Source organism: Winogradskyella wichelsiae, assembly GCF_013403925.1.
Taxonomy (GTDB): Bacteria; Bacteroidota; Bacteroidia; order Flavobacteriales; family Flavobacteriaceae; genus Winogradskyella; species Winogradskyella wichelsiae.
On record NZ_JABFDJ010000007.1, the window covers coordinates 57535 to 115205 of the forward strand.

Consider the following 57671-nt stretch of genomic DNA (forward strand, 5'->3'; position numbering starts at 1 on the left):
ATTTGTTTTTCCCCACCATACACGATCTTTAGTATAGTCATCTTTTACAATAAAACGATCTTGAGGAGAACGTCCTGTGTATTTTCCAGTATTAACAGCAAGTGTTCCGTTAGCTGTTTCCTTACCCATACCTTTTTCAATGGTTATGCGTTGTAATTCTTCTGGTGAAAGATTCCAATGAGCGTTTGTGTCTTTTAATCCGTACTTCGAGAGATCTCTTGTTTTCATAATTGAGTTATTTAATAAAGTTTCCATGATTTAATTGATTTAATTTTACATTCGATTCTAAATAGCCATCATACAGGCTTTAATACTAGTATTATCAAAAAGAGTAGGATTAAGGAACTTTTTTCTTTTATATAATCCTAAAATGAATGAACTTAGCTTACAAAGAATCGCAATAATATCGGATAAAATTTTCTTTAAATAAATAAAGAATTGATGATGATTAAAATGACTTACGTTAAGCTCATGCTTACTTTCTGTTTTAATTATAGTGTAAAGGTAGTAGCATAAGTAAGTAATATTTATGACGAAAGTCATACTTTGAGAGTATTGCTAATTTTTCAATTTTGATCATTATTTTTTAGAATAAACATAAATATATTCAGTCGATATCGTTTGCGAAATAAAAAGAAGTGGATTATCTACCTACTTTTTAATATTTTTGATACTTAGAAAACTAAATTTTTATATGAAATTAGACATATTAGCCATCGGAGCGCATCCTGATGATGTAGAATTAAGCTGTGCTGCAACTTTAGCAAAAGAAGTTGCAAATGGTAAGAAGGTAGGTGTTATAGATCTTACTAGAGGAGAATTAGGAACCAGAGGAACAGCTGAGACACGTGATGAAGAGGCTTTTAATGCAGCCAAAATATTAGGTGTACATTCTAGAGTAAATATGAGATTTGCCGATGGTTTTTTTAAAAATGATAAGGAGCATCAACTTGAACTTATTAAAATGATTCGCTATTACAGACCTGAAATCATTCTTTGCAATGCTATTGATGATAGACACATTGATCACCCTAAAGGAAGTCAGCTAGTAAGCGATGCTTGTTTTTTAAGTGGATTAAAAAAAATTGAAACTTATTATAAGAACGAAAGTGAAGCGCAAGAGCCATGGAGACCTAAGGTGGTTTACCATTATATTCAATGGAAAGATATTGAACCCGATTTTGTAGTTGATGTTACTGGATTTATAGATAAAAAGATAGATTCTGTATTAGCTTACAAAACTCAATTTTTTGACCCAAATAGTAAAGAGCCTGAAACTCCGATATCTAGCAAAAACTTTACAGAAAGTATAGATTATAGAGCTAGAAATTTAGGAAGATTAATTGGTGTGGAACATGCTGAAGGTTATACAGTTGAACGCTATGTAGCTGTAGGTTCATTATTTGATTTAAAATAAATTCAAAAAGTGTTTGCACATATTAACAAATAAATTATCTTTGCAATCCAATTTAAAATGGTGGTTGTAGCTCAGCTGGTTAGAGCGTCGGTTTGTGGTACCGAAAGTCGCCGGTTCGAACCCGGTCTTCCACCCAGAAGTAATAAGCCTTTCAGTAATGAAAGGCTTTTTTTGTGGGTTTAAGTTTTTGGCAAACAAATTAAGCAAAAAGAGATTTGTATTGATTTTGCTATCTCTCTTATAACTTCTTGGAATTTTATCAGTTCTTAAAAAATAAAAAGTCCTTTCAGTATAATTGAAAGGACTTTTTATTTTTTTGTAGAAAGTTTTATTCACTTACTTTTTTATCAACAACAACACGATCATTTCTATTGGCGACTTCCCAAGCCGTATAGAAAACTAATTTAGTTCGTGTTTCTAATAAATCGTATTCAATTTTGTCTGGTGTATCTGATGGTTTATGATAATCAGCATGTGTTCCATTAAAATAAAATATGACAGGAATATTGTTTTTTGCAAAATTATAATGATCAGATCTGTAATAAAAACGATTTGGATCATTATCATCATTAAACTTATAATCTAGTTCTATTTGAGTATACTTTGAATTGGCTTCTTCAGAAATTTGGTGTAAATCAGTACTTAATTTATCACTACCTATTAAATAAATGTAATTCCTAGTTCCTTCAGTGCGTTCTGGGTCTACACGACCTATCATGTCAATGTTGAGGTTAGCTACAGTATTTTCGAGAGGAAATACAGGGGCTACATCAGCATAATACCTAGATCCTAAAAGCCCTTTTTCTTCACCTGTAACATGAAGAAACAGTATAGAACGTTTTGGTCCATGACCTGCTTTTTCAGCGGTTTTAAAAGCTTGTGCAATCTCAAGTATAGCTACTGTACCAGAACCGTCATCATCTGCTCCATTATAAATTTCTCCGTTTTTAATACCTTCATGATCTAAATGCGCAGATATTACAATAATTTCATTTGGCTTTTCAGAACCTTTAATGAATGCGACAACGTTTTCGGACATAATAGACTCAGTTTTGTTTTTGATCTCTAAATTAATAGTAGTATCTATTTCTTTAGGTGTTGTATCTTCAGAAATAGTAGGGTTTAGCGCTTTTGCTAACGTTTCATTAATCATCATCATTGTAATACCATTGTCGTTATTCTTTAAAGATAAACGACCAGCTGTACCAGCAGAGAATTGACTTTGGTAGAAACCAGCATATCTAGGAAATAGATTGTTGTCCATATATAAAAGTCCTATGGCACCATTAGCTTTAGCAGCTTCTCTTTTGCTCGATAAGGATTGGCGTCCATTGGTCCATTTTGTTTCCTCTGTATTGCCCGAAGTAATATAATTACCATCAGCATCTTTTGGTTCGCCAGCTTTAGCAATTATAAACTTTCCTTTAACATCTATGTTTTTATAATCTGAATAATTTTCATCGTCAATGCCATAGCCAACATATACAATACTGTTTAAGGTTATATCTACATCATTAGGAATTGCTAATACAATTTGATTTTTAAAACTTTCAAATGATTTTCCATTTACGACTACTTTTGCTTCCGCAACTTTTTGTTTTTCTAAAGGAACTTCTTGAAAATAATCATCATCTCCAAGTGGAGTAGGGATGTCCATTGTTATATACTTTTGCTTCAAGTATTCTACAGCCATTTTTTGTCCCTTTTCGCCGGTATCTCTACCTTCAAACTCATCAGAGGCATATTTATAAAGCATAGTTTTCAATTCTTCTGCAGTAATTGTAGAAGCGTATATTGTGGGGTCTGTAATCTTAGTGGTTTCAGAATGAGAAGTGGTAGCGTTGTTTTTTGAAGTAGTGCCGCAGCTTGTAGCTATGACAAATGCACAACTAAGAAGGAGTAATTTTTTCATTTAATAAATAGAATTGTTTATGCCGATATAGGCTGTTTTTATTCACCTCAAAATCAGGTGAGACTTAAATCTACAAAAATAGAATAGGGCTGAAGTTTAAGAGAGATAGTTTTTAACAAATTTTAACATCAGAGAATTTCTTTCTTCAGTTTATTAGGTGAGTTTGCTAAATACCATGCTGTAGCAAATATTAATTTTGTTCGTTTTTTTAAAAGAGCATAATTAATTTTTTCTGCCGTATCTGTTGGTTTATGGTAATCGGCATGTATGCCGTTAAAAAAGAAAATAACAGGTACACCTTTTAATGCAAAATTATAATGATCAGAGCGGTAGTAATACCTATTAGGATCATTATCTTCATTAAACTTGTAGTCCAAATTAAGATTGGTAAATGTTGAATTGGCTTTTTGAGCAACAAAATGAAGTTCTGTGCTCATTTTGTCTGCACCAATAAGATATAGGTAGTTTTCATTACCGGTATGCCTATCATCGACTCTCCCAATCATATCTATATTTAGATCTGCAACGGCATTTTCTAAAGGAAAAATGGGATGTTCTGTATAATAGTTTGAGCCGTGTAAACCAACTTCTTCTGCGGTAACATGAAGAAACACAATTGTTCTTTTTGGTCCATAGCCGTTTTTAGTAGCTAGCTGAAAGGCTTGTGCTATTTCTAAAACAGAAGCTGTGCCTGAAGCATTATCATCAGCACCATTATAAATTTCACCATCAATCACTCCTTCATGATCAGAATGAGCAGTAATATAAAGGTATTCATTAGGGTAATCAGACCCTTTAATAAGGGCTATAATATTTTGAGAATCATTAAGCCCTTTGGGCAGGGCACTCTTTGGTACTTTTTGATAATAGTTTTTATGAGATTTTGGTGGTTGTATTTCTAGAGTTTTATAATATTCTCTTATATAATTACAAACTTGATTGTGACCTTTTTCTCCAGTTTTTCTGCCATTATATTTATCAGAAGAAATTTCTTCAAGATGATTTTTTAGATCGTCAGTCTGAATCGTATTCAAATATTGTTGAACAATAACTTCATTATTAAAAACGATGCTATTTTCTAAATTTTCAATTTTTTGACTATGTCTTATATTGGCGCATGAGCCAACAAGAATAAGTACAGATGCAATAAGCGTTTTCATCTAACTAATTGATTTTCTCAAAAATAATACAATTAGACGAATATTATTCTTACATTTTAACTGAAACTTTAAAAAGCTTTATCAGCTTCAATTTTTTCAGGAAATTCTTTAGAATCTTTCTGATTCTTTTCATTTTTAAGTTCTAATGGTTCTGTATTTCCAACTTCAGAAGTATCAAAAACACCTTTATATATAGTTAAACTTAAAGACATAATAATAAGGATAAATATATATTGAATAGCTTTTGGTTTTGATTTATCCTTTTTTGAGAGGAAGACAAGAACTAATCCACAAATAAAAGCAATAATTAAAGGTGTAATTGCTAAACTATATAATGGTGTAACCGAGAATACAACGGCAACTATTGTGCTTATAAAACCTAGAATGATAACTGTTTTTTTCATGATTTTTAATTTTTTAGACCCGTTGTTTATATTTTTTTGTTAGAGAAATGGGTTTTAAGCCTAGCAGATACGGGTACTTTAATAATGTCTGCAGTTAGTAAAAGTAAGCTGGAGTTATTATTTTTTAAAGATATTGCTAATTTATAACAAGATTTATACCAATATTTGTCTTTGTAGTTTCTTTAGTAATATATTCTGTGTATAATTTTATTATTATCGGCTAAAACAGCAAATTTATTCTTATCATTTTAAGTTGCATCATGTTCTTCTTTTTTGCGTCAATCAGATATAACAACCACCTTCACTAATAGCCCTTTTGTGTAAATGATGAGGAGAAGTGTTTCGGTTAGTATAGCTTTCATAGATGTCTTTGATCTTAAAAATAATCATTTAATTTTTTTATGTGTATTTGTCGTACATTTTAAACGACCCAAAGTCATTTTTGAAGTTAATACTTCTTTCGTTCCCATTTTTACTTCAGCAATATCTCTTAAATTAGCAGAAATATAATAAGAAGGATTAAAATATTTTTTTCACTGAAAGCATATCTTTTTTTTGAATAAAAACTATTTAAGTGATTATAGTATTAAAAGGATTTACATAAGCTGCTGGTTTTAATGTTATAACTAGATTTTATGTTTAATAAAACAATAAATATATACTTTCTTAAAATCCATATTTTTTATCTCATAAAATCATTGATTAAATTTTTTTTAAAAAAATCTAAAAAAAAGTTTGTCAACATCAAAAAGCAGTGTATATTTGCACCCGCATTCAGGGAATACCTGATGAGACATCTGGAGAAATGGCAGAGCGGTCGAATGCGGCAGTCTTGAAAACTGTTGAGGGTCATACCTCCGGGGGTTCGAATCCCTCTTTCTCCGCTGATAAAGTTGTCATTAGACACTTTAAAAGTCAAAACCCTTTAAACATTACGTTTAGAGGGTTTTTTTATTACCGAAAATCCGATGTTTTTTTATTGTAATAGCGTTAAGTTTTATTCTTTTGCTTCAAAAAAATCATTGCGCATAATTTTTTTTATCCTAACTTTGTTTATCAACAATGCTTGGAAATTATATGAGTCAAAAAGTACTACTTAACTCTAAAGAAGTCAATATTATCCTTCACCGGTTGGCTTGTCAACTGATTGAAAATCATGATGATTTTTCTGAAACAGTATTGATTGGTATTCAGCCTCGAGGAAAATTTTTGGCTGATCGTTTAGCTCAAATGTTAACTGAAGAGTATAAAATTAAAAATATTCAACATGGACATTTAGATATCACATTTTTTAGAGATGATTTTAGAAGAGGCGATAAACCTTTAGAAGCGAATACCACTGTAATTAATTTTATTGTTGAAGATAAAAACGTAGTCTTTATTGATGACGTTTTATATACAGGAAGAAGTATCAGATCTGCACTTACAGCTATTCAATCTTTTGGAAGACCTAAGGATATAGAATTATTAACTTTGATAGATAGACGTTTTAGTAGGCATTTACCAATACAACCTAATTATAGAGGAAGACAAGTTGATGCTATCGATAACCAAAAGGTTATAGTGAAATGGGCTGAAAATGAAGGTGAAGATGCTGTTTATTTAGTAGATAAATAAATGATATTTTATGACTTAAATTAAAGTTATACTTCAATTTAAGATTTTAAATAATAAAAATAGAGTGAATCGTTAAAAGCCAATATCTAAAGGCTAATAGCTATAAAAGACTTAAAAAATGAGCGAATTAAGTGTCAATCACTTATTAGGAATTAAATATCTAACTAAAAAAGATATTGATCTTATTTTTGAAACTGCAGATCAGTTTAAAGAAGTGATTAATAGACCTATAAAAAAGGTGCCTTCATTGAGAGATATTACTATTGCAAATCTATTTTTTGAAAATTCTACACGTACAAAACTATCTTTTGAATTAGCTGAAAAAAGATTATCTGCTGATGTTATTAATTTTTCGGCATCTCAATCTTCAGTTAAAAAAGGAGAAACATTAATAGATACTGTAAATAATATTTTATCCATGAAAGTGGATATGGTTATAATGCGTCACCCTAACCCTGGAGCAGGTGTTTTTTTATCAAAACATGTTAATGCAAGTATTATTAATGCAGGAGATGGTGCCCATGAGCATCCTACACAGGCCTTATTAGATTCTTATTCTATAAGAGAAAAATTAGGAAGCGTTAAAGGTAAGAATGTGGTAATTGTTGGAGATATATTACACAGTAGAGTTGCACTTTCTAATATATACGCGTTACAATTACAAGGCGCAAACGTAATGGTTTGTGGTCCTAAAACACTATTGCCTAAGTATATTAAGGATTTGGGTGTTAAAGTAGAAACCAATTTAAAGAAAGCTTTAGAATGGTGTGATGTAGCTAACATGCTTAGAGTTCAGAATGAGCGTATGGATATTAGTTATTTTCCTTCAACAAGAGAATATACGCAACAATTTGGCGTTAATAAAGAACTACTAGATAGCTTAGATAAAGAAATTGTAATTATGCATCCAGGGCCTATAAACCGAGGAGTAGAAATAACAAGTGATGTAGCAGATTCTAAACAAGCCATTATTCTGAATCAAGTAGAGAATGGTGTAGCTGTTAGAATGGCTGTTATATATCTTTTAGCGTCTAAAATAAAACAATAGAATATGATCATAGATAGAGACGAAAACACAACAATAATTAACCAAGAAACAGCAACTGTAAAAACGTTGGTTAGTAATATTGAGAAAGATTATGATACTTATAAAAATTATCATCTTATCGTTAAACTTTCAAGTTTAGATAAAGTATTATTAGAAGATATCATTGAGTTTTTAAGATTAAGCAAAAACCATAGAGCAGATAAAAAGACTTTTGTAATCGTTTCAGAAAAAGTTGACTTAGATGAGATGCCAGAAGAAATTATGGTAGTGCCAACAATGCAAGAGGCTTATGATATTATTGAAATGGAAGATATTGAACGCGACTTAGAGTTTTAAAAGATTGTCACTATATCTTAAAATTACTCAGTTGTTTGGTTATTAACAACAACATGTATTTAACAAACAACAAAGATGAAATTAACCATATTAGGCTGTCATAGTGCAACACCAAGAACTAATACCAATCCTACAGCACAGATTTTAGAAATTAAAAATCACATGTTTTTAATAGATTGTGGTGAAGGTACACAAGTTGAGCTAAGACGTAATAGAGTTAAGTTTTCTAGAATTAAGCATATTTTTATTTCACACCTTCATGGTGATCATTATTTTGGTTTAGTAGGTTTAGTAAATACGTTTAGTTTGTTAACAAGAGAAACCGAACTTCATATTTATGCACCAAAAGGATTAAAAGAGGTGATTACACTTCAAATGAAATTGTCGAGTAGCTGGACAAGTTATCCTTTAATTTTTCATGAATTAAATTCTAAAGCTTCAGAATTAATATATGAAGACGATAGAGTTGAAGTTTATACAATTCCATTAAAACACCGTATTTATACCAATGGTTTCCTTTTTAAGGAAAAAGAAAATGAGCGTAAATTAGATATTAATTTAGTTAATGAAGCTAATATTAATATGGCTTATTTCAGAAAATTAAAACAGGGGTTTGATGTAATCAATGAAGATGGTGTTTTAATTAATAATGCTAAAGTAACTATGGATGCTTTACCTTCAAAGAGTTATGCTTTCTGTAGTGATACAGCATATAACGAAGCTATGATTCCAATAATTGAGAATTGCACGGTATTATATCACGAATCTACTTTTTTAGATAAGAATGAAGCACTTTGTAAACCAACAAGGCACAGTACAGCTAAACAAGCCGCTACAATTGCTAAAAAAGCGAATGTAGAAACTTTAATACTGGGACATTATTCTACACGTTACAACGGCTATGATGAGTTTAGAACAGAAGCTCAAACCATTTTTGAGAACGTACATTTAGCAAAAGACGGAAAAGTATTTAATTTTGATTAAATTCTCTAAGGTTTAACATCCATTCAATAGCTTCATCCAAACTACGACAGCGTTTTAAACTTTTATTAAAAAATTGTTTTTCCAAAGAAGCATTTAGGTAACTAAAATCTGTATAAGTTACAATAGCAGCAGCTATAAAAGAATCATAGTCATTATTGAAATCTACCCAAAGCTGTGGATCAAACGAATAGGAGTTGTAGCGGTTGGCTACGTAACCTATTCTAACACCTTTTTCTATGTAGTGACTAAAATGTGAAACCAATTCGGCAGCAATATTACAATCGACATGCACACCTTCTTTAATTTCGGATAAATGAAAGTGTTCAGTTGTATAAAAAGTTCCAAAAGAAAATTCTACTTTTTCATAAGCTATAAGCTTAGAATATTTGCTGTCTTCAAACTTCATTTATATAATTTAATCCTTAAATTTATAGGGAATAAAGCGATTGTAGAAATAAATTCAGTAGAAAAATTTAAAATAAAACGTAATGAATACAGACTTAGGTAATTATAGAAAATCTTACGAAAAACAAGAACTACTAGAAGAGAATATTAGCGATAATCCCATGGAATTGTTTCAAAAATGGTTCTATGAAGTTGATAAAAATTTCGATGTAGAAGAAGCTAATGCTATGACAGTTTCAACTATAGGTTTAGACGGGTTTCCTAAGAGTAGAGTAGTATTACTTAAAAAATATACATATGAGGGTTTTATTTTTTACACCAATTACAATAGTGAAAAAGGAAAAGCTATTATTGAAAACCCAAATGTTTGTTTGTCATTTTTTTGGCCATCGGCAGAACGACAAATTATAATTAAGGGTAAAGCTGAAAAGATATCAGAAAATCTTAGTGACGGTTATTTTGAATCGCGACCAAGAGGAAGCCAAATAGGAGCTTTAGTCTCTAATCAAAGTGATGTTATAGAGAACAGAGCCGAATTAGAAGATAAATTGAAACAATTAGTAGAACAATTTGAAGGGCAGGAGATAGAGCGTCCTAAGCATTGGGGAGGATTTATTATAAAACCTGTTGAAATTGAATTTTGGCAAGGCAGACCTAATCGCTTGCACGATAGAATTCGTTTTAAATTACAAGAAGATTTTAATTGGGAAATAGATCGATTAGCTCCTTAATTAATTGTATAAAATTTAGATAGAATTGTCTATAGTTAATATTAAGGGCTTTTTTTATTTTTAATCAATATAAGTTTTATTTTTTCTTGTATAATAGGAGTTGTGTATAAAGATTCAAATTCGTTTAAAAGCGTATTTTACCGCTGTAATTTATTTTTGTTGAAGACAAAAGAGTATTTCATCGATTATTTACATTTAATATCGACGAAATACATGTTGTTTGTCGATTTTAACACTTTATTAACAGTTTAGGTTTATTATGAGGTTAATTTAGCAGTCCCAAACCTAATTAACCTACATTATGAAAATTACTAAATTCTTGCCACTGTTGGCTGTTTTAGCTCTATTTAGTTTCACTTCTTGTGCTTCTGATTCCATGGAAGATGAAACTTTAAATGCAATTGAAATTCCTATTGCACCAGAAGCAAAAGAAATTGAAATTGAAATTATGGAGCTCATTAATGCTTACAGAATTAATAAAGGTTTAAGTATATTACAACATCATTCTACGGTTAAAGCAGTCGCTTCTACGCATACAGATTATATGATTGAAGTAAATAATGTATCGCATGATAATTTCTTTTTAAGAAAAGAGAGTTTACAAGCAAATGCAGATGCTAACGTAGTTTCAGAAAATGTGGCTTATGGTTTTAATTCTGCAGAATCAGTTGTAAACGCTTGGATAGCTAGTCCTAGCCATTTAGATAACATTATTGGTGATTATACAGATTTTGATGTATCTGCAGAGCAGAATATTGATGGTAAATGGTATTTTACTAATATGTTTATTAAGCGATAAGATTATAATTTAATAGTATTGAGTTTTAGCTACTCCTTCTCATATACTATGTTTAGCTTAAAAAAAGGAACAGTAAATAATTTCATCTTAAAATCAGATTTCCTAGATTTTAGAACCCAATCATCAGAGCGAAATCGCGTATACTTCAATGCTTTTTTAGTATGTGTATGAAGAAGACTAGGTGTTGTAAGATACATTGAGCTTTTTAGTTTTACGTTGTCAGGTTTTATGTGTTTCGTAAAGCTCCTTACTTGAATCCTTAAATTTTATGTGTAGCTCAATTAACTTGCCTTTTTTTATTTTGGATTTTCAATTAATGTTGCAGTTTCGTAACCAAAAGGTGTTGAAGCAGGAAAAGTTTGCTTTCTGTTTCCAGTTTTTAGTTTTATGGAATGATTAAGATATACCTGTTTCTTATTAATTATCAAAACTTCTTCTAAATGTTCAACCTTAGGTGAAAGTTCAAAGTTATAATTTGAATTTTTGTAGCCTATGAAGTCTGTTAAACTAATTTTTGGGGAGAGATAACCTACTAACGACACCACTAAAGTATCTGTACTTGTGGTGTTTGAAATTGATAAATTATATCGGCCTAATTCATCACTATATGTCTCAATATTTTTGTCTTGGATTATAAGATTAGTATATGATAATGTTGTTTGGAGATACGATCTGAAATTTATCCTTCTAAGTTTTGAGATTGACTAGAAAGAACTGATATTAGAAGGGTTAATGACATTATGTATTTCATTAATTAGTATTAATTCAAAGTTTCTAATTTAAGAATTTTTTATAGAAGGAATCTTAGTAAGTATAAATAACAAAAAAAAGCAAGCTTATTACAAGCTTGCTTTTTTTTGTTATTTATAGAATGTAATGTTATTCTTTTGTCTTATCTATAATATAGAAATAAGAACGTCTGTTTAACTGATGCTCTTCTTCAGAACATTTAATACCGTTAGAACACTTATTTAAAAGTTGAGTTTCACCGAAACCGATGGCACTTTCAATTCTTTTAGGATTAATTTCTCTAGATAAAAGATATTCTCTAGTAGACTTAGCACGTTTGTCAGATAGTTTTAAGTTATACTTATCACGACCTCTACTATCTGTATGAGATTCAATTTTAATTACCATTTCAGGATGCTTACGCATAACATCAACGATGTTTTCTAATTCATATTCTGCATCAGTTCTGATGTTAGACTTATCAAAATCAAAGAAAATAGGATTAATAACTATTTGATCATCCTTAATTAATGGTCTTAACGTTAAGTCTAAAGTATGTACTTTTTCATTTTCACTATTAGTAATAAGCACTCCTTTATCTTCTTTATAATCAGGTTTACTACCTAATACTGTATATGTTTTGTTACACTCTACATCAAATAAGTAAGCGCCATCTTCTTTAGTAAGAACTTCTTCTATTATTTTACCTGTTTCGTCAATAAGTTGTACTGTTACACCTGCTAAAATAATATCGGTTCTATCTTCTTTTGCAACACCTGTAATCTGTTGATTACATTCTGTTATCGTATAGCTATAAATGTCATCTCCACCTTTTCCTTCTGGTCTGTTAGAAGAAAAATATCCTTTTTGAGTTTCATTTTCAATAAAATAAGCAAAGTCATCATATCCACTGTTAAATGGTGCACCTATATTTATAGGATCTGAAGCAATATCTGCTTTTAAAATATCAGATTTAAAAATATCTAATAAGCCTAGGTTTAAATGTCCATCAGAAGAAAAATACAATGTATTATCATCGCTTACAAAAGGAAACATTTCGCGACCTTCTGTATTGATGTTAGGACCTAAATTTTCAGGAATACCATAAGTATCATCTTCGTTTATCTCTACTGAATAGATGTCTGTTTGTCCAAATCCACCTTCACGATCAGATACAAAATATAAGATTTTATTATCTGGACTAAGAGTAGGGTGACCTGTAGAAGATAAGTTATCGTTAAAAGGTAATTCTTCTACTTCAGACCATTGATCATTTATCAATGTAGCTTTATATATCTGAAGATGCGTTGTTCCTTTATCATCATATTTTAATCGGTTACGTTTGTTTGTATTATCACGAGTTAAATACATGGTTTGACCGTCGTTTGTAATGGCTATAGAAGCCTCATGATAATCTGAATTAATACCTTTAGCAGTAATCTCTGAAGGTGAACCATAAGATTCTGTTCCATTATCCTCTGTTGTAACGTTAACTTGGTATATGTCTAAGAAAGGTTCTTTATTCCAATTATATACTTTATTGTTATCACTACTAGCAGAGGCAAAGTAAAGTGTTTTATTGAAAAGGTATGAACCGAAATCTGAATTTTCAGTATTAAAAGGTAAATTTTCTACCGTTACTATAACATCATTATTTTTTGAAGTTAATTTATCAAAAATATCAATCTCATCGGGGTTGTAACCTTTAAGTCTGCTATCTCCTTGTTGTGCATCGCTCAGTTTTCTGAACCAAACATCTGCTTCTTCATATTTTCCAACACTTCTAAGCGATTGGATGTATTTATATATGTACTCAGCTTCAATGTTGTCATGCTCGGTTAAAGCTTCATTGTACCAATAGGCAGCTTTTGCAGAGTTAGAATTATTATAGTAAGCATCACCTAAACGTGTTAAGACGTGCTCACTTTTATCTCCTTTTTCAACAGCTTTTTCATATAATTCTATGGCTTTAACGTAACCATAATTTTCAAAGAATTTATCGGCTAATTTCGTCTGTGCAAAAGAAAACGAACTGCTTAAAATTATAACGAGCGCTAATATTTTGATCTTCATAATTGGGTTCTTTTTAGAAATATCTTGGCGATTTAATACGTTTACTTTTAAAAACTTCAAACATAAGTAACACTTCATGTGTTCCGCTTGTGTAAGGTCTAATATCTGAAAGTGGATACTCATATGCGTAACCAATTCTTAATTGTTTTGATATCTGAAAATCTGCGATACCACCTATAGCAGCAGTATATTGATTAACTCTATATGCTCCACCCAGCCATACTTTTTCATTGAAAAGAAAGTTTGCTGAAATATCAAAGGATAAAGGTGCTCCATTAGTTGCTTTTAATAGCGCAGATGGTTTTAATTTTATGTTTTCACTTAAGTCAAAAACATATCCACCTGTAAAATAATAACTAATACGTTCTAAAGCTACATAATCAGCAGAACCACTTCCTCCATTATTGTAATCTGTATTTAATATTCTTGGCGCAGATAAGCCAAGGTACCAACGTTTTGAATGGAGATATAAACCAGCTCCAAAATTAGGGCTCCAGCGGTTAGATACATCATTAAAAAACTGATCGTTCACTACTGAAGGATCTGTTAATAATTCTTCATCTAAGCTATAATGTGTTAATCCGCCCTTAATACCAAAGGCTAATTTTACATTTTCACTTGCTTTAATCGTATATGAATAATCTGCATATATGTATGAGAAATTTTCATATCCTAGTTTATCATTGATAAAGGAAAGTCCAATACCCATATTTTCATTACGCAATGGCGTATGTACAGATAATGTTTGTGTTTCTGGTCCTCCGTCTAAGCCAACCCATTGACTTCTATGTAAGCCTACAACACTTAATGTTTCTCTACTCCCAGCATAAGCCGGATTAATAGAAATAGTGTTGAACATGTACTGCGTGAACTGAGGTAACTGCTGAGCAAATGCAGAAGAAACACTCAAGAATAGTACCGCAATACTTATAATTTTTGATAATTTCATCGGTTAAGTTTTTATTAATTTGTAGCTACGTAGATTGGACCTGCAAAAGGTTCTAATCCACTATTTTTTAGGTTAATAATGTAGTAATATGTACCTGTTGGAACTTTTCCAGAACTTCCTATAGATGAGCTATGAGCTTCCCCATTCCAATCATTTAAGTAATTATTAGATTTATAGATTTGAGCACCCCATCGGTTGAAAATTTGTAGTTCAATTACAAAACCACATTCTTCTATTCCAGATATAGTGAAGAATTCGTTATAAGCATCACCATTAGCGGTAACTGTTTTAGATATAACAACATCATCTTGTCCACACGCTAATACTACACAATCATCATCTAAAGTTACGTTTACTTCTATATTAGAAGGACAAGCTTGATCATCGATAGAGTACATAAATGTATATTCGCCTACTTCTGCAGAGGCTGGATCGAATAAGCTTCCATTAATAATTGCATCACCAGAAACAACACTCCATGATCCATTCATAGCAAAGTCACCAGATAATAATTCGAACAAATCAAATTCTGAATCTAAAATACATCTGTTAGTATCAGTAGCTTGCATTGTATTAGTAAGTTCTACGTTTACGTTTTGTGTATATATTGCTTCGTTCCCACAATCATCTACTACTGTCCAAGTTCTAGTTATACTATAGCTATCGGCATTATTAGTTTGAGTAGACGTTTCGTTGAAACTAACTGCTATATCATTAGAGCAAGAATCTTCAAAAACTAAACTAGGAACCTCTGGAATATTATCACAAAACACGTTAATTGTATCTTCAAAATCTGTTAAGATAGTTGGAGGTGTATTGTCTTCTACTGTAATAATTTGAGTGAATGATGTTGTGTTACCACATTCATCTGATAAAGACCATAATCTTGATATTGTTGATTCGCCTGGGCAAGTTCCGTCTATTGCATTATCAATATATGTTGCGTCAAGGTTAGTTGCGCAATTGTCAGCTTCGTCAGTAACATCACCAGTTATTGTTAAATCAGTAACGTCATCTCCACATTCTAAAGTAATATCTGCAGGTACTGAAAAAGTTGGTGCAATAGTGTCGTTTACAATAATGAATTGTGTACAGTCCTCACTGTTTAAAATAGTTGTTTCGCTTTCATCTCTAACACCATTACCATTTGTATCATCATAAGATGTTATAGTAAAAGTACGTGTGATAGTTTGTTCACATGTTCCTTGATCTATACTATTCTGAGCCGTAATTTCAATAAGTCCGCAAGCATTGTCACCAATGTTTCCGTCACCATTACCTAAGGCGCTAAATTCTTCAATAGTATAAGATATTTCCGAAGGTAAATCGCTGTAACATGCCACAGTAGTTTCTTCAAATGTAGGACATGTAACTTCAAACTCACAACATGCAGCTGCAGCTCCTGATAAGACAAGGATGTTACAAGAATTTACATCTTGTATTTCAATACTATAATCTTCATTTCCAGAAATAGTATCGGATGTCCATGTGAAAGTATCATCTTCGTTAGTTATCCAAGTACCTGTTTGGTTCATGCCATTAACGGTAAATGGTGCTGTTCCTGTAAAAGTAGCAACAATAGTATAAGTAGTGCCATTTTCAGAACATTCTAAAGTTTCTGTATTTACCAATGTGATATCTTCAGTGAAGTTAACAGTTACCATTAGTCTTTCTAAACTTTCACAACCTTGATCTGTTGTTTGAGTTGCGTAATAAACATCGCCATCTATTAAGGCTTCAGAAGAATCAATAGGTGAGGTGCTAGTTTCACTAGTATACCATTGAATATTTTCACCCGTAGCATTTAAGTCAGCTATAGTAGGTTCGCTAGATTCGCAAAACTCTTGAACTTCATTTCCTGTTGGTGTTTCTGTTTTATTAAGACTCACAGTAATTACAGCAGGTAAAGATGAGACTCCAATCATGTCTGTAATAGTATATTCTATTGAAGTTCCATAGAACCCTGGTAAAGCTTCAAACAAAACGATACCATCACTGTTTACTGTAAATGTTCCTTGACCAGTAATAGTTACGCTAGTTGCAGGTAATGATGTTACAGGATCTATTAATTGTACAGCAGTTATATCTAAATTATAAGTTCCTGCAGAATCATTTTCTAACACATTAATATTTATTTCGGTATCATCAGATGTAATACAAATAAAATCATCAGTTGCAACAGGGGCAACTAATTGAGATGGACAACGAGCTCCGTCACCTGGTTCAATGTCTATTAGGCTATTGTAGAGCGTTGCTGTTAAATTACCTGTATGAGGCGCTCCTATTCTATAGATGTTTCCGGAAGCATTGTTTGCAATAAACATGTTTCCTAATGCATCCATGTAAGCAGTTCCAAAGGAGTTAGTTGTTTCAGAACTTAAACCAGTTACTGAACCAAGATCATCTACTGTATTGCTAGCAATATTAAAACGTAGTAGTTTTCTATTAGCTGTGCTTGTTACCATATAAATGTTACCATCTGCTGGGCTAAACGTTATATCGTTAATAGCAATAGGGTAGTTTAATAATGTTGTGGCAGTTAAATAGTTTGGACTAGTTGGGTTTAAATCAATAGAAACAAAATTATCTTCTCCATGTAAAACCAAGATGCCATCTTCATTAATATCACCAGAGCTATAATCTCCTATAGTAAATGGTCCAACAATAGGTAGAAATTCTACATTTGCAGAAGCATCAATTTTCACAATATTATTGGTGTATTGTTGTAATCCATAGATATTATTATCTAAAAGATTATAACCAATAGCATTAACAAACTGAGGTACTGAAGTATCTTCAATTAATGGCGCTTTAATTAAGGTTTGAGCGTCTGTGACCAAATCATAAGAATATAATCCTGAAACAAAATCACCTTGACTATTTCTGTCATTAACAATTAAGTAAGCAAAACCATCCTCACAATCAAAAGGTGTGTTTAAGCATTCAGCAGGAGAATCACCTGATAACGTTAAAGACCCACAGTTGTCTGATATAGTTACATTATAAGTTTCAACAGTACTTTCAATTTCGCTAGAAGTCCAAGTTGTTGTTCCATCAGTATTACTAGTAAAGGTACCAGACTGTCCATCTCCAGAAGCTGTAAATGGTGGTGTACCTGTGAAAATTGCTTCAATTGTATAAACAGTACCATTAATTGAAACACAATTTGCTTCTTCTGGTTTTGTTAATAAAATTTCTTCGCTAAAATTGACAGAGACAGCTAGTCTATCCGTACTCTCACATCCTGCAGAACTCGTTTGAGAAGCGTAATAAGTGTTACCTTCAATTAAAACAGTATCAGAATCCAACGGATTTTCAGCATTAGCACTTTCATACCATAAAATATTATTACCCGAAGCATTTAAATCGGCAATAGTAGCGTTATCTATTTCGCAGAATTCTTGAGTATCAGAACCTGTTGGTCCTTCTGTATCATTTAGACTAATAGTTATAACACCTAAATTAGAATTGAAACCTATACTATCTAAAACAGTGTACTCTATAGATGTGCCAGTAAAACTAGGTAATGCTTGGAATGTAACTTCCCCATTAGTTTCTAAAGTAAATGTTCCCTGATCAGCTATTGTTACTGAATTAGAAGCTAATGATGTGTTTGGATCTATAAGTTGAGCGGATGTAATATCTATAGGGTAAGTTCCTTCAGAGTCGTTAACAGTAACATTAAATGTTATTTCCGTTATATCCGAAGTTATACAAATATTATCTGGGTTTGCAATTGGCTTAATAGATTGAGAAGGACAACGAGCACCATCACCAGGACTAACTCCTGGTAAATTGCTATAGAAAGTAGCTGTTGTATTACCTAAATGAGGTGTCGCAATTTTATATGTATTTCCAGACTCATTATTTGCAACATACATATTCCCTAAAGAATCCATGTAAGATGTACCAAATGAATTAGAGATCTCAGATTCTAATCCTGGGACATTCCCTAAGTTAACAATTGTATTTGTTACAGGATTAAATTCATATAATGATCTTGGATTAGTACTCGTTAACATATATAATTTATTATTAACAGGACTAAATGCCATATCATTAACAGCATTAGAATGCTGTAATACTATATTGGCAACTAAATAATTTGTACTAGATGGATTTAAGTCGATTGAGACAAATTTGTTGCTTCCGTATATATATAGAATACCATTTTCATCGATGTCTCCAGCAGCATAATTATTACTATCAAAATCAGTTAAGCCAGTAACAGTTAATAATTCTATATCTCCGTTACTATCAATTTTAACCACTTTATTACTACGTTGTAATAAGCCATATAAGTAATTATCAAGAACGTTGTAACCAATAGCATTTACAAACTGAGAGGTTGTGGTAGTTGAGATAATTGGGTCTTTAATTAAATTGAGTGAATTTGTAGATAAATCAAATGAATATAATCCCGTAACGCGCCCATTATCACTGAATACGTTTGTTAGAATATATCCAAAACCATCATCACAATTAAAAGCAACATTTGCTTCTCCTCTTAACGCAAGTTCTAAATCATCATAATTAGAGGCCGGAATGTTTTTAGAAAACGAAGTAATGTCTTCATGTTCTGAAGAAACTTGTTTCTGTTTGATCTTTTGGTCTAAAACTTGACCAAAAGAATTAAAATTCACCATAACTAGAGTCATAATGAACATCAATTTCATTAAAGGTCTAAATGGTTTTTTTGATTTGGGATTGTATAAGTGTTTCATTTTTAACTTTTTTAAGTTAACCTGGCTATTGTTATTTTAAAATTTGATTTTGAGTTTTTAACTGATAAAATGTAAGAAGTATGTGCTTTTCTAAATAATTGTAAAATTCTTGAAAGTATATATAAATTCTAGTTACATACAGATGTTTCAACTCATCTAGTATCTGGTTGGTGTCTTTACTAAAATGCTGCTTAACTATTTTAGCATAAGACTTAAAGAAGCCTGACCCTTCAAACATTATAGTTATCATTGTTTTCATACTTAAAATTTATTAAAAATTTTATTGTCGCATTGCGATGTTATATTTTTGATAATTATATCAAATATCTAACTAAACAGATTTTTGTTTAGTTTAGTAATAAAATATTTTAGAGGGAGGGAATTTTGGTATCTAGATACCAGCAAAATTGATTTAGGATCTTTATCTTTAAATTAGGTTTTAGGTTGATTGTACACAGCAAATTAACTCATAACAAAAAGTATACACAAATATTAAAGTTAAAGCGGCAATATACTCGTCAAAACGGATATATATAACCCTTCATCGACATAAAAAGCACTTAAGCGTTTAGTAATGAAAGAAATAGTACTAGTTAGACATGGTAAATCGTCTTGGAAATACGATGTAATTGATAGTGAAAGACCTTTAAAACAAAGAGGTATAGATGATTCTTTGTTGGTTATTAGTGAGTTATGTGCTCGTGGAGCTGTTCCGAGTACTATTTTTTCTAGTCCAGCAAATAGAGCGCTAAGTACTTGTAAGATTTTTATGAATTTCATTGAAATTCCACAGAATCAAATTATTGTAGATGAAAATTTGTATGATTTTGAAGGTAGAAACGTTATTGATTTTATAAAAAGGTTACCAAATAGTATTGATGATGTTATGATTTTTGGACACAACCATGCTTTCACGTCAATTTCTAATATCTTTGGCAATACATATATCGATAACCTTCCTACGAGTGGTTTAGTAAAACTTAGGTTTGATATCGATGATTGGAAAGATTTAAAAAAGGGTATTACAGAATTTATTATTACTCCAAAGGATTTAAAAGCATGACAAAGGATAAAAACATTTATATAAATAGAGAGTTAAGTTGGCTTAAATTTAATGAACGTGTGTTGCAAGAGGCATCAGATAAGGATGTTCCATTAATAGAGCGGCTACGTTTTTTAGGTATTTTTTCTAATAATTTAGATGAGTTTTTTAAAGTAAGATATGCTACAGTTAAGCGTATATATGAAGCTGGAAAGGGAGGTAAATCTGAATTGGGAGGTATCCGTGCAGGTGATCTTTTAGAGGAAATTACACAGATTGTTATAGAGCAACAAAGTTATAGTTTAAAGATTTTAGATGAAATAGATGTAGAACTTCAGAATGAAAAAATTTATGTTATTAATGAAACTCAAATAAATGCGGATCAGCATGAGTTTATTAAAAACTATTTTTATCAAGAACTTAGTCCTGCTCTAGTTGTGCTCATGTTAAATGATGAAGTCGCGCTTCCAGAACTAATGGATATTTCGGCTTATCTTACTGTTAAAATGACTAACTTAGAAGGCAAAGATCAAGTCGCTCTAATTGAAATTTCTTCAACTATGGACCGTTTTGTCGTTATACCAAGTGACGATGATAAAAATTACATTATCATGGTAGATGATATCTTAAGATATTGTTTAGATGATATTTTTAATATTTTTAAATATGACCGTATTAGTGCTCATATGATAAAAATAACCAGAGATGGAGAATTAGATTTTGATAGTGATTTAAGTAAAAGTTTTATAGATAAACTTTCCGAGAGTGTTAAGGATAGACAAAGTGGTGCTCCTGTAAGGTTTGTTTATGATATGAGTATTGATAAGGATACTCTAAATTTTCTTTTAGAGCTTATGTCTATTGATGAAAAGGAAAGTATTATACCAGGAGGACGTTATCATAATCGCAGAGATTATATGAGCTTCCCAAGTTTAGGAAGAACAGACTTACTTTATGATAAAATAAAGCCCTTACCAGTAAAAGGACTTAGTTTAGAAGACAGTATATTTAAGACTATTGCAGAAAAGGATTATATGGTTTATACACCATATCATACGTTTTCATATATCGTGAAGTTTTTAAGGGAAGCAGCATTAGATCCTAAGGTAAAAACGATAAAAATTACAATATACAGACTTGCTCAAATATCGCATGTAGCAAGTTCTTTAATTAACGCTGCAAAAAATGGTAAAAAAGTAACTGTTTCAATAGAGCTTAGAGCTCGTTTTGATGAAGAAGCAAATATTAATTATGCAGAACAAATGCAAGATGAAGGCATTAAAATGTTCTTTGGAGTTACAGGCTTAAAAGTACACTGTAAAATGTGTGTTATTGAACGTGAAGAGAATGAAAAATTGGTGCGATATGGATTTATAAGTACAGGAAATTTTAATGAGTCTACAGCTAAGATTTATACCGATTTTACATTAATGACAGCAGATGCAAAAATTCTAAAAGACGTTAGTAAGGTCTTTAATTTTTTTGAAGTAAATTACGTAGTCAATCGATACAAGCATATTATTACCTCACCACATTATACTAAGTCTAAAATATTTAGTTTAATTGATAAAGAAATAGAAAGTGCTAAAAATGGTTACCCCGCTTATATAAAACTTAAAATGAATAGTATAAGTAGCTATAAGATGATAGATAAATTATACGAAGCAAGTAGGGCAGGTGTTAAAATTCAAATGATTGTTAGAGGTATTTGTTGTTTAGTGCCAGGAGTAAAAGGGATGAGTGAAAATATCGAAATTATAAGTATAATAGATAAGTTTTTAGAACATACAAGACTTTATATATTTTCAAATAATGATGATCCTAAAATCTATATATCTTCTGCTGATTGGATGACTAGAAATATAGACAATAGAGTGGAGGTAAGCTGTCCTATTTATGATGAAGATATAAAACGAGAATTACAAGATTTATATGCCATATGTTGGAATGATAATGTGAAAGCACGAATTATCAATGAGACTCAAGACAATACTTACCGCAGAAACGATAAGCCTAAAGTAAGAGCGCAATTTGATACTTATAAATACTATTTAAATTAATTAGAAGGTAAAGAACATGCTGAAAATACAAAAATTCGCAGCTATTGATATTGGATCTAATGCTGTAAGATTATTAATATCAAATATTATAGAACAAGACGATACTCAAGTAATCTTTAAAAAAAATTCGTTGGTTCGTGTTCCAATTAGGTTAGGAGCAGATGTTTTTCTTAAAGGAGAAATATCTGAGTATAATCAAGAAAGGATGTTAGATACTATGAAAGCTTTTAGTCTTCTAATAAAATCTCACGGTGTTGTGCGCTATAAGGCTTGTGCAACATCAGCAATGCGAGAGGCAAATAATAGTGCACCGTTAACAGAAAAAATTTTAGAAACGACAGGTATTAATATTGAAGTTATAGATGGTGAAGAAGAGGCGGCTATTATAGCAGCTACAGATTTACAATCATTTATTAATCCAAATAAAACATATTTATATGTTGATGTAGGTGGTGGAAGTACAGAGTTTTCTGTAATTCATAATGGAGAAAAAAAGGTTTCGAGATCATTTAAAATAGGAACGGTTAGATTGCTAAATGATATTGTAAAAAGTGAAACATGGCAAGAATTAGAACGTTGGATAAAAGATAATACAGGTCAATATGAAAAAATAGAATTGATAGGATCAGGTGGTAACATTAACAAAATTTTTAAAATTTCGGGAAAAGATGTTGGGAAGCCATTAACTTACTTCTATTTAACTAGTTATTATAAAATGTTGCAAAATTATTCTTATGAAGAACGCATCACAAAATTAAACTTAAACCAGGATAGGGCTGATGTTATTATTCCAGCAACAAGAATTTATTTGTCAGCCATGAAATGGAGTGGTGCAAAAGATATTTATGTACCAAAAATAGGGTTGTCTGATGGGATCATTAAAAGCATGTATTTTGAAACCGTATCAAGTATAATAGTTTAGTTTTTCACCAAGAACATTCCATTCAACCGATTTTTATTTCTATAGACCTAAAAATTAACATAAAGTTAGTTAAATATATATATTAGTGCTCTCAAATCGAAAAATTATGAAAAAATATTTAGTTGCCTTATTATTTGTTGCTTTTACATCTATCGGAATGTCTCAAGATATTTTATATGGTGTAAGAGGTGCTTTAAACGTGTCTAATTTAGATTTTGATCCTGATGCTAGTTTTGATAACGAACATAGGAATGGATTTGCTTTTGCGGGTTTTGTTGATTTCAATTTATCAGATGATATATCTTTATTAACAGAATTACAATGGTCTGCAGAAGGTGGTAAAGAACCAGAAATTAGAGCAGATTACTTAAAATTGCCAATTTTATTAAGGTTCTCTTTATCAGATAAGCTTTTAGTAGGATTTGGACCTCAAGTGGCTTTAAAAACTTGGGAATATGAAGATAGCTTTTCTACGTTTGCATTTTCTGGTGTTGCAGGAGCAGAATATATGATTACAGATGAGTTATTTTTAGATGTAAGATATTATTACGGTATAACTAATATTTTAAATGAAGATTTAACTGATGTTGAAGCTAAAAACCATGTTTTACAATTTGGTTTTGGTATCAAACTTTAAGAACTAAAAAATTAATATAAAAAAAAGCCTTAACAAAATTTTGTTAAGGCTTTTTTTTGTTTCTTCAATTTATTGATCTAAAACTATCCGTGGATGGTTTCTTTTTGTCCTAAGTTTTTCATAATATCCGCTTCAAACTCTAATAATGATTCCCACTTGGCATCAACTTCTGTTCTGTCTCCGTACTTTCTAGCAAAATTTAAGAACATCGTATAGTGGTTCGCTTCACTAATCATTAATTTTCTATAAAACTTGGCTAATTTTTGATCTTCTAACTCTTCAGAAAGTAATCTAAAACGTTCACAACTACGTGCCTCAATTAACGCGGCATATAATAACCTATGAACTAATTGAGTGGTTCTGCTTCCTCCTTTTGGGAAAAACTTTAATAACCCAATAACATAGTCATCTTTACGATCTCTTCCTAATGTCCAACCGTTTTCTAGTATAAGATCATGTACCATTTTAAAATGGCTCATTTCTTCATTAACTAACTCAATCATCTCTTGTATAAGCTCCGTGTACTCAGGGAATCCTACAATTAAAGAAATTGCTGTACTTGCTGCTTTTTGCTCGCAATACGCATGATCGGTTAAAATATCTTCAATGTTTTTTTCAACAATATTAACCCATCTTGGATCCGTTGGTAACTTTAGTCCTAGCATAATTATTTTACTTCGATTTGAACGATATTTGACTTTCCTTTACTATTTACAAACAAGGTGTGAGATGCTGATCTATTTGATTCAGGAATAGCATATAAAATGTTTATAGCAACCATGTTTGAATAGGTGGGGTCATCATTGACTTGAATTGATTTTAAAATAGCTAATTTATCAAAATTATATAAATCTGATCCTGAAGCTAAATTCGGGTTGTAATTAAAAGCTTTATTTACTTTTTCTTTATTAAAATTTTCTTGATAAATTAATTTGTCATTTTTGAATATGGTGATATCAAATTTGAAATTTCTATAATGCGTTTGGTAGTTAATAGTATCTTTTATCTTAGAAAATAATACACTATTAGACATGTCTGCAAAGGTTTTAATTTTTACGCGATATCCGTTGCTGATTAAGGTATCTACCTCGCGTTCTAAATAAGTATCAGGAATATAGACGTGAGTTTCAAAATTAACGGTCTTTTTAAACTCTTCAATGCTTTCAGATAAAGCTTGTTGTTGAGATTTTTTGCCTTCGCAGCTTGTGAATCCAATTACAGTTATAATGAAAAGTCCTAATAAATGTTTCATCGAGTTGAAGTTTTAAAATAAATTATTCATTTTTTTATTTCTTGTTTTAATTATAAAAACCATCGAGAGAATAATTAAAACACGTGATAGTGTTGCTATAAAAAAATCACTATCAAACTTCTCAATGAAAATGAAATTACCAGCTATTAAAATAATGCTCACAATAATGACGATTAAAGGTAAGTTTTTTTTCATAGGTTATAAGCTTTTAAAATGAATGATATTTCAATTTAAATATCTAGCCCAAACGTCTGTCTCAATACTTCAATATTAGGATTCTTTTCTTTTAGTTTTTCGTACTTTTCTTGAGGTGTATATGCGTATTTTTTTGCGATTTCTTCGTTAACTGTAATGTCTAACGTAAGATCATAATTTAGTAATTTCTTCTTTAAAAAAGCCATTAAAGGAAACTCGGCACGTTCTAATTCAATCTTATTAGTGTTATTAGAGTACGTTAAATATATTGTAGAGTCTTTTATTTTTGGCTCATCCATTTGAAGAATTGAAGCCATTATTTTCTCCCCTTTATTATCCATTTGAGCTGTGTATTCTTTCCAAGCTTCAGTTAAAGCTTCTTGAGATACAGGTTCTTTAGGTAGGTTTTCTTCATCAATAACAACTTCCATCTGTTTTAATTGATGTTGTTTCTTTTCTCTAATACTTTTTAAAGAGAAGCCAGAAGTAGATCTATTAGGTTGATTTATAGATAATTTAGGGACTGGCGCTACTTTTTTTTCAATAGCATTCACTTTTTCCTGTGGTACAGGTTCTACTTTTTTAGGCGCTGTTGTATTTTGAGCTTCGGTATTTGTTGTGACCTTAGGTTTTGAAATAGGAATAGGTATAATACCTTTTGCTCTAAAATATGAAGGCGGAATTATGAAGTGCTCAGAATTTTTTTTTTCTCCATCAAAAGTGATAGAGGCAAGTTGCATAAGTGTTAACTCAACGAGTAAACGTTGATTTTTACTGGTCTTATATTTGAGATCGCAGTCATTAGCGAGTCGAATACCTTCCATTAAAAACTCATGTGATGTTTTCTGAGATTGTTCCTGATATTTAAGACTGGTGTCTTCTCCAACTTCAAGTAAAGGAATTGTAACGGGGTTTTTACACACCATTAAGTCTCTAAAATGAGAGGCTAAACCGGCAATGTAATGATGTCCATCAAACCCTTTTGAAAGAATAGTGTTGAACTGCACTAGTAAGTCAGGGATTTTATTATCTAATATAAAGTCTGTACTTGTAAAGTAGGTTTCGTAATCTAATACGTTTAGGTTTTCTGTAACGGCTTGTCTGGTTAGGTGTTTACCCGAAAAACTTACAACACGATCAAAAATAGATAAAGCATCACGCATGGCTCCATCTGCTTTTTGAGCAATAATGTGCAGTGCATCATCTTCAGCTTCAATACCTTGTTCTTTCGCTATATATTTAAGATATTCTTTAGCATCAGAAACAGTAATACGTTTAAAATCGAAAATCTGACAACGCGATAATATTGTCGGAATAATTTTATGTTTTTCAGTTGTTGCTAAAATAAAAATACAATGCTTTGGTGGCTCTTCTAATGTCTTTAAAAAAGCATTAAAAGCCGCTTGAGATAACATGTGTACCTCATCAATAATATAAACTTTATATTTTCCTACTTGTGGTGGTATACGAACTTGGTCGGTTAAGCTTCTAATGTCATCTACAGAGTTATTAGACGCCGCATCGAGTTCAAATATATTGAAAGCAAAATCTTCATCTTCACTTGTGTTGCCATCACTATTTATCATTTTAGACAAAATACGAGCACATGTTGTTTTTCCAACTCCTCTCGGTCCTGTAAATAATAAAGCTTGCGCTAAGTGATTGTTTTCAATAGCATTGAGCAAAGTATTGGTAATAGCTTGCTGACCTACAACATCCTTAAAGGTTTGTGGTCTGTATTTACGAGCCGATACTACAAAGTGTTCCAATGTTTACTGAACTTGTTTTACACCTTTCGATGCTGTGAGATTAATGATTTGAAAACTGAATTACAAATTTAATAATAACGAATTAAATGTTCTTTATAAGTTATGAAATTTAATATGAGTTATTAACAATTTATGTATTTTTGCAGGCTAGTAGATCGCCTTATCGATTCTAAATTTATTTAGGGTAGGAAAGTCCGAACACCATAGTGCAATCATAGTGGCTAACAGCCATCCATCGAAAGGTGAGGAAAAGTGCAGCAGAAAGTATGTACAGGTAATGCTGTAGTGAAACCAGGTAAACTCTATGTGGTGCAATGTCATGTATACTAACGTTTGAGCGTACACGCGCGATTGTTAGAGGGTGGGCAGCTAAAGTTTGCTGGTAACAGTAAGCGTAGATAAATGATAAGGGCTTTTTTTGTTTAAGAAATTCATTTCCTAAAAAGAAAAAGTACAGAATTCGGCTTATAGATTTACTTAAACAAACAAGCTTCATGTTTTTTTACATGAAGCTTTGTTTTTTTTGTAATGCAAACATTAAGATTTATATTCAAAAAAGCTAAACACATTACCTCCGTAACTTTTTGAGTATGCATAATTTTTTAAATGACTTATATCGGTATGTTTAGAGTGCTCTACAATTAAGATACCTTCATCTTCAAGTAAATCATTCTGAAAAACTAATTCCGGAATCTTAGAAAAGGCTTCTACATCAAAATCGTACGGTGGATCTGCAAATATAATGGTATGTTTTTGTTTCGATTTTTCTAGAAACTTAAATACATCACTTTTTATTGTGGTAATGTTCATTTCAAAATCTTCTGCAGTTTCGTTAATAAACTTAATGCAACCAAAATGCGCATCTACAGAGGTGATTTTATCTGTTCCTCTCGAAGCAAACTCATAACTTATATTACCAGTACCAGAAAAAAGATCTAAAACAGAAATATCATCAAAGTAATACTGATTATTAATAATGTTGAATAAGGCTTCTTTAGCCATATCTGTAGTTGGTCTTACTGGTAATTTTTTAGGAGCCGTTATACGTCTGCCTTTAAATAATCCGGAAATTATACGCATTCAAGGGAATTTAAAATTAAATAATACTGATATAAGTGTTGTTTGTTTATGTTAGCGTTTATTAAATATTTGTAGTCTTTATCTGTGAAACTTACATGTCTAATATAAGTGTATAATGCTTGATAAATAGCATCGTCTTGTTTTATAAAACCACTTAACTCAACTAAAGTTGTTTCTGTATCTAGTTTTAATTGCTCGAAAACAAATAAAATATAATAGAGAAAATCTTCTTTACTATAATATTCAAAAACATTAAAGAGTTGAAGTTTATTATTGTCTATTACTAATACTTCGACTGAATTTAGATTAACATTAATGTAAACAGTAGGTGTTTCTCTAGGTTCTATATTTTGTAAAACGGAATCAATAAAGATACTTGATGAATGTTTGTAAACAAACTCACCAAAGGTTTCAAAAATATAATTATTGATGTTTACATAAGGCACATAAACATTAACACTTTTATTTACAGCAATATCATCTTCTGTAATAAAATCGTTTCTTAATATTTTAGAGTTGAATTTTAGATAATCCGTTTTATGATTAGGATCATAAAGTTGTTCTGGAACTAAAGTGGATAATTCATTTTGATGAATAACCAAAACAGCATTAAAATCTTCTGAAAAGACAATATTATTACTTAACTCTGCTTTTAAATGATTTAAGACTTCATTTGGAGTTAGTTTTTGACCAAACGGAATTGCTTTGAGAAACTCAATAGTATTTTGAGTTTTGTTTAGAATACAAAAAGAAAGCCCATTCAAATTAATTTGAATGGACAGTTCTTTAATATCGTTTATTTTCAAACTATTCTTTATTTGTATAACTTTTTGGCCAGTTTCCTTTAGTGAATACTTCATCCATAGAACCAACTGTTAAAGCAGGTCCGTTAACACCATCTACTGACATTACTTGCTTTTCTTTTTCAATTAAGTAAGGCTCTTGTCCATCTAAAATAACTGACTTGTCTATACTTGCTTCAAAAACAGGGAATTCATCAATTTTACCTGCTTTTAATGTAAATTTAGCACCTTCTTTTCCAATTCCAACATTCATCATTTTTTTATAACGGTCACTTCCATTAAATAAAGAATCTTTAACCGAATAATAGCTTAAAGTATCAATAAGTGTCAATGTCTTCATTGTTTCTACACCTCCAAAAGCCTTAGTTCTTTCTTCATCTAAAACTAAAGTATCACGTCTTTGTGTGATTGGAACTTTACCAGTTTCAACAAAATTAATTAATTTATCAAAGCTATCGGTATAAGATCCATTAACATCTTTATAAGCTAATTGAGAATCTCTAATATCAATTAGACGATCAATAACAACAGCAAAACGTTTCTGCTTCAGTTCATTAAATTCAATCTCTCTGTAAACAGACATGTAAGTAGTATAGCCTAAGAAAATAATTAAGACCCAAAGTAAGATGTTTAATACAGGTTTTATTTTTTTCGGTACAAATTTATCAATTAACCATACTATTCCGATGGTTAATATTATAATAACTACAATTGCAATAATTACGTTCATATTAGTTTTTATTTATTAGGTCTTACGCAAATCTACAATTTTTTTTTGTTGCTAAAAACTATCTAAAATAAAAAACATAAAAAATAACGAACTTAATGAAATATGGGCGCTAAAAATAGAGAATAATGCTATCTTGCTCTATATTTATATTCCCATATGATTTCTAATGCATCCGCATTTTACTCGCTTCTAAAATCTAAATTCCCTTTTGCACCAACGTCTAAGCAAGATATGGTATTGATGCAATTGTCTCAATTTATATTTGATTCTAATAAAAATTCAATCTATCTACTTAAAGGTTACGCAGGTACAGGTAAAACAAGTATTATTGGTACGGTTGTTTCTAATTTATGGCAGGTCAAAAAAAGTGCAGTATTATTAGCTCCCACAGGAAGAGCTGCTAAGGTTATTTCAAATTATTCGAAAAAAGAAGCCTTTACAATTCATAAAAAAATATATTTTCCTAAAAAGGATAAAGGAGGTGGTGTTAATTTTGTAATACAACCTAATAAGCACCGAAATACAATATTTATTGTAGATGAAGCTTCAATGATTCCTGATACACCTTCAGATTCACAATCTTTTGAAAGTAGTTCTTTACTAGATGATCTAATGTCTTACGTGTATTCAGGACAAGATTGTAAACTATTATTAATAGGTGATAAGGCGCAATTGCCACCTGTAAAATCAGATTTAAGTCCAGCATTAGATGAAAATAGACTTAGCCTAAACTATAATAAAGATGTTATTGGTTTAGAATTGGATGAAGTTGTAAGGCAAGAACAAGATTCTGGTATTTTAAGTAATGCAACAGAATTGAGAGCTGTTTTAGATTCTAATTTCTATGAGAGTTTTAAGTTTGATTTAAATGGTTTTACAGATAGTGTGCGTTTAATTGATGGTTACGAAATAATGGACGCCATTAATGATGCATATAGTGAAGATGGTTACGAAGAGACAGCTATAATTGTACGGAGTAACAAACGAGCTAATATGTACAACCAACAAATACGTCAACGTATTCTATTTAATGAAACCGAATTGTCATCGGGTGATTATTTAATGGTGGTTAAAAATAATTATTTCTGGATTAAACCAAATACTGAAGCCGGGTTTATTGCTAATGGTGATATTATTGAAATTCTTGAAATATTTAGTATTAAAGAATTGTATGGTTTTCGGTTTGCAGAAGTGAAAATTAGAATGGTAGATTATCCTAATATGGAACCATTTGAAACCGTATTAATCTTAGATACTATTGATGTAGAAAGTGCATCATTGAGTTACGAAGAATCAAACAGATTATACCAAGAAGTTTCTAAGGATTATGAAGATGAAACAAAGTACAAACGTTTTTTAGGAGTAAAGAATAATAAGTTTTTTAATGCCTTGCAGGTCAAATTTTCTTACGCTATTACATGTCATAAATCACAAGGTGGACAATGGAATACTATTTTTGTAGAGCAACCTTATTTACCAAATGGTATGGATAGAGATTACATTCGTTGGTTATACACAGCAATCACTAGAGCAAAGGGAAAACTTTACTTAATAGGTTTTAAAGATGAAATGTTTGTTGAGAAAAACGACTATTAAAAGTATATCTTTCTTGCACTGTTAATTGACTGTTGTAAGTCTTATTTTTCGTTAAACGCTATAAAAGTTAAGACGAAATTGAATAGAATTAGCTTTAAAATCTTACTTTTGAACTTGAATACTTTCATGACACAAATTACATAGATGAAAATTATATCCATGATTCCTGCACGTTATAGTGCGTCGCGTTTTCCCGGTAAACTAATGCAGAATTTAGCCGGAAAATCCGTCATTCTTAGAACTTATGAAGCTACAGTGGCTACTAAATTATTTAGTGAAGTCTATGTGGTTACGGATAGTGATATTATTTATGATGAGATTGTCAATAATGGAGGTAAAGCCATTATGAGCTTAAAAGAGCATGAATCTGGTAGTGATAGAATAGCAGAGGCTGTTGCTAACATTGATTGCGATATTGTTGTTAATGTACAAGGAGACGAGCCGTTTACAGAAGGAGAAAGCTTGGCTAAAGTTCTAAATGTTTTTAGAAACGATGAAAAGAAAGAAATTGACTTAGCTTCACTAATGGTGGAAATTAAAGATTGGGATGAAATAAATAATCCTAACTCTGTAAAAGTCATTGTAGATCAAGAGAATTTTGCACTGTATTTTTCACGAAGTCCAATTCCATATCCTAGAGATAAAGAAGTAAACGCTAGATACTTTAAACATAAAGGAATTTATGCTTTTAGAAAAGAAGCATTATTAGAATTCACAGTTTTGCCAATGAAATTCTTAGAAGCTTCAGAAAAAATTGAATGCATCAGATATTTAGAATACGGTAAGCGTATTAAAATGGTAGAAACTGAAATTGAAGGTGTGGAGATTGATACGCCAGAAGATTTAGAAAAAGCAAAGCTTCTATGGAAGTAGATTACAAAAACATAAAAGTTATAGGCTTCGATGCAGATGATACACTTTGGGTAAATGAAACTTACTTTAGAGATGCTGAAGAAGAAGTAGGTCTATTACTATCGCATTTTGAAACACCTAATAAAATAGATCAAGAACTTTTTAAAATTGAAATAAAAAACCTACCAACTTACGGTTACGGTGTAAAAGGTTTTATTCTTTCAATGATAGAATTAGCCCTAGAATTATCTAATAATACGGTTTCGAATGATGTAATTGGAAAGATTTTAGAGATAGGTAAAGAGATGATTAATAAACCTATTGAGTTGTTAGAAGGAGTAGAAGATGTACTTAAGGAACTTTCTAAAGATTATAAATTAATTGTTGCAACCAAAGGTGATTTATTAGATCAAGAACGAAAATTAGAAAAATCGGGACTGTTAAAGTATTTTCATCATATCGAAGTATTAAGTGAAAAGCACGATAATAATTACAGGCAATTACTAAAACGATTAGATATTGACCCAGAGTCATTTTTAATGATTGGTAATTCTTTAAAATCAGATATTTTACCCTTAGTAAAGATTGGTTCTCAGGCTATACATGTCCCTTTTCATACAACTTGGCAACATGAGCAAGTAACTAAAAAAGAAGCGAATGATTCTGATTATAAAACAGTAAAAAACCTAACGGGTGTGTTAAGTTGTTTTAATACACTCAATTAAATATGATGAAGCTTAATAAATGCTTGTTTATCAAATAATTATTTTTTTAAATGATAAATTCAAGTAGGAATTAACTTCAAAATAAATATTAAATTATAAAAATTTAAGAGAGTTCAATACTAATAATTAAGCAAAGTTCTTATTTTTGTTAAAGATAAAAAGTAAATGAAATTCAAAAATTATCCAATGGTGTCCAGAGTTGTTTTTGGACGAGGAAGCTTCAATCAACTCGAGGAAATTCTAGCGACAAAGCGCAACGGAATCAATGCACCATTTATATATTACGTCGATGATGTTTTTAAAGGCAATCATTGGTTAACCTCTAGAATAAAACTGTCCTATAAGGATAAAATTATCTATGTTCCAACATCAAAGGAACCCTCAACGGATCAAATTGATAAGTTGGTAGAAGATCTTATTTTAGAGTATAGTGAATTACCATCTGGAATAATTGGAATCGGTGGAGGTATTGTTTTAGATATTTCTAAAGCGGTATCTTTAATGCTTACCAATAAAGGTGAGTCTAAAGATTACCAAGGATGGGATTTAATTAAACAACCGTCATTGTATCATGTTGGTATTCCTACGCTTTCAGGAACTGGTGCTGAAGTTTCTAGAACGACAATTTTAACAGGTCCTGTAAGAAAATTAGGGATAAATAGTGATTATACACCTTTTGATCAGGTTATTTTAGACCCCGAATTGACTAAAGATGTGCCAAAAGATCAATGGTTTTTTACAGGGATGGACTGTTATATACATTGTATAGAGTCTTTAACCGGTACTTACTTAAATGCATTTAGTCAAAGTTATGGTGAAAAAGCATTAGAATTATGTAAAGAGATCTTTTTAGAAGATACACTTAGTAGAGAAGAGTCTCAAGATAAACTAATGATGGCATCTTGGCATGGAGGTATGAGTATTGCTTATTCTCAGGTAGGTGTTGCACACGCCATGAGTTATGGTTTAGGCTATTTATTAGGCATAAAGCATGGAGTAGGTAATTGTATTGTTTTTGATCATTTAGAAGAATATTATCCAGAAGGTGTCGCTATTTTTAAACAGATGAAAGCGAAGCACAATATTCAAATACCTCAAGGTATCTGTACAAATTTAGATGAAGATCAATTTGATAAAATGATTGATGTTGCACTTAGTTTAGAACCACTTTGGGAAAATGCTATAGGTAAAAACTGGAAAACTATAATTACAAGGCAAAAGCTATTAGATCTTTATAAAAAGATGTAATCCAAATAAGTGTTTAGATAATTTTATTTTTTAAAGAAGATTTAAATACAAAACGATAAGTTCTTTTATTTCTAAATTTAAACAATTAACTTAACACATAGCTCTAAATGCGCTGGTTAGCAAAATTTATATATTTTAAATTATTGGGCTGGAAAGTTGTTGGTAATACCAACTTCTCTAAGGACACTGTTAAAAAATCAATTATAATAGCTGTGCCGCATACCAGTTGGCACGATTTTTATATTGGTGTTTTACTTAGAAAAATAGCAGATGTTAAAACTAATTTTGTTGGAAAAAAAGAATTATTTATTTGGCCATTAGGTTATTATTTTAGAGCTGTTGGTGGCCGTTCTTTAGATAGAACATCAGGGCAAAATAAAGTAGAAGCTATCGCTAAACTCTTTGAATCAACTGATGAGTTTAGACTTACTTTAGCACCTGAAGGCACTAGAAAAAAAGTAAAAGATTGGAAAACAGGGTTTTATTATATTGCTAAAAAAGCTAATGTTCCTATTATAATGTTTACAATGGATTTCAAAAATAAACAGAATAAAATATCAGAACCTTTTTATCCAACGGACGACATGGAAGCTGATTTTGTAGCAATGAAATTATTTTTTAAAGGAGTAGAAGGTAAGGTAAAAGAATATAGTTACGATTAATTAAAATCTTTTGACAAAACACATATTATAAAAAGCTATCTATTAAGGTAGCTTTTTCTTCTCAATATATTTATCTAAAAGCGAATTGGTTTGAGCTTGAAGTTTATTTTTAAAGAACTGCATACCACCAAAAAAGATTCCTTTAATTCCCATGGCTTGTTTTGCCCATTTATGAAGATTAAATGTATCTGTGTGTTTAATAATTAAGCCATTTTTGAATTCAAATGACGCATCAATCTTATTGTGAACCTTTCGACCTGTTTGACTAAAAAGATATTTTGCTTCCCAATGTGCAGAACCTATATTTTCTGTAGTTTCTATTTCTGAAAACGATACATTAAAGTTGTCTCCACTTTGAGATTCACACAACATCAGCCACATTGCTTTGGCGCGTTCTCCTTTTAGAATACCAAAAGCGGGATCTTCAAAAATAACATCATCATGATAGCAAGAAGCCATAGTTTGCCCATCGCAATCGCTTAATGCGGTGTAAAATGTTTCTAAGATATTCTTCATGAGATAATTAATTTATAAAACCGATTGTTGTAAAAATACGTAAGTATGGTGTTGTTAATTCTAATTCTTGTATCGAATGGGATTTAATTGCTATGAAAAAGAAAAGGTCGTCTCATATTGAGGCGACTTTTTTTATTCAATAGTAATTTTATTTCTAAAACCTATATCTGTACGCTCGTCAAATAGAAAATCAAAATAACTAGCACTGCCTTTTGCTCCAATGATACCTGTAGTAGCTCTACCAATTTCTAATCCAGATGTATTATATACTTTAGCAGTTACATTGTCTTTAAAATTTTCTTCAAAAATAAAGTATAAAGTAAGTTTGTTTTTCTTATCATTAGATTGGCTATTAATGTCGTAAGCTCCAGTTTTTAAACCTTTTATTTTTAGCGTTTTAGAGAGTTCTACTTTACAATCTAAAGTCTTATCTACACCTTCAGAAACACCATCAAAAAATTCTGTAGCCGTTTCTCCAACAACTTCTCCTCCTTTGTTAATACCTTCTTTGGTTTTATTAGCAAGGCGGTTGCAAGAGAAAAAGCAAAATATTAAAATCAAAGTAATTGTTTGGTATGTTTTCAAAATCGTGATTTTTTATGAAACTAAAATAATGAATTTTATCGGACTAGTTTTTTATCCTATCCATTAGTTTTTGAATCTTAGAATACACAAAGCCATTAGTTTTTCCGTAATAAAAAGAAATAATACAAACAACAGTAAGAAAAATTATAGCACCAATAATGGCTTGCCATGGTTCTAATGTGCGCCCAATAAGTTGATTTAAACCTAGCCCTGTAAAACTACCATATATAATTATAAAGTGAATAACGTAAATAGATAATGTCTTTTGTCCTATTTTTAGAATAAGAGGTTGCTTAACATAGTTTTCAGCCAAATAGAATATAGAAAAAATAACTAGAACATTTCCTAATCTAATAAATAGATAGTTATAAAGGGCAATATCTTTAAATATTGATATTTCAAAAATGTCATAAATCAACATAAATAAAATCGATGAGAAATGAATAAGCAATATTCCTACTATAAAAAAGCTAGATACGATAGCTAATTTAAATTTTGGTCGCTCTACGTAGCGGTAAAATAAAGTTGAAATGAAAGCACCAAAGGCTACATAACCAAACCAAGGAATAATGTTAAAGATTGAACCGTTGGCTTTACTTAAATAATTTGAAATGACTAAAGGTATTTGTGGTAGCTCTAAATGTCTATATAGTGGTTCTAAAATGAATATAACTAATCCCAAAATTAGCATCATTATAGAAAATAATAATGTTTTTTTTAAAACAAGTCTGTAAATAATTACAATTAATATAAGCGATAATCCTATGCATTGCAATACATCTACAACTAAAAAGTAATTGTTAAATTTTCCTATTAACCATTCAAAAACAGGTGCACGAAGCAAATAACCAATTCCAATTAACATTAGTCCTCTGCTCAGACCTTTGTGAATACGTTGTTTAATGTCACCTTTTTGCTTAGCTCTTATTAATAAATAAGAGAATATCAATCCCGAAATTGTAAAAAATGTAGGCGCTGTAATACCTCTAAAGTATTCCCATACTCTATAAGCAGTATAACTATGATCTCTATAAGAAACTTCTAAAAGTGTATCAATAAAATGACCTTGAAGCATCATTAAGATGGCAAATGCTCTTACAGCATCAATAAAATATAGACGATTGGTACTCAAATTAAGGTTGATTGGTGGGCAAATGTACTATTTTACAATTGGAATAAAATATTATTGAGCATATTTGGTTGATCAACTATAAATTTAAAATTTTTTAATTTAAGATTTATTAGAATTAGGTTTAGAGTCTTCTATATAAACTCTGGTTCTAGGCAAACTTTCCGGATAATTTTTTTGAATAAACACTATCATTTTTTCACGTACATGAACTCTTAAATCCCAAGCTGTTGGTGAGTTTTTTGCACTAACTAAAATTCTAATTTCAACAGAGGTTTCTTTAGAATCAGTGACTTGCAAAACATTAACTTGGTTATCCCATAAAGGTGTATTTTCTAAAATATGAGTTAATTCGGTACGTAGCTCATCAAATGAAACGCGGTAATCAGTATGTATAAAAACAGAGCCAATGATATCAGCAGAGTTTCTGGTCCAATTTTGAAAAGGATTTTCTAAAAAATAGGTAGAAGGTAGCACAAGTCGTCTTTTATCCCACAATCGAATTACAACATAGGTTAAATTAATTTCTTCAATCCATCCCCATTCATTTTCTACAACTACGGCGTCGTCTATTCTAAAAGGTTGTGTAAATGCAATTTGAATACCTGCTAACAAAGCACCAACGACTTTCTGAGCAGATAACCCAATAATTATTCCTGCTAAACCAGCTGAAGCAAAAATTCCATATCCAATTTTTTTAATGCTATCAAAAGAGAGTAAAATAAACCCTATAGCTAATAGCCCAATAATAAATATGATGATTTTTTCGAGCAGATTTATTTGCGTATACATCTTTCTGGCTTTAAGATTGTCTTCAGCAGAAATATCATAACGTTTAAGGAAGAGTGCTTTACCTTTTTTTAGGAAAATTATTAATAACCAAGCGAAGCATATAATTAAGAGATTATGTTTTTGTGGAACTAACAATGAGCTTTCATAATTTTTAAAATTTGAAAGTGAATTGATATAGTTGATAATACCTTCAATATTAAAAAATATTAGAATTAATAAGAGGCAAATAGTCAATTGAATGGATCTTTTCATAGTGTAAAAGGGACTTAAGTGTCTCGTTTAATATATTCGGTTTATAATGGAAATGCAAGTAAAACCGCTACAAATCTGTATATCTATATCTTTTTTGTGTTTTTTGAAAATAAAAAAACTTATAATTGAATATATTACAATCTAGAGGATTGTTTACTAATGAAAATTTAATTTCATCTAAATATGCTTTTCATTTTAAAAAAGTTTGCCCTAATTATTAAAGTCGGTGCTTTTTTTACAAATATTAGCAACTGAAGACTCATAAAATTAAAACCGTTTACTACATTTATCATCTATGAAATTTTTAAACGAACTACTCAGTGACTTTTCATCATTAGCTTGGGGTTTGCCCTTGCTAATTTTATTAATTGGTGGAGGCTTATATTTACTTATTCGGTCGCATTTTGCACCATTTCGGTATTTAGGTCACGCATTAAATATTCTTCGCGGAAAATATGACGACCCAAATGATCCTGGAGAAATATCCCATTTTCAAGCTTTAAGTACGGCATTGTCTGCAACCGTTGGTATGGGTAATATTGCTGGTGTGGCAGTAGCTATTTCTGTAGGCGGTCCAGGGGCTGTTTTTTGGATGTGGATTAGCGCTGTGGTAGGTATGTCTACAAAGTTTTTTACATCAACTTTAGCTATTATGTTTCGCGGTAAAGATAGCGCTGGCGAAATTCAAGGAGGGCCAATGTATTTTATTACAGAAGGTTTAGGTAAATCTTGGAAACCTTTAGCTGTGTTTTTTAGTCTCTGTGGTCTTATTGGTGCTCTGCCTGTTTTTAATGTCAACCAATTAACACAAGCATTAAATGATATTTTGTTAATTCCTAATGGAGTAGAGGTTGGTTTAAAATCTAATCTAATTATTGGTGTCTTATTAATTAGTATTACGTCTTTAGTAATTCTCGGTGGTATAAAACGTATTGGTACCGTGGCTTCTCGTTTAGTTCCTAGTATGGTGACTTTATATTTTGTGTTGGTTATTATAATTCTTGTGGCTCATAGTGACGTCTTGTTATACTATTTAAAACTCATATTTACAGATGCCTTTGCTGCTAATTATTATCCAAAAGGTGATACTTTTTTAGGAGGTGTTTTAGGTGCTTTAATTCTTCATGGAATAAAACGTGGAGCGTTTTCTAATGAAGCCGGAATTGGTACAGCACCAATGGCACATGGTGCAGCCAAAACAGATGAGCCTATTCGTGAAGGTTTAGTGGCAATGCTTGGGCCTGCGATTGATACTTTAATTGTTTGTACACTTACAGCTTTAGCTATTTTAGTAACTGGTGTTTGGGAAACCACTTCCGATAATGGAGTGAGTCTCACAGCCTCGGCCTTTGCAGATGTTATGCCAAACTATGGTAAATATCTACTATTACTATGTATAGCCGTTTTTAGTATGAGCTCATTATTTTCATATTCTTATTATGGTACAAAATGTATGTCCTTTCTTTTTGGTGCAGATAAAAAACACTATTATAACTATTTCTATATTTTAAGTATTCTGATTGGGGCAACCACTAGTTTAAGCATGATGATTAATCTTATAGACGGAGTCTTCGCTTTAATGGCTATACCAACAATGTTAGCAACATTAATTTTAGCGCCGAAAGTAACAAAAGAGCTAAAAAGTTATATTAAACGAATGAAGGAAGAATAATTAAAATTATTTATTAATCGAAGCTTTAAATTGCTGAGGAGTCATCATTTCCATTTTTTTGAATTGTCTGTTGAAGTAACTTGTATTATTAAAGCCAGATTGAAAAGCTATTTCTGACATTCTTAAATTTTGAGATGATTTAATAAGTTTCTTAGAAAATTTAATTTTTTCTGAATTAATATAGTCAATAGGTGAAATGCCTAAAGTATTTTTAAACTGCTTATGAAAATGAGAAGCACTCATGTGAGCCTTGTTGGCCAATTGATCTACTGAGATATCTTTATTGGTTAAATTATCTTTAATAAACTTAATAACAGTTCCTATTCTTGTGTCATTAAAAATATGAGTGTCATTAGTAATAAGAGATTTGGCTTTGGTTTGAAGTAATCTTACAATTAACTCTTGAATCATTAAATCTAATAACACATCTTTAGATTTATTACTATTAGTAAAGGTGTAGGTTAAACGCTCTAATAAGTGATTGACATCTATATTATTGATAAGGTGCGATGTTGTTTTGTCTAAATCCCATGTGTTATTTTCATTTTCTATAGCTACATTATGGTTGAATTTTTCTACAACCTCTAAAATTTTAAAAGCATCAATTCCTAAAGCCAAACATTGCGTAGGCTTATTTTTTGTGGCGATGGGGAAATCAATAATCATTTCTTTATTAGTTGGCATTACAACAGATTCTCCAGGGAAAAAATCAAAAGAATCAAAACCATCCAAGTGCATTACTTTTTTTCCAGTGAGCATACTCGCAATAATAGGAAAGTCGAAAGTTAAAGACACTTTCTCAGCCATAGCATGTGTTTCATAAATATTAAGCTCGGCATATTCGGCATTATAGGTCGTTCTATTTTCTACTAAAGTAGTTAGTTTCCTATGGCTTTTATGTCGCGCTAATAAGTTGCTCATTATCAATATTACAAAAAAAAAGTCTTAAAAATTGTTAATAAGAGATATGTTCAAAATTATAACGGATATGTTCAAGATATTTAAGATATGATAAAATAACTTATCAAAAATAAAGTATAGATAATTTTTATACTAAATAAATATATAATTAACAACAAAACGTATTAAGGTATGAGCTATTCTAAACCAAAATTTAAAGAGAAGTATTCCAATTTTATAAATGGAAAATTTGTGCCACCTGTAGGTGGAGATTACTTTGAAAACACATCTCCTATAGATGGAAGTATAATCGCAAAATATCCAAGGTCACAAAAAGAAGATGTAGAAAATGCGGTTGATGCAGCAAATGCAGCTAAAGAAGCCTGGGGAAATACATCAGCAACAGAACGTGCTACACTTTTAAATAAAGTAGCCGATATTATAGAAGCAAATTTAGAAGAGTTTGCCATTGTAGAAACTTGTGATAATGGAAAACCAATCCGCGAAACGCTGAATGCAGATATTCCACTGGCAGTAGATCATTGGCGTTATTTTGCAGCATGCATTAGAGCAGAAGAAGGAAGCGCAACAGAATTAGATCAGAATACCTTATCCATGAATATTAAGGAGCCATTAGGTGTAATTGGTCAGATTATTCCATGGAACTTTCCGTTATTAATGTTGTCATGGAAATTACCTCCAGCATTAGCAACAGGAAACTGTGTGGTGTTAAAACCAGCAGAACAAACTCCATCGTCTGCAACCTTATTAATGGAGAAAATTGCAGAGGTTTTTCCTCCAGGTGTACTTAATGTGGTTCATGGTTTTGGTCCGGAAGCAGGAAAACCATTAGCATCAAGTTCTAAAATAGATAAAGTAGCCTTTACAGGTGAAACTACTACAGGACAATTAATTATGCAGTATGCGTCAAAAAATCTAAACCCAGTGACAATGGAATTAGGTGGGAAGTCTCCAAACATATTCTTTAATAGCGTAATGGATGAAGATGATGCGTTTTTAGACAAAGCAATTGAAGGTGCTGTTTTATTTGCCTTTAATAAAGGTGAGGTTTGTACCTGTCCTTCAAGAATTTTAGTGCAAGAAGATATTTATGATGCTTTTATGGAGCGTGTAGTGGCAAGAACAAATGCAATTATTCAGGATAATCCTTATGATGCAAACACGCAGGTTGGTGCGCAAGCGTCTAACGATCAGTATGAAAAAATACAATCGTATTTTAAAATTGGAAAAGATGAAGGAGCAAAAGTATTAACAGGTGGTGAGGCTAATAAATTAGAGGGAGATTTAGCAAATGGATTCTACATTAAGCCAACCATATTAGAAGGTCATAACAAAATGCGTGTTTTTCAAGAAGAAATTTTTGGACCAGTCGTTTGTGTGACTAAATTTAAAGATGAAGCTGAAGCTTTAGAAATTGCTAATGATACCATGTATGGACTTGGAGCAGGCGTATGGACGAGAGATGCACACCAGTTATATCAAATACCAAGAGCTATAAAAGCAGGTCGTGTTTGGGTAAATTGCTACCATGCTTATCCAGCACATGCACCATTTGGTGGTTATAAAAAATCTGGATTTGGTAGAGAAAATCACCTTATGATGATGAGTCATTACAGACAAACTAAAAACATGTTAATCTCTTATGATAAGAATAAATTAGGGTTCTTTTAGAATTGTATTAATAGCAAATTAAGGCTGAATTAGACCATTTAATTCAGCCTTTTTTAATATCATAATTATATGAAACGAGTAGAAATAACAGATAAAGCAGTAAAGATTATTAAGCAATTAAAAGCGAAGCATGGTGAATTAATTTTTCATCAGAGTGGAGGTTGTTGTGATGGTTCTGCACCTATGATTTTTGAAAAAGGAGATATGTATCTCGATGAAAGTGATGTGCTTTTAGGTGAGGTAGAAGGTGTAAACTTCTACATGAACCAAGATCAGTTTGAATATTGGAAGCACACACACCTTACTGTAGATGTTACAGAAGGACGCGGATCTAGTTTTTCATTAGAAATCCCATTAGGACTTCGGTTCTTAATTCATTCTCGATTATTAACGGAAGAAGAGGAGAATCATTTTAATTCTACAGTTTAATAATCTAAAGAGTTTACGATTAAGAAAGCCTATATATTCAGTATATAGGCTTTTTTGTGTTTTCGTAATTTAACTTAAAATTATCATGAATATGATATGTTTTTTCTTTTTAAATTATCAAAAATAAAATATTTTAACTATTCATTATTGTATATGTTGCTAATTTGATATATTTATGCTAAATAACTATATATGACAATAGGTTTGTGTCCAAATTGCAGTAGTGATCAGTATGTTAAGAGCGGAATAGTGAATAAAAGACAGCGTTACAAGTGTAAAAAATGTAATTATTATTTCACAGTTAATAAGATAGGAAAGAAGATAGATGACTACTATGTTAATAAATCACTGCAACTTTATTTAGAAGGGCTCACTTATCGAGAAATTGAGCGCATTCTTGGTATTTCTCACGTAAGTGTAATGAATTGGGTTAAAAAGTATAACATAAAACGTCCTTATAACTCTAATTATCACCCAACTTACAAAATATTAAACGCTAATGAACTTAGTCGGTATTTTTCTGAAACAGAAAATATAAAAGGTGCAGGTGTTATTGTTACTGAGTTAGGTGACAAATTCATGTTGATTAAATGGGAGCGTTTTAAAGATTAGTATATCAATTTAACAAATTAGTATATAAAATATGAATTAAAGAGATGTTTTTAAGAGCTTAGTGGTGCACACAAAACTAATTTTAAGTACTAACTAATCTTTTTAAACAATGAAGAATCAAACTTTTGTATTGATAGGACTGTTTATCATGTTCTTTCAATTTATGATTGCTCAAGGCTCGCCAGATTATTCTGGTGGACTTAAATTCAAATTCAACGAAGATGGCTCTAAATATCTTCGTCTCATTTCTTGGGCACAAGTCCAAGCCAATTACAATACAGATGAAACCTTTGATGGTAACGGAAACGAAAACAGTAAATTAAACTTTAATTTACGCCGTGCTAGAGTTTTAATGTTCGCTCAAATTAACAAGGACTTTTTAATTTTAACTCATTTTGGATTAAATAGTTTAACAAGTTCTACGTTAAGTCCAACCGGAAAAGGAGATGGTTCTCAACTGTTCTTTCACGATGTTTGGGCGCAATATAATGTAGGCGAAAATCATACTGTTGGTGGAGGATTACATTATTTCAATGGTATTTCTAGATTAAACAATCAAAGTACACTTAATATCATGACGCTAGATAACAACCGTCAGTCATGGGCAACTATTGGTTTATCAGATCAATTTGCAAGACATTTAGGTGTGTTTATGAAAGGGAAATTCAATAAATTACAATATCGCGTTGCAGTTAATGATGCATCTGTATTTTCTTTAGATAGTCGTACAGCTGTTGCAGGTGGTGATGCCGTTTATAATGGTCGCTCTAATTTAGGTTCTAAAGCCGCAGGAAAAACCTATGCTGGTTATTTCGATTATCATTTTTTAGATCAAGAGTCAAACTTTTTGCCTTATAAAGTTGGAACATACTTAGGTGAGAAAAAAGTATTCAATATTGGTGCAGGTTTCTTTTTACATCCTGAAGGTTCTGTAATTGATACAGGCACTGCTTTATCTCCAAATCTTGAAGGTGAAGATGTATCCATCTTTGCAGTCGATGCTTTTTATGATACACCAATTGGTGAAAATGGAAGTGCAATTACAGCGTATGCCGTGTATCAAAATAGTGACTATGGAAAAAACTATCTCTACAGTGCTTATGGAACAGGAAGTATGCTTTATGGTCATGTAGGTTATGTTCTCAATGGTGATAAATTAAAAACAAGATTTCAACCTTATTTAAGTTACGGAACACATAGTTATGATGCTGTTGATGATAACAGATCAACATTAGGTGTTGGTATCAATGCTTATATGAGTGGGCATAATTCAAAATTAACTTTAGAATACATGAATCAAAGCTTTGGATCGGTAGACACTAGTACTATTTCGCTTCAAGCTATGATTTACCTATAAAAACTAAGAAACTATGAGTAATAAACAGGATCACGCTACAGCGTACTGGAAAGAAAATGTGAAGTATTTAGCCATACTTCTAACAATATGGTTTGTAGTATCCTTTGGGTGTGGCATTCTATTCAGAGAAGAATTAAACCAATTTAAGCTAGGTGGTTTTAAACTAGGATTTTGGTTTGCGCAACAAGGGTCTATATATGTATTCGTGGTATTAATATTCGTTTATGTAAGATTAATGAACAAACTAGATAAAAAATACGGTTACGACGAGTAAGCCTTAACTAACAACATTAAATAAAAATATTATGAGTGTACAAACATGGACTTGGTTATTAGTCGGCATTACTTTTGCGCTGTATTTCGGAATCGCAATTTGGGCTAGAGCTGGCTCAACTAAAGAATTTTATGTTGCCGGTGGAGGTGTTTCGCCATTAGCAAATGGTATGGCAACGGCTGCCGATTGGATGAGTGCCGCCTCCTTTATAAGTATGGCAGGTATTATTTCCTTCGCAGGTTACGATGGCTCTGTTTATCTTATGGGATGGACCGGAGGTTACGTGCTTTTAGCATTGCTTTTAGCGCCTTATTTACGAAAGTTTGGGAAGTTTACGGTTCCCGATTTTATTGGAGATCGCTACTATTCAAACACCGCAAGAACGGTGGCTGTAATTTGTGCGTTAATCGTTTCATTTACTTACGTTGCAGGCCAAATGCGTGGTGTTGGAATTGTGTTTTCTCAATTTTTACAGGTAGATATTACTGTTGGTGTGATTATAGGAATGACAGTGGTACTAGCTTTCGCCTTATTGGGTGGTATGAAAGGAATCACATACACGCAAGTGGCACAATATTGTGTTTTGATTTTTGCCTTTATGGTGCCAGCATTCTTTATTTCATTACAAATGACAGGAAACATTATTCCTCAAATAGGAATGGGTGGTAAAGTTGAAGGCGGAGCATTTCTTCTCGATAAATTAGATTCTTTACATACAGAATTAGGGTTTCATGAATATACAAGCGGAACCAAAAGTACTTGGGATGTATTTGCAATTACTTTAGCTTTAATGGCTGGTACTGCTGGTTTACCTCACGTTATTGTTCGCTTTTTTACAGTGCCTAAAGTGAAAGATGCACGTAAATCTGCAGGATATGCATTATTCTTAATTGCTATTTTGTATACAACAGCGCCTGCTGTAGCCGTTTTTTCTAGAACTAATTTAATTGAAACGGTAAGTAACCAACGTTATGATGAAATTCCGGTTTGGTTTAAAAACTGGGAGAATACAGGCTTAATTGCTTGGTCAGATAAAAATGGAGATGGTAAAATTCAATATGTTGCCGGAAACGCATTGTCTAGTAGTAAGCCAGAATTTACAGATGCTAGGGGAGAACATGGTGAGCGTATTGTTGCTAACAGTAGCGGTGAAGTCAATGAATTATATGTGGATAGAGATATCATGGTATTAGCAAATCCTGAAATAGCTAACTTACCAAATTGGGTCATTGGATTGGTAGCAGCCGGTGGACTTGCAGCAGCTTTATCTACAGCAGCAGGGTTGCTTTTAGTAATTTCTACATCCGTTTCTCACGATTTAATTAAGAAACAATTGAAACCAGATATTTCTGATAAAAATGAATTAACAGCAGCAAGAATTTCAATTTTTGTAGCGATTTTAATTGCAGGTTACTTTGGGATTAATCCACCAGGATTTGTCGCCGCCGTCGTCGCGCTCGCCTTTGGTCTTGCCGCCGCATCTTTTTTTCCTGCCATTATTTTAGGGATTTTTGATAAACGAATGAATAAAGAAGGTGCTATTGCAGGTATGATTGTTGGTATTACATTAATGATGTATTACATGATGCGCTTTAAACTCGATATGTTTGGAGGCGGAACCAGTGAAGATTGGTGGTTTGGAACATCACCTGAAGGTTTTGGAACTATTGCCATGTGCGTCAATTTTGTAGTTTCTGTAGTTATTTCAAGATTATCAGTTGCACCACCTCAAGAGGTTCAAGATATGGTTGAAAGTATCAGAATACCTTCAGGAGCAGGAGAAGCACAAGACCATTAAAAAGTTAATGTTTATATAGTTTTATATATCATTATTTTAATTTTACTTAGTTAGAGAATCAGTATTGCAATTTTTGTAATACTGATTTCTTATATTAGTAGATATTTAGTTGTTTCTATTAATAATTACGAATTCATGAAAAAACGTCACGAGCAAAAGCTAGTTGTGTTATCAATAGCTTTGTTTTTTGTATTTAATATTCCCTTTGTCCTCATTTTTAATTTTGAAGGCGCCATTTTCGGGATTCCAACACTATACTTCTCGTTATTTACGTTTTGGATGATTTCGATTGTGATTTCATATATCGTTTTAAAACGCCATTATGAATAGTTACGCCGTAATCATTATCATTATTATCTATTTAGCAATGTTGTTTTACATTGCTTTTCTTGCTGAAAAGAAACGACAAAGTAAATGGGTAAATAATCCATACGTCTACACCTTGTCTTTAGCGGTTTATTGTTCAGCATGGACGTATTATGGAAGCTTAGGTATTGCCGCTAATTCCGGAATCCATTTTTTACCAATCTATTTAGGGCCTGTTATTGCTGCACCTCTATGGATTGTTGTGCTTCGGAAAATTATAAGAATTTCTAAGCAACATAAAATTTCATCTATTGCAGATTTTATTTCTTTACGTTACGGAAATAATAGGTTTTTAGGTGCATTAGTTACTGTGATTTGTCTTTTTGGTACCTTGCCTTATATTTCTTTACAGTTGAAGGCCGTCTCAGAAACCTTCGAAATTATATCTGGAGATAATAGTTATGTTTCTACCACCGTAATTGACGATTCTACATTTTACATCGCTTTATTATTAGCCATATTCGCTGCTTTTTTTGGAACTCAAAATACAGATGCATCAGAAAAACATAAAGGTATTGTTGCTACAGTGGCATTAGAGTCGATGTTGAAGTTGTTGTTTTTTCTGGCTATAGGAACGTATATTACATTCTACTTGTTTGATGGGACTTCGGATATTTATGAGAAAATTTCTGTAACAGATAACTTTAAAGAATTAACTACACTTGGTAAAGTAGAGGATGGTTTTAATTGGTTCTTCATGATCGCTTTATCATTTATGGTCGTGTTTTTATTACCAAGACAGTTTCAAGTTGCCGTTTTAGAGAATAACAGAGAAAAACATCTTAAGAAGGCTATTTGGTTATTTCCATTGTATTTATTGTTGTTTAATATCTTTGTCATCTTTATTGCTTGGGCAGGGAAACTCACTTTTGGGTCCACAGAAAATGCAGAATACTATACGCTATTATTGCCCTTAGAACATGGCAATACCTTTTTAGCAACGCTAGTTTTTTTAGGTGGTTTTTCAGCGGTGATTTCTATGGTTGTAGTGTCTACTTTGGCGTTGTCTACTATGGTGAGTAACAACTTGGTGATTCCGTATGGGTTCTTAGATAAATTCATAAAAAATCAACCGGAACGCAATTCAAAATACATCAAGACTATCCGTCGTGTTTCTATTTTTACCATCATTATCGCAGCATATTTCTTTTATGTAATATTTTCAAAAGCACTATCGCTGTATTCCATAGGTTTAATATCGTTTGTGATTATATCTCAGTTAGCACCATCTTTTTTTATAGGTTTATATTGGAATCGTGGCTCTTCAAAAGGCGCCATTATTGGAATGATAGTCGGTTTTTGTGTTGCTATATACACCTTGGTTTTGCCGTTTACATTGGAAGCTTATACAGGTACAGACGATTTTCGTCAATATGGCTTATTGGGTATTGAAGCCTTAAAACCCTATGCCTTATTTGGAATTGATTTTCTAAGTCCACCAGCTCACGCTTTTTTCTGGAGTATAACCTTTAATTTGTTTAGCTATTTAATGTTTTCATTAATGTCTAAAGGAAATTATAGAGAACGTAATTATGCTGAAATGTTTGTAGATAGTAAAAACTTTACAAATCTTCAGGATAATGCCTTGGTTTGGAAAGGTGAAGCTTATGTGGCAGATATTAAAAATGTTTTAGCACGATTTTTAGGTGAAAAAAGAGCGACTCGTGCTTTAAAAATATTTTTCACAAAGTATAAATTATCTCAAGATACACAGTTGGCAGATGCACGTTTAATTAATTTTTCAGAAAAACTCTTAACAGGAAGTATTGGTTCTGCATCAGCAAAAATATTAATTGCAAGTGTGGTTAAGGAAGAGCAGATTAGTTTGGTTGAGGTTTTAAAGATTTTAGAGGAATCTAAAGAGAACATAGTTAGCAATAAAGTACTTCTAGAAAAGTCGAATGAGTTATCTCAATTAACATCTCAATTGAAAGAAGCTAATGAAGAGTTGATAGATAAAGACAAGCAAAAAGATGAATTTTTAGATACTGTCGCCCATGAGTTAAAAACGCCAATAACAGGAATTCGTGCAGCAGCCGAAGTCATTCTAGATGATGAGGAAATGCCTAAAGAAATTAAAGCCCAATTTTTAAAGAATATTTTACAAGATTCGGATCGTTTAGGGCGCTTAATCAATAATATTCTAGATTTTGAAAAATTAGAAACAGGTGGTTTGCATTTAGACTTACAACCACAAGATATTCAAAAAACAATTGGTAAAGCTATTGCTAGTGTTTCTCAAATTGCAGCAAAAAAAGAAGTTTTAATTGTAAATAACAATATGCATCCTTTTGTAATTAACTATGATGAAGACCGTATTCTTCAAGTGTTGACCAATTTATTATCTAATGCTATTAAATTTTGCGAAACAAAAACAGGAAAAATTATAGTCGATTATAAGATCGGTAACCAAGTCGTTGAAATCTCAGTAGCAGATAATGGAAAAGGAATTCCGGAAGAAGATTTTATTTATATTTTCGATAAATTTTACCAATCTAAAAATCAAAATACAAGAAAACCAGAAGGTAGTGGGTTAGGTTTAGCGATTACAAAACAAATAGTAGAAAAGCATAAAGGGAAAATTTGGGCCAAAAAAGACATAAAAAATGGTGCAACGCTTGTTTTTACAATACCTTTTGAGTAAATTGATACCCTAAAGTATGAAGAAGAAGATTTTAATTGTTGACGATGAACCAAATATTGTGATGTCGTTAGAGTACACCTTCAAAAAACAAGGTTTTGAAGTGTTTATTGCAAGAGATGGAAGTGAGGCTTTAGAAATATTAAAACATCATACGCCTAACGTTGTTTTGTTAGATATTATGATGCCAAATGTAGATGGGTATCAAACCTTAACATTTATAAAAGAAACAGAGAGTTTAAAACACATTAAAGTCGTGTTTTTAACCGCAAAGAATAAAGCTTCAGACGTTGAAAAGGGACTAAGTCTCGGAGCCGATAAATATTTAACTAAACCCTTTTCAGTAAAAAAAATAGTTTCTGAAATTCAGGAACTTGTGACTTAGAAACAGTCTGTTAAATCTTATTTGAAATTGGTTTTGTGTGCAAACAAACTAAGTTTAATTAAAATTTAAAGACATGAAGTTTCACATTAACCCATTAGCGTCAGATATAATTATAAGTATCTATGCAATTGCAACGCTTTTTATAAGGTTTAAATACGAAAACATTGCCAATGTAACACCTATGCTTTCTATAGTTATGGGGATTTGTTTCTTGGTGATTATTTGGGTACTTATAAAACTCAAAATACTCAATCCTAATTGGTTTGGCTTGCTTAACTCTAAAAAAGCAAAGTCATGAAATACCAAGAATTTTATAACGAAAGTATACAGAACCCAGAGCAATTTTGGAAAAATCAAGCGAGCAATATAGATTGGTTTAAATCACCTAAAACTATTTTGTCTAAAGATCAATATGATTATAATCAATGGTTTGAAGATGGAGCGTTGAATCTCAGTTATTTGTGTATAGATAAGCATGTTAAGGATGGTTATGGAGCGCAAAAAGCCTTAATCTATGATTCACCTGTTACTAATACAAAGCAGCAAATTACATTTAATGAGTTACATCACGAAGTTTCAAAATTAGCCGGTGGTTTACAAAACTTAGGACTTACAAAGGGAGATACTTGTATTATTTATATGCCTATGATTCCTCAAGCTATTTATGCAATGTTAGCTTGTGCAAGACTTGGAGTTATTCATTCTGTTGTTTTTGGTGGATTTGCACCTCATGAGTTGGCCATTCGTATTGACGATTGTAAACCCAAAGCTATTATTACAGCATCTAATGGTGTAGAAATCGAAAAGATTATTCCTTATAAGCCTTTTGTAGATGAAGCCATTGTAAAGGCCGTAAATAAACCTAAACATGTTATTGTTTTTGATCGGGAACTCGGGGTTGAAATCCCAGAGAAAGATTATGATATAGATTATACAACTTTAGTTGAAAAATCACCATCTATAGAAGCAGTAGCGGTAGCATCAACACATCCTTCTTATGTATTGTATACATCAGGAACAACGGGAACACCTAAAGGAATTATTAGAGATACAGGCGGATATGCAACCGCGCTTAAGTTCTCTATGAAATATATTTATGGTGTAGATGAAGGTGAAACCTTTTGGGCAGCAAGTGATGTTGGTTGGGTTGTGGGGCATAGTTTTATTGCTTACGGACCATTATTAAATAGAAATACAACTATTGTTTTTGAAGGTAAACCGATTAGAACACCAGATGCTTCTACTTTTTGGCGTGTAATAGATGAAAATAAAGTGAAAGCGATGTTTACGGCACCAACAGCCATAAGAGCAATTAAAAAAGAAGATCCAACAGGTCGTTTATTAAAACCATACGATTTATCTAGCTTAAAATATTTATTTCTAGCAGGTGAACGTTGTGATGTGGCTACTTTAAATTGGGCAGAAGAAAAATTAAATATTCCTGTTATTGACCATTGGTGGCAAACCGAAAGTGGGTGGCCTATGCTAGCTAATATGGTAGGTGTAGCTATTCAACCTATAAAAGAAGGATCAGCAGGTTTATCGGTATGTGGTTATGATATTCAAATATTAAATGAAGAAGGTGAAGAAGTCCAATCTAGTGTAGAAGGTTATGTGGCATTAAAACTACCATTGCCACCAGGAACGCTAAGCAATCTTTGGGGGAACCCTGATCGTTTTAAGTTTGGGTATTTAAATCGTTTTCCTGGGTATTATTTTTCTGGAGATGGCGGTTATAAAGATGAAGATGGTTACGTATTTATAACGGGGCGTGTAGATGATATTATAAATGTTGCCGGACATCGTTTATCTACTGCAGAAATGGAAGAGATTGTATTTTCACATAAAGCGGTTGCAGAATGCGCTGTATTTGGTGTGCATTGTGAATTAAAGGGACAAAAGCCTTTAGGTTTAGTGGTTTTAAAAACAGATAAAGTTTATGAAGCAGAACAAACACAAAAGGAAATAATAAAAGACGTTAGACGAGAAATAGGAGCAGTGGCATCTTTTAGACAAGTACTTGTTGTACAGCGTTTACCAAAAACAAGAAGCGGTAAAACATTACGTAAATTATTGCGGAATATCGCTGATGACCTAGAATTTAATATACCATCAACCATTGATGATGTTGCTATTGTAGATGAAATAAAAGCAGTATATCAAATACATAAAATAGGGATTCATAGTTAGGATTTAAATTTAATATCTTTAAAAATAGAAATCACCAATAAACTCGTTTCCTCTCGTGTTTAATAATGCGTTTGAGAAATTTAGAAATAACAATAAAATATAAAAAGAATGAGTAATTATCATATAAAGCATTTAGAAGAATACTATCAAGTATATCGTAAATCGGTCAGAAATCCAGAAGTATTTTGGGAAGAAATAGCTGAAGAACACTTTATGTGGCGAAAAAAATGGGATAACGTATTAAGTTGGGATTTTTCAAAGCCAGAAATAAAGTGGTTTGAAGGTGCAGAACTTAATATTACAGAAAACTGTATCGATAGACATCTTTATACTAGAGGAGATAAAACAGCTATTATTTTTGAGCCTAATGATCCTACAGAAGAAGCCGAACATATTACCTATAAACAATTACATAAACGCGTTTGTAAATTTGCCAATGTTTTAAAAGAACAAGGCATTCAGAAAGGAGATCGTGTTTGTATTTATTTACCAATGATTCCCGAATTAGCAATTGCGACTTTAGCATGTGCGCGTATTGGAGCGATTCATTCTGTGGTCTTTGCAGGGTTTTCTTCTACAGCATTATCAACAAGAATAAATGATTCAGAGTGTAAAATGGTCATTACAAGTGATGGTTCTTATCGTGGCTCAAAAACCATAGATTTAAAAGGAATTGTAGACGAAGCTTTAGATGAATGTCCAACTATTAATTCTGTTTTAGTTGTAAAACGTATTCATTCTGAAATTTATATGAAAGAAGGACGTGACCATTGGTTACAACCTTTATTAGATAGTGCCGATAAGCGTTGTGAGCCAGAAATCATGAAGGCTGAAGATCCATTATTTATACTTTATACTTCGGGTTCAACAGGAAAGCCCAAAGGTATGGTGCATACAACTGCTGGTTATATGGTATATACGGCTTATACTTTTAAAAATGTTTTCCAATATAGAGAAAAAGATGTGTATTGGTGTACGGCAGATATTGGTTGGATTACGGGGCATAGTTACATTGTTTATGGTCCTTTATGTAATGGAGCGACAACGGTATTGTTTGAAGGTGTACCAAGTTACCCAGACTTTGGGCGCTTTTGGGAAATTGTAGAAAAACATAAAGTCAATCAATTTTATACAGCACCAACAGCTATTAGAGCTTTAGCAAAAGAAGGCGTTGAGCATTTAGAAAAACATGATTTATCATCCTTAAAAGTACTAGGAACAGTAGGAGAACCAATTAACGAAGAAGCATGGCACTGGTATGATGATAACGTTGGAAAGAAGAAATCACCAATAGTAGACACATGGTGGCAAACAGAAACTGGAGGTATAATGATTACGCCTATTGCTTTTGCAACACCAACAAAACCAACGTATGCTACTTTACCATTTATTGGTATTCAGCCGGCTTTGATGGATGAGCATGGCGCAGAAATAAAAGGGAATCAAGTTGATGGTAGATTGTGTATTAAATTCCCTTGGCCTAGTATGGCGAGAACTATTTGGGGAGATCACCAGCGTTATAAAGACACCTATTTCTCTGCTTATGATGGTAAATATTTTACAGGAGATGGTGCATTACGAGATGAGGTTGGTTACTACAGAATTACAGGTAGAGTAGATGATGTTATTATTGTTTCTGGTCATAACTTAGGAACAGCACCAATTGAAGATGCAATTAATGAACATCCTGCTGTTGCAGAAAGTGCCATAGTTGGTTTTCCTCATGATGTTAAAGGAAATGCACTTTATGGTTATGTGACTTTAAAAGAAACAGGCGAAAGTAGAAATCATGATAACTTACGTAAAGAGATCAATCAATTAATTACAGAGCAAATTGGACCAATTGCGAAGTTGAACAAAATTCAGTTTACAAATGGTCTGCCTAAAACAAGAAGTGGTAAAATTATGCGTCGTATCTTAAGAAAGATTGCAAGTAATGATACTAGTAACTTAGGAGATACAAGTACATTACTGAATCCGGAAATTGTACAAGAAATAATGGATAACGTCTTATAGGTTTAAGATTCGTTTTCCTTTTTAGCTTTAGCAAGTTCAACAATAGCTTTTAGTCTAGCTTTGCGTTCGTCAGATTTAGACTTTAATTTATTCTTTTTCTGGTTAATCAGCCTGCTATGTTTCGCTTTGTTTACAGTGTTTTTTTCTCGTCCTTTTTTGGCCATGGTTAAATCATAATTATCAAGTTGCAAAACTAAGCATAATTTAATATAAACTTAATGGCATTGTAGATCGCTTTTATTCTACAATGCCATTTTACTTTTTTATCTTCGCCTCAAATTAGAAAAAGTTATGCTAAAAGCTGTATTATTTGACATGGATGGTGTTATTGTTGATACCGAACCTTTACACCGTAAAGCTTATTTTCAAATGTTTGATGAGGTGAATATTGATGTAACGGATAAGTTGTTTGAATCTTTTACAGGACAATCCACTATTAATATTTGTAAATACATAGTTGATCAGTTTAATTTAACTGAAACACCAGAATACTTAGTAAGTTTAAAACGTAAGCATTATAAATATTTGTTTGATAATGGAGAGCTAGATCTTATTGAAGGGGTTTTAGAGCGAATTAAAGATTTTCATGCTAATGGTGTAACTTTAGTCGTCGCTTCTTCTGCGTCAATGCCAGGGATAGAGCTTATTTTTAATCGTTTTGATCTTAATCCTTATTTTACAGCTAAGTTTAGTGGGGCAGATTTGAAAGAATCTAAACCGCACCCAGAAATTTTTCTAAAAGCGGCAGAATCTACAGGTTTTGATAAATCTGAATGTATGGTAATTGAAGATTCTACTAATGGAATTAAAGCAGCTAATGCGGCAGGTATTTTTTGTGTGGGTTATAAGAGTCTAAATTCTAAGAATCAAAATTATAAAATTGCTAATTATGTAATTTCTGATTTTAGTGCGATTGCTTTTTCTAAAAGTAAAGATTTTTTTACACCTTAGATTTAAATAATAGATTATTAAAACAAAAAAAGTTGCTAATTTACTTAGCAACTTTTTTTTTTGTTTTGTATGTTTTTGTGAAGGTTTATCCTTCAAATTCGATATCATCTCCTCCGTTTCCACGTTGTCCAGAACGATCCTTGTTGTTTAACCTTTGGTTAAATCTGTAGATGAAAGAAACATTAACTTGGCGTTGTCTCCATTGAAATTCGCTATATCGACTGTAGAAATCTGTAGTGGTTACAGATTCGTATTTTCTAGAGTTAAGTAAATCTCTAACGTTTACTGAAATAGTCGCTTTTTTATTTATTATTTCTTTGCTGAATGCTAAGTCTAATGAGAAAATACCATCAGTATCTGATTGTGCATCTTGTCTTGCGCCTCTGTAAAACGCACTTGTTTGCCAATCTATAGCTAGAGGTAAAGTGACTTTAGAACTGAAACGTGCAAACCAACTTGTGTTTTTGGCTCCATAATCTACGCCATTAAAATCACCTTCTGTTTCAAATTGAAAGAAGTTAAAACTAGAGTTTAAACGTAACCATTTTTCAGGATTATACATAGCACCTAGTTCAGCTCCAACTCTTTTATTAGTCGCTAAGTTAATAGGAATTGTTCTAATAATATCAATACCATCTGTGGTTGTTTGACCAGTGTTTTCCTGTACACGTTCAAAAGAATCTGTTTCGTGTTGGTAGTACACCGATGAGGTAAGTGTAAACTTTTCCCAACGTTTTAAATAGCCTAAATCAAAAGTGCTAGAGTAAGCAGGGTCTAAATTAGGATTTCCTTGAAAAATATTAGTTCTACTAGAACGAGAAGGGAAAGGGTTGATATACCAACCACGAGGACGGTTAATTCTTCTATTATATCCAAGTGTAATACTTTCTTCATTCCCATTGTCAGTTGTATTTAAATTATAAATAAAGTTAACGGTAGGGAATAAACCTAAATAATTATTATTAAAATCAGTATCAATTGGGAAACCGAATTCAGTATTCAATTCTTGTTCTGTAAGACGTGAATCAATTTTTCCTTTTAACTGTGTGTTTTCTAATCGTAATCCAAATAGATAAGAGAATCGCCCAATTTTAGATCCGTACTGCGTATATAAAGCGTTTACGTTTTCTGTATAATCGAAGATATTTGAAATTGATTCGTTAATTTCAAGAATTCCAGTATCTGTATCTTCTTGATCTAGTTGATAATCCGTGTTACTATTTTTAAAGTTGCCACGATACCCAGCTTCAAAACGAGAATCTTTTCCTAAAGGTAATACGTAGTCTGCTTGGAATAGGTATTCTTTTTGATCTTCATAAGTAAATTCTTGTTCAATTTGGAAAGGTTCTGGTGTCGTTTGACTCGTGAAAATATAATCTTCACTAAGGTAAGTGAGTCCATCTTCTTTGTCTTTCTCGTATTGAAAGTCAGCAGTCAATTTATGATCACTATCATCTCCAAAACGTTTAACGTAATTAACTGCAATTTGATATTTGTTATCTTTTTCTGTTTCTCTTTCTCTTCTAAGGGTTTCTTCAACAATAATATTATCGCTAAAGCGTTCACTATTATTTAATGAAACGTCAGAGTCATTTCCGAAATTGTAAAATAAACTACCCGTTATAGATGAAGATTCATTTAAAAAATACTCCATACCAATGTTGGCATTATAGTTTCTGCTTAAGCGGTCAACTTTTTGGTCTTCACGGATTCTTCTGAATTCTGGTTCGTCTATTAGTCCGTCTTCGTCTAAGGTATCAAAATAGTCAACATCAGTGAAAGTTGTACGTGGGGCATCAGAATAACGCCATCCAAAATTTGAGAATAAATTGTATTTTTCTCTACGATAATTTAATGCTGCAGAAGTTCCAAGGTTATCCGGATTTCCACCTGTTAAGGTTATGGATCCATTAAACCCAAGTGTTTCTTTTTGTCTTAAAATAATATTAAGAATTCCTGCAGTTCCTTCAGCATCATATCTAGCAGAGGGTGAAGTTATAACTTCTACACGTTCAATAGCTTCTGCAGGTAATTGACTTAGTATATTACTATCTCCAAAACCAGCCATAGCCGATGGTTTTCCGTTAATTAAAATTCTAACATTTTCATTTCCTCTAAGACTTATAGCTCCTTCTACATCTACAGTAACTGAAGGCACGTTATTAAGAGCATCGTTGACCGTACCACCAGCGGTAGTTAAATCTTTTCCTATGTTATAAACTTTTTTGTCTAACTTTATTTCTACCGTAGTTT

Annotated in this window: 52 protein-coding genes, 2 tRNA genes and 1 other RNA gene (2 of these 55 only partly in view); 33 read left to right on the forward strand and 22 right to left on the reverse strand. The window is 31.6% G+C overall.

Annotated elements, in window-relative coordinates; translation table 11 throughout:
• Positions 1-228, reverse strand: partial view of a phosphoenolpyruvate carboxykinase (ATP) gene (gene pckA, locus HM985_RS14085; protein WP_246285018.1) — the beginning only. Its footprint begins 1383 nt before the window's first position; only the first 228 of its 1611 coding nucleotides appear in the window; it begins with the start codon at positions 226-228; the stop codon falls past the left edge of the window.
• Positions 229-694: 466 nt separating this feature from the next.
• On the opposite strand from pckA, the gene bshB1 reads away from it, so the two are divergent.
• On the forward strand, positions 695-1417 hold the full coding sequence (gene bshB1, locus HM985_RS14090) for a bacillithiol biosynthesis deacetylase BshB1 (protein ID WP_179376871.1): 723 nt from the start codon (positions 695-697) through the stop codon (positions 1415-1417).
• A 59-nt stretch (positions 1418-1476) separates the two neighbouring features.
• Positions 1477-1552: transfer RNA gene (locus HM985_RS14095), tRNA-His, on the forward strand.
• A gap of 193 nt (positions 1553-1745) precedes the next feature.
• On the opposite strand, the gene HM985_RS14100 is transcribed toward HM985_RS14095, so the two are convergent.
• From HM985_RS14100 to HM985_RS14110, 3 genes are all read right to left on the reverse strand, one after another.
• Positions 1746-3329 (reverse strand): M28 family peptidase, encoded by a 1584-nt coding sequence (locus HM985_RS14100; RefSeq protein WP_179376872.1) that lies wholly within the window; start codon positions 3327-3329, stop codon positions 1746-1748.
• A gap of 128 nt (positions 3330-3457) precedes the next feature.
• On the reverse strand, positions 3458-4489 hold the full coding sequence (locus tag HM985_RS14105; protein WP_179376873.1) for a M28 family metallopeptidase: 1032 nt from the start codon (positions 4487-4489) through the stop codon (positions 3458-3460).
• 68 nt (positions 4490-4557) lie between these two features.
• Positions 4558-4893, reverse strand: a complete 336-nt coding sequence (locus HM985_RS14110) for an FUSC family protein (RefSeq protein WP_179376874.1) — start codon at positions 4891-4893, stop codon at positions 4558-4560.
• A 799-nt stretch (positions 4894-5692) separates the two neighbouring features.
• Between HM985_RS14110 and HM985_RS14115 the strand changes: the two genes are divergently transcribed.
• The 5 genes from HM985_RS14115 (at position 5693) to HM985_RS14135 (ending at position 8878) form a co-directional block, all read left to right on the forward strand.
• A tRNA-Ser gene (locus tag HM985_RS14115) sits at positions 5693-5777 on the forward strand.
• A 193-nt stretch (positions 5778-5970) separates the two neighbouring features.
• Positions 5971-6510: a bifunctional pyr operon transcriptional regulator/uracil phosphoribosyltransferase PyrR gene (gene pyrR, locus HM985_RS14120; RefSeq protein ID WP_179376875.1), complete on the forward strand. Its 540-nt coding sequence runs from the start codon at positions 5971-5973 to the stop codon at positions 6508-6510.
• 118 nt (positions 6511-6628) lie between these two features.
• Positions 6629-7558 carry an aspartate carbamoyltransferase catalytic subunit gene (locus tag HM985_RS14125; RefSeq protein WP_179376876.1) on the forward strand — a complete coding sequence of 310 codons (930 nt, stop codon included), beginning with the start codon at positions 6629-6631 and terminating at the stop codon, positions 7556-7558.
• 3 nt (positions 7559-7561) lie between these two features.
• Positions 7562-7894, forward strand: coding sequence for a ribonuclease Z (locus HM985_RS14130; RefSeq protein ID WP_179376877.1), 333 nt, complete (start codon positions 7562-7564; stop codon positions 7892-7894).
• Between the two features lie 75 nt (positions 7895-7969).
• Complete coding sequence (locus tag HM985_RS14135; RefSeq protein ID WP_179376878.1) at positions 7970-8878, forward strand: ribonuclease Z; 909 nt, start codon at positions 7970-7972, stop codon at positions 8876-8878.
• Here the strand turns inward: HM985_RS14135 and HM985_RS14140 are convergent.
• Positions 8865-9284, reverse strand: coding sequence for a hypothetical protein (locus HM985_RS14140; RefSeq protein WP_179376879.1), 420 nt, complete (start codon positions 9282-9284; stop codon positions 8865-8867). The two genes, HM985_RS14135 and HM985_RS14140, sit on opposite strands and share 14 nt — an antisense overlap.
• Before the next feature lie 82 nt (positions 9285-9366).
• Here HM985_RS14140 and pdxH point away from each other — a divergent pair, with 82 nt between their 5' ends.
• Together pdxH and HM985_RS14150 are read left to right on the forward strand one after the other, a co-directional pair.
• Complete coding sequence (pdxH, locus tag HM985_RS14145; protein ID WP_179376880.1) at positions 9367-10014, forward strand: pyridoxamine 5'-phosphate oxidase; 648 nt, start codon at positions 9367-9369, stop codon at positions 10012-10014.
• Between the two features lie 301 nt (positions 10015-10315).
• The gene (locus HM985_RS14150; RefSeq protein WP_179376881.1) at positions 10316-10813 is read left to right on the forward strand and encodes a CAP domain-containing protein; all 498 of its coding nucleotides are present in this window, start codon (positions 10316-10318) and stop codon (positions 10811-10813) included.
• A 296-nt stretch (positions 10814-11109) separates the two neighbouring features.
• Here HM985_RS14150 and HM985_RS14155 read toward each other — a convergent pair whose 3' ends face one another.
• The 4 genes from HM985_RS14155 to HM985_RS14170 form a co-directional block, all read right to left on the reverse strand.
• A complete protein-coding gene (locus HM985_RS14155; protein WP_179377028.1) occupies positions 11110-11514 on the reverse strand; it encodes a carboxypeptidase-like regulatory domain-containing protein in 405 nt (134 codons plus the stop codon).
• 178 nt (positions 11515-11692) lie between these two features.
• Positions 11693-13615, reverse strand: coding sequence for an OmpA family protein (locus HM985_RS14160; RefSeq protein ID WP_179376882.1), 1923 nt, complete (start codon positions 13613-13615; stop codon positions 11693-11695).
• Between the two features lie 13 nt (positions 13616-13628).
• Positions 13629-14564, reverse strand: a complete 936-nt coding sequence (locus tag HM985_RS14165) for a PorP/SprF family type IX secretion system membrane protein (RefSeq protein WP_179376883.1) — start codon at positions 14562-14564, stop codon at positions 13629-13631.
• A 14-nt stretch (positions 14565-14578) separates the two neighbouring features.
• Positions 14579-19288 (reverse strand): DUF6923 family protein, encoded by a 4710-nt coding sequence (locus HM985_RS14170; protein WP_179376884.1) that lies wholly within the window; start codon positions 19286-19288, stop codon positions 14579-14581.
• Positions 19289-19862: 574 nt separating this feature from the next.
• On the opposite strand from HM985_RS14170, the gene HM985_RS14175 reads away from it, so the two are divergent.
• The 4 genes from HM985_RS14175 (at position 19863) to HM985_RS14190 (ending at position 23949) form a co-directional block, all read left to right on the forward strand.
• The gene (locus tag HM985_RS14175; protein WP_179376885.1) at positions 19863-20351 is read left to right on the forward strand and encodes a SixA phosphatase family protein; all 489 of its coding nucleotides are present in this window, start codon (positions 19863-19865) and stop codon (positions 20349-20351) included.
• Positions 20348-22390 (forward strand): polyphosphate kinase 1, encoded by a 2043-nt coding sequence (gene ppk1, locus HM985_RS14180; RefSeq protein WP_179376886.1) that lies wholly within the window; start codon positions 20348-20350, stop codon positions 22388-22390. Before HM985_RS14175 ends, ppk1 begins: the two co-directional genes overlap by 4 nt.
• 16 nt (positions 22391-22406) lie before the next feature.
• A complete protein-coding gene (locus tag HM985_RS14185; RefSeq protein WP_179376887.1) occupies positions 22407-23312 on the forward strand; it encodes a Ppx/GppA phosphatase family protein in 906 nt (301 codons plus the stop codon).
• Between the two features lie 106 nt (positions 23313-23418).
• On the forward strand, positions 23419-23949 hold the full coding sequence (locus tag HM985_RS14190; RefSeq protein ID WP_179376888.1) for a porin family protein: 531 nt from the start codon (positions 23419-23421) through the stop codon (positions 23947-23949).
• An 83-nt stretch (positions 23950-24032) separates the two neighbouring features.
• On the opposite strand, the gene miaE is transcribed toward HM985_RS14190, so the two are convergent.
• The 3 genes from miaE to dnaX form a co-directional block, all read right to left on the reverse strand.
• Positions 24033-24614 carry a tRNA-(ms[2]io[6]A)-hydroxylase gene (gene miaE, locus HM985_RS14195; RefSeq protein WP_179376889.1) on the reverse strand — a complete coding sequence of 194 codons (582 nt, stop codon included), beginning with the start codon at positions 24612-24614 and terminating at the stop codon, positions 24033-24035.
• 2 nt (positions 24615-24616) lie between these two features.
• The gene (locus HM985_RS14200) at positions 24617-25201 is read right to left on the reverse strand and encodes a hypothetical protein (RefSeq protein ID WP_179376890.1); all 585 of its coding nucleotides are present in this window, start codon (positions 25199-25201) and stop codon (positions 24617-24619) included.
• Positions 25202-25431: 230 nt separating this feature from the next.
• A complete protein-coding gene (gene dnaX, locus HM985_RS14205; protein ID WP_179376891.1) occupies positions 25432-27165 on the reverse strand; it encodes a DNA polymerase III subunit gamma/tau in 1734 nt (577 codons plus the stop codon).
• 147 nt (positions 27166-27312) lie between these two features.
• Between dnaX and rnpB the strand changes: the two genes are divergently transcribed.
• Positions 27313-27649, forward strand: an RNA gene (gene rnpB / locus HM985_RS14210) — RNase P RNA component class A.
• A gap of 53 nt (positions 27650-27702) precedes the next feature.
• On the opposite strand, the gene HM985_RS14215 is transcribed toward rnpB, so the two are convergent.
• From HM985_RS14215 to HM985_RS14225, 3 genes are read right to left on the reverse strand one after another with little or no spacing between them, the layout of a single operon-like run.
• Entirely contained in the window at positions 27703-28245 is a 543-nt protein-coding gene (locus HM985_RS14215; protein ID WP_179376892.1) for an RsmD family RNA methyltransferase, read from the reverse strand.
• Complete coding sequence (locus HM985_RS14220; protein ID WP_179376893.1) at positions 28236-29051, reverse strand: DUF3822 family protein; 816 nt, start codon at positions 29049-29051, stop codon at positions 28236-28238. The genes HM985_RS14215 and HM985_RS14220 overlap by 10 nt, the downstream gene beginning before the upstream one ends.
• 1 nt (position 29052) lies before the next feature.
• A complete protein-coding gene (locus tag HM985_RS14225; RefSeq protein ID WP_179376894.1) occupies positions 29053-29778 on the reverse strand; it encodes a hypothetical protein in 726 nt (241 codons plus the stop codon).
• Positions 29779-29934: 156 nt separating this feature from the next.
• Here HM985_RS14225 and HM985_RS14230 point away from each other — a divergent pair, with 156 nt between their 5' ends.
• The 5 genes from HM985_RS14230 to HM985_RS14250 all read left to right on the forward strand — a co-directional run bounded on the left by HM985_RS14230 (position 29935) and on the right by HM985_RS14250 (position 34861).
• The gene (locus tag HM985_RS14230) at positions 29935-31374 is read left to right on the forward strand and encodes an ATP-dependent DNA helicase (protein ID WP_179376895.1); all 1440 of its coding nucleotides are present in this window, start codon (positions 29935-29937) and stop codon (positions 31372-31374) included.
• 144 nt (positions 31375-31518) lie between these two features.
• Positions 31519-32247, forward strand: coding sequence for a 3-deoxy-manno-octulosonate cytidylyltransferase (gene kdsB / locus HM985_RS14235; RefSeq protein WP_246285024.1), 729 nt, complete (start codon positions 31519-31521; stop codon positions 32245-32247).
• A complete protein-coding gene (locus tag HM985_RS14240; RefSeq protein WP_179376896.1) occupies positions 32238-32951 on the forward strand; it encodes an HAD family hydrolase in 714 nt (237 codons plus the stop codon). The genes kdsB and HM985_RS14240 overlap by 10 nt, the downstream gene beginning before the upstream one ends.
• A gap of 165 nt (positions 32952-33116) precedes the next feature.
• On the forward strand, positions 33117-34199 hold the full coding sequence (locus HM985_RS14245; RefSeq protein ID WP_179376897.1) for an iron-containing alcohol dehydrogenase family protein: 1083 nt from the start codon (positions 33117-33119) through the stop codon (positions 34197-34199).
• A 107-nt stretch (positions 34200-34306) separates the two neighbouring features.
• Entirely contained in the window at positions 34307-34861 is a 555-nt protein-coding gene (locus HM985_RS14250) for a 1-acyl-sn-glycerol-3-phosphate acyltransferase (protein WP_179376898.1), read from the forward strand.
• Between the two features lie 42 nt (positions 34862-34903).
• Here the strand turns inward: HM985_RS14250 and HM985_RS14255 are convergent, their stop codons facing one another.
• The 4 genes from HM985_RS14255 to HM985_RS14270 all read right to left on the reverse strand — a co-directional run bounded on the left by HM985_RS14255 (position 34904) and on the right by HM985_RS14270 (position 38135).
• Positions 34904-35377: a nuclear transport factor 2 family protein gene (locus tag HM985_RS14255; protein WP_179376899.1), complete on the reverse strand. Its 474-nt coding sequence runs from the start codon at positions 35375-35377 to the stop codon at positions 34904-34906.
• A 132-nt stretch (positions 35378-35509) separates the two neighbouring features.
• Positions 35510-35962 carry a hypothetical protein gene (locus HM985_RS14260; RefSeq protein ID WP_179376900.1) on the reverse strand — a complete coding sequence of 151 codons (453 nt, stop codon included), beginning with the start codon at positions 35960-35962 and terminating at the stop codon, positions 35510-35512.
• Positions 35963-36005: 43 nt separating this feature from the next.
• Positions 36006-37094: a heparan-alpha-glucosaminide N-acetyltransferase domain-containing protein gene (locus HM985_RS14265; protein WP_179376901.1), complete on the reverse strand. Its 1089-nt coding sequence runs from the start codon at positions 37092-37094 to the stop codon at positions 36006-36008.
• Between the two features lie 99 nt (positions 37095-37193).
• Complete coding sequence (locus HM985_RS14270; RefSeq protein ID WP_179376902.1) at positions 37194-38135, reverse strand: mechanosensitive ion channel family protein; 942 nt, start codon at positions 38133-38135, stop codon at positions 37194-37196.
• A 295-nt stretch (positions 38136-38430) separates the two neighbouring features.
• Here HM985_RS14270 and HM985_RS14275 point away from each other — a divergent pair, with 295 nt between their 5' ends.
• Positions 38431-39807: an alanine/glycine:cation symporter family protein gene (locus tag HM985_RS14275; RefSeq protein ID WP_179376903.1), complete on the forward strand. Its 1377-nt coding sequence runs from the start codon at positions 38431-38433 to the stop codon at positions 39805-39807.
• 6 nt (positions 39808-39813) lie between these two features.
• Here the strand turns inward: HM985_RS14275 and HM985_RS14280 are convergent, their stop codons facing one another.
• Positions 39814-40728, reverse strand: a complete 915-nt coding sequence (locus HM985_RS14280) for an AraC family transcriptional regulator (protein WP_179376904.1) — start codon at positions 40726-40728, stop codon at positions 39814-39816.
• A gap of 171 nt (positions 40729-40899) precedes the next feature.
• Between HM985_RS14280 and HM985_RS14285 the strand changes: the two genes are divergently transcribed.
• The 12 genes from HM985_RS14285 (at position 40900) to acs (ending at position 54467) form a co-directional block, all read left to right on the forward strand.
• Positions 40900-42399: an aldehyde dehydrogenase family protein gene (locus tag HM985_RS14285; RefSeq protein ID WP_179376905.1), complete on the forward strand. Its 1500-nt coding sequence runs from the start codon at positions 40900-40902 to the stop codon at positions 42397-42399.
• Between the two features lie 69 nt (positions 42400-42468).
• Positions 42469-42828: a DUF779 domain-containing protein gene (locus tag HM985_RS14290; RefSeq protein WP_179335107.1), complete on the forward strand. Its 360-nt coding sequence runs from the start codon at positions 42469-42471 to the stop codon at positions 42826-42828.
• Between the two features lie 192 nt (positions 42829-43020).
• Positions 43021-43440: an IS1/IS1595 family N-terminal zinc-binding domain-containing protein gene (locus HM985_RS14295; RefSeq protein ID WP_179376906.1), complete on the forward strand. Its 420-nt coding sequence runs from the start codon at positions 43021-43023 to the stop codon at positions 43438-43440.
• A gap of 109 nt (positions 43441-43549) precedes the next feature.
• Positions 43550-44797, forward strand: coding sequence for a hypothetical protein (locus HM985_RS14300; RefSeq protein WP_179376907.1), 1248 nt, complete (start codon positions 43550-43552; stop codon positions 44795-44797).
• A 13-nt stretch (positions 44798-44810) separates the two neighbouring features.
• On the forward strand, positions 44811-45071 hold the full coding sequence (locus HM985_RS14305) for a DUF4212 domain-containing protein (protein WP_173589254.1): 261 nt from the start codon (positions 44811-44813) through the stop codon (positions 45069-45071).
• A gap of 31 nt (positions 45072-45102) precedes the next feature.
• Entirely contained in the window at positions 45103-46869 is a 1767-nt protein-coding gene (locus HM985_RS14310; RefSeq protein WP_179376908.1) for a sodium:solute symporter family protein, read from the forward strand.
• Between the two features lie 135 nt (positions 46870-47004).
• Positions 47005-47199 (forward strand): hypothetical protein, encoded by a 195-nt coding sequence (locus HM985_RS14315; protein ID WP_173589256.1) that lies wholly within the window; start codon positions 47005-47007, stop codon positions 47197-47199.
• Positions 47192-49879, forward strand: a complete 2688-nt coding sequence (locus HM985_RS14320; protein WP_179376909.1) for a sensor histidine kinase — start codon at positions 47192-47194, stop codon at positions 49877-49879. The genes HM985_RS14315 and HM985_RS14320 overlap by 8 nt, the downstream gene beginning before the upstream one ends.
• A 16-nt stretch (positions 49880-49895) precedes the next feature.
• The gene (locus tag HM985_RS14325; protein WP_173589258.1) at positions 49896-50261 is read left to right on the forward strand and encodes a response regulator; all 366 of its coding nucleotides are present in this window, start codon (positions 49896-49898) and stop codon (positions 50259-50261) included.
• Between the two features lie 73 nt (positions 50262-50334).
• On the forward strand, positions 50335-50559 hold the full coding sequence (locus HM985_RS14330; protein ID WP_173589259.1) for a hypothetical protein: 225 nt from the start codon (positions 50335-50337) through the stop codon (positions 50557-50559).
• Complete coding sequence (locus HM985_RS14335; protein WP_173589260.1) at positions 50556-52451, forward strand: AMP-binding protein; 1896 nt, start codon at positions 50556-50558, stop codon at positions 52449-52451. The genes HM985_RS14330 and HM985_RS14335 overlap by 4 nt, the downstream gene beginning before the upstream one ends.
• A gap of 108 nt (positions 52452-52559) precedes the next feature.
• Complete coding sequence (gene acs / locus HM985_RS14340) at positions 52560-54467, forward strand: acetate--CoA ligase (RefSeq protein ID WP_173589261.1); 1908 nt, start codon at positions 52560-52562, stop codon at positions 54465-54467.
• Between the two features lie 2 nt (positions 54468-54469).
• Here acs and HM985_RS14345 read toward each other — a convergent pair whose 3' ends face one another.
• A complete protein-coding gene (locus tag HM985_RS14345; RefSeq protein WP_179376812.1) occupies positions 54470-54658 on the reverse strand; it encodes a hypothetical protein in 189 nt (62 codons plus the stop codon).
• 100 nt (positions 54659-54758) lie between these two features.
• On the opposite strand from HM985_RS14345, the gene HM985_RS14350 reads away from it, so the two are divergent.
• The gene (locus HM985_RS14350; RefSeq protein WP_179376910.1) at positions 54759-55418 is read left to right on the forward strand and encodes an HAD family hydrolase; all 660 of its coding nucleotides are present in this window, start codon (positions 54759-54761) and stop codon (positions 55416-55418) included.
• Positions 55419-55503: 85 nt separating this feature from the next.
• Here HM985_RS14350 and HM985_RS14355 read toward each other — a convergent pair whose 3' ends face one another.
• Positions 55504-57671, reverse strand: partial view of a TonB-dependent receptor domain-containing protein gene (locus tag HM985_RS14355; protein WP_317167140.1) — the 3' portion only. 361 nt of this gene lie beyond the right edge of the window; the window shows 2168 of its 2529 coding nt (coding positions 362-2529); its start codon lies off the right edge, out of view — the gene reads right to left on this strand; it ends in the stop codon at positions 55504-55506.

What these genes read in the sequence shown, in the direction of transcription:
- pyrR (WP_179376875.1), top strand. Translation starts at nt 5,971, where the DNA reads ATGAGTCAAAAAGTACTACTTAACTCTAAAGAAGTCAATATTATCCTT.
- HM985_RS14190 (WP_179376888.1), top strand. Translation starts at nt 23,419, where the DNA reads ATGAAAAAATATTTAGTTGCCTTATTATTTGTTGCTTTTACATCTATC.
- HM985_RS14225 (WP_179376894.1), bottom strand. Translation starts at nt 29,778, where the DNA reads ATGAACGTAATTATTGCAATTGTAGTTATTATAATATTAACCATCGGA.
- HM985_RS14140 (WP_179376879.1), bottom strand. Translation starts at nt 9,284, where the DNA reads ATGAAGTTTGAAGACAGCAAATATTCTAAGCTTATAGCTTATGAAAAA.
- pdxH (WP_179376880.1), top strand. Translation starts at nt 9,367, where the DNA reads ATGAATACAGACTTAGGTAATTATAGAAAATCTTACGAAAAACAAGAA.
- HM985_RS14130 (WP_179376877.1), top strand. Translation starts at nt 7,562, where the DNA reads ATGATCATAGATAGAGACGAAAACACAACAATAATTAACCAAGAAACA.
- HM985_RS14280 (WP_179376904.1), bottom strand. Translation starts at nt 40,728, where the DNA reads ATGAGCAACTTATTAGCGCGACATAAAAGCCATAGGAAACTAACTACT.
- ppk1 (WP_179376886.1), top strand. Translation starts at nt 20,348, where the DNA reads ATGACAAAGGATAAAAACATTTATATAAATAGAGAGTTAAGTTGGCTT.
- HM985_RS14300 (WP_179376907.1), top strand. Translation starts at nt 43,550, where the DNA reads ATGAAGAATCAAACTTTTGTATTGATAGGACTGTTTATCATGTTCTTT.
- HM985_RS14255 (WP_179376899.1), bottom strand. Translation starts at nt 35,377, where the DNA reads ATGAAGAATATCTTAGAAACATTTTACACCGCATTAAGCGATTGCGAT.
- HM985_RS14110 (WP_179376874.1), bottom strand. Translation starts at nt 4,893, where the DNA reads ATGAAAAAAACAGTTATCATTCTAGGTTTTATAAGCACAATAGTTGCC.
- HM985_RS14105 (WP_179376873.1), bottom strand. Translation starts at nt 4,489, where the DNA reads ATGAAAACGCTTATTGCATCTGTACTTATTCTTGTTGGCTCATGCGCC.
- HM985_RS14285 (WP_179376905.1), top strand. Translation starts at nt 40,900, where the DNA reads ATGAGCTATTCTAAACCAAAATTTAAAGAGAAGTATTCCAATTTTATA.
- HM985_RS14310 (WP_179376908.1), top strand. Translation starts at nt 45,103, where the DNA reads ATGAGTGTACAAACATGGACTTGGTTATTAGTCGGCATTACTTTTGCG.
- HM985_RS14330 (WP_173589259.1), top strand. Translation starts at nt 50,335, where the DNA reads ATGAAGTTTCACATTAACCCATTAGCGTCAGATATAATTATAAGTATC.
- HM985_RS14175 (WP_179376885.1), top strand. Translation starts at nt 19,863, where the DNA reads ATGAAAGAAATAGTACTAGTTAGACATGGTAAATCGTCTTGGAAATAC.
- acs (WP_173589261.1), top strand. Translation starts at nt 52,560, where the DNA reads ATGAGTAATTATCATATAAAGCATTTAGAAGAATACTATCAAGTATAT.
- HM985_RS14135 (WP_179376878.1), top strand. Translation starts at nt 7,970, where the DNA reads ATGAAATTAACCATATTAGGCTGTCATAGTGCAACACCAAGAACTAAT.
- HM985_RS14160 (WP_179376882.1), bottom strand. Translation starts at nt 13,615, where the DNA reads ATGAAGATCAAAATATTAGCGCTCGTTATAATTTTAAGCAGTTCGTTT.
- HM985_RS14325 (WP_173589258.1), top strand. Translation starts at nt 49,896, where the DNA reads ATGAAGAAGAAGATTTTAATTGTTGACGATGAACCAAATATTGTGATG.
- HM985_RS14290 (WP_179335107.1), top strand. Translation starts at nt 42,469, where the DNA reads ATGAAACGAGTAGAAATAACAGATAAAGCAGTAAAGATTATTAAGCAA.
- HM985_RS14305 (WP_173589254.1), top strand. Translation starts at nt 44,811, where the DNA reads ATGAGTAATAAACAGGATCACGCTACAGCGTACTGGAAAGAAAATGTG.
- HM985_RS14165 (WP_179376883.1), bottom strand. Translation starts at nt 14,564, where the DNA reads ATGAAATTATCAAAAATTATAAGTATTGCGGTACTATTCTTGAGTGTT.
- HM985_RS14150 (WP_179376881.1), top strand. Translation starts at nt 10,316, where the DNA reads ATGAAAATTACTAAATTCTTGCCACTGTTGGCTGTTTTAGCTCTATTT.
- HM985_RS14335 (WP_173589260.1), top strand. Translation starts at nt 50,556, where the DNA reads ATGAAATACCAAGAATTTTATAACGAAAGTATACAGAACCCAGAGCAA.
- kdsB (WP_246285024.1), top strand. Translation starts at nt 31,519, where the DNA reads ATGAAAATTATATCCATGATTCCTGCACGTTATAGTGCGTCGCGTTTT.
- HM985_RS14275 (WP_179376903.1), top strand. Translation starts at nt 38,431, where the DNA reads ATGAAATTTTTAAACGAACTACTCAGTGACTTTTCATCATTAGCTTGG.
- miaE (WP_179376889.1), bottom strand. Translation starts at nt 24,614, where the DNA reads ATGCTAGGACTAAAGTTACCAACGGATCCAAGATGGGTTAATATTGTT.
- HM985_RS14315 (WP_173589256.1), top strand. Translation starts at nt 47,005, where the DNA reads ATGAAAAAACGTCACGAGCAAAAGCTAGTTGTGTTATCAATAGCTTTG.
- HM985_RS14230 (WP_179376895.1), top strand. Translation starts at nt 29,935, where the DNA reads ATGATTTCTAATGCATCCGCATTTTACTCGCTTCTAAAATCTAAATTC.
- HM985_RS14295 (WP_179376906.1), top strand. Translation starts at nt 43,021, where the DNA reads ATGACAATAGGTTTGTGTCCAAATTGCAGTAGTGATCAGTATGTTAAG.
- HM985_RS14240 (WP_179376896.1), top strand. Translation starts at nt 32,238, where the DNA reads ATGGAAGTAGATTACAAAAACATAAAAGTTATAGGCTTCGATGCAGAT.
- HM985_RS14270 (WP_179376902.1), bottom strand. Translation starts at nt 38,135, where the DNA reads ATGAAAAGATCCATTCAATTGACTATTTGCCTCTTATTAATTCTAATA.
- HM985_RS14125 (WP_179376876.1), top strand. Translation starts at nt 6,629, where the DNA reads ATGAGCGAATTAAGTGTCAATCACTTATTAGGAATTAAATATCTAACT.
- HM985_RS14250 (WP_179376898.1), top strand. Translation starts at nt 34,307, where the DNA reads ATGCGCTGGTTAGCAAAATTTATATATTTTAAATTATTGGGCTGGAAA.
- HM985_RS14215 (WP_179376892.1), bottom strand. Translation starts at nt 28,245, where the DNA reads ATGCGTATAATTTCCGGATTATTTAAAGGCAGACGTATAACGGCTCCT.
- HM985_RS14320 (WP_179376909.1), top strand. Translation starts at nt 47,192, where the DNA reads ATGAATAGTTACGCCGTAATCATTATCATTATTATCTATTTAGCAATG.
- HM985_RS14200 (WP_179376890.1), bottom strand. Translation starts at nt 25,201, where the DNA reads ATGAAACATTTATTAGGACTTTTCATTATAACTGTAATTGGATTCACA.
- bshB1 (WP_179376871.1), top strand. Translation starts at nt 695, where the DNA reads ATGAAATTAGACATATTAGCCATCGGAGCGCATCCTGATGATGTAGAA.
- HM985_RS14245 (WP_179376897.1), top strand. Translation starts at nt 33,117, where the DNA reads ATGAAATTCAAAAATTATCCAATGGTGTCCAGAGTTGTTTTTGGACGA.
- HM985_RS14185 (WP_179376887.1), top strand. Translation starts at nt 22,407, where the DNA reads ATGCTGAAAATACAAAAATTCGCAGCTATTGATATTGGATCTAATGCT.
- HM985_RS14100 (WP_179376872.1), bottom strand. Translation starts at nt 3,329, where the DNA reads ATGAAAAAATTACTCCTTCTTAGTTGTGCATTTGTCATAGCTACAAGC.
- HM985_RS14170 (WP_179376884.1), bottom strand. Translation starts at nt 19,288, where the DNA reads ATGAAACACTTATACAATCCCAAATCAAAAAAACCATTTAGACCTTTA.
- HM985_RS14350 (WP_179376910.1), top strand. Translation starts at nt 54,759, where the DNA reads ATGCTAAAAGCTGTATTATTTGACATGGATGGTGTTATTGTTGATACC.